The organism is Janthinobacterium sp. 344 (assembly GCF_900112025.1).
In the GTDB taxonomy this organism is placed as follows: Bacteria; Pseudomonadota; Gammaproteobacteria; order Burkholderiales; family Burkholderiaceae_D; genus Janthinobacterium.
Genome location: NZ_FOKL01000003.1, coordinates 112642 through 170312, shown reverse-complemented (window position 1 = coordinate 170312; position 57671 = coordinate 112642). Strand labels below are relative to the sequence as shown.

General features: G+C 62.9%; 45 protein-coding genes and 1 pseudogene (2 of these 46 only partly in view). 30 read left to right on the top strand and 16 right to left on the bottom strand.

Annotated elements, in window-relative coordinates:
* Positions 1–1686, top strand: partial view of an eCIS core domain-containing protein gene (locus BM193_RS10350; protein WP_092832312.1) — the 3' portion only. It extends 15 nt beyond the left edge of the window; only the last 1686 of its 1701 coding nucleotides appear in the window; its start codon lies off the left edge, out of view; the stop codon is at positions 1684–1686.
* Positions 1687–1690: 4 nt separating this feature from the next.
* On the opposite strand, the gene BM193_RS10345 is transcribed toward BM193_RS10350, so the two are convergent.
* On the bottom strand, positions 1691–3877 hold the full coding sequence (locus BM193_RS10345) for an OTU domain-containing protein (protein WP_092797653.1): 2187 nt from the start codon (positions 3875–3877) through the stop codon (positions 1691–1693).
* A 213-nt stretch (positions 3878–4090) separates the two neighbouring features.
* On the opposite strand from BM193_RS10345, the gene BM193_RS10340 reads away from it, so the two are divergent.
* From BM193_RS10340 to BM193_RS10325, 4 genes are all read left to right on the top strand, one after another.
* Positions 4091–4507 carry a hypothetical protein gene (locus BM193_RS10340; RefSeq protein ID WP_092797652.1) on the top strand — a complete coding sequence of 139 codons (417 nt, stop codon included), beginning with the start codon at positions 4091–4093 and terminating at the stop codon, positions 4505–4507.
* 77 nt (positions 4508–4584) lie between these two features.
* Entirely contained in the window at positions 4585–5895 is a 1311-nt protein-coding gene (locus BM193_RS10335) for a TolC family protein (protein WP_092797651.1), read from the top strand.
* On the top strand, positions 5892–7412 hold the full coding sequence (locus BM193_RS10330; RefSeq protein WP_092797650.1) for an efflux RND transporter periplasmic adaptor subunit: 1521 nt from the start codon (positions 5892–5894) through the stop codon (positions 7410–7412). The genes BM193_RS10335 and BM193_RS10330 overlap by 4 nt, the downstream gene beginning before the upstream one ends.
* Positions 7409–10540 (top strand): efflux RND transporter permease subunit, encoded by a 3132-nt coding sequence (locus tag BM193_RS10325; protein WP_092797649.1) that lies wholly within the window; start codon positions 7409–7411, stop codon positions 10538–10540. The genes BM193_RS10330 and BM193_RS10325 overlap by 4 nt, the downstream gene beginning before the upstream one ends.
* A gap of 51 nt (positions 10541–10591) precedes the next feature.
* Here BM193_RS10325 and BM193_RS10320 read toward each other — a convergent pair whose 3' ends face one another.
* The 6 genes from BM193_RS10320 to BM193_RS10295 all read right to left on the bottom strand — a co-directional run bounded on the left by BM193_RS10320 (position 10592) and on the right by BM193_RS10295 (position 21444).
* Positions 10592–12535 (bottom strand): cytochrome c/FTR1 family iron permease, encoded by a 1944-nt coding sequence (locus tag BM193_RS10320; protein WP_254786032.1) that lies wholly within the window; start codon positions 12533–12535, stop codon positions 10592–10594.
* 11 nt (positions 12536–12546) lie between these two features.
* Complete coding sequence (locus BM193_RS10315; RefSeq protein WP_092797647.1) at positions 12547–12828, bottom strand: hypothetical protein; 282 nt, start codon at positions 12826–12828, stop codon at positions 12547–12549.
* 265 nt (positions 12829–13093) lie between these two features.
* Positions 13094–17287 (bottom strand): SAV_2336 N-terminal domain-related protein, encoded by a 4194-nt coding sequence (locus BM193_RS10310; protein ID WP_092797646.1) that lies wholly within the window; start codon positions 17285–17287, stop codon positions 13094–13096.
* A gap of 2 nt (positions 17288–17289) precedes the next feature.
* Positions 17290–18285 (bottom strand): AAA family ATPase, encoded by a 996-nt coding sequence (locus BM193_RS10305; protein WP_092797645.1) that lies wholly within the window; start codon positions 18283–18285, stop codon positions 17290–17292.
* Positions 18282–20264, bottom strand: coding sequence for a caspase family protein (locus BM193_RS10300; protein WP_092797644.1), 1983 nt, complete (start codon positions 20262–20264; stop codon positions 18282–18284). The genes BM193_RS10305 and BM193_RS10300 overlap by 4 nt, the downstream gene beginning before the upstream one ends.
* A complete protein-coding gene (locus BM193_RS10295; protein ID WP_092797643.1) occupies positions 20257–21444 on the bottom strand; it encodes a lipase family protein in 1188 nt (395 codons plus the stop codon). The genes BM193_RS10300 and BM193_RS10295 overlap by 8 nt, the downstream gene beginning before the upstream one ends.
* 563 nt (positions 21445–22007) lie before the next feature.
* Here BM193_RS10295 and BM193_RS10290 point away from each other — a divergent pair.
* Positions 22008–22157: pseudogene (locus BM193_RS10290) on the top strand (transposase); the annotation flags it as partial.
* 162 nt (positions 22158–22319) lie between these two features.
* Here the strand turns inward: BM193_RS10290 and BM193_RS10285 are convergent.
* Together BM193_RS10285 and BM193_RS10280 are read right to left on the bottom strand one after the other, a co-directional pair.
* The gene (locus BM193_RS10285) at positions 22320–23984 is read right to left on the bottom strand and encodes a UvrD-helicase domain-containing protein (RefSeq protein ID WP_092797641.1); all 1665 of its coding nucleotides are present in this window, start codon (positions 23982–23984) and stop codon (positions 22320–22322) included.
* Positions 23981–25885, bottom strand: a complete 1905-nt coding sequence (locus BM193_RS10280) for an AAA family ATPase (RefSeq protein ID WP_092797640.1) — start codon at positions 25883–25885, stop codon at positions 23981–23983. Before BM193_RS10280 ends, BM193_RS10285 begins: the two co-directional genes overlap by 4 nt.
* A gap of 389 nt (positions 25886–26274) precedes the next feature.
* On the opposite strand from BM193_RS10280, the gene BM193_RS10275 reads away from it, so the two are divergent.
* The 3 genes from BM193_RS10275 to BM193_RS10265 all read left to right on the top strand — a co-directional run bounded on the left by BM193_RS10275 (position 26275) and on the right by BM193_RS10265 (position 28738).
* Positions 26275–26880, top strand: coding sequence for a hypothetical protein (locus BM193_RS10275; protein ID WP_092797639.1), 606 nt, complete (start codon positions 26275–26277; stop codon positions 26878–26880).
* Positions 26855–27949 (top strand): helix-turn-helix domain-containing protein, encoded by a 1095-nt coding sequence (locus BM193_RS10270; RefSeq protein ID WP_217638449.1) that lies wholly within the window; start codon positions 26855–26857, stop codon positions 27947–27949. Before BM193_RS10275 ends, BM193_RS10270 begins: the two co-directional genes overlap by 26 nt.
* A 318-nt stretch (positions 27950–28267) precedes the next feature.
* Positions 28268–28738 carry a hypothetical protein gene (locus BM193_RS10265; protein WP_092797637.1) on the top strand — a complete coding sequence of 157 codons (471 nt, stop codon included), beginning with the start codon at positions 28268–28270 and terminating at the stop codon, positions 28736–28738.
* 363 nt (positions 28739–29101) lie between these two features.
* On the opposite strand, the gene BM193_RS10260 is transcribed toward BM193_RS10265, so the two are convergent.
* Positions 29102–30085 (bottom strand): OmpA family protein, encoded by a 984-nt coding sequence (locus tag BM193_RS10260; RefSeq protein WP_092797636.1) that lies wholly within the window; start codon positions 30083–30085, stop codon positions 29102–29104.
* Between the two features lies 1 nt (position 30086).
* A complete protein-coding gene (locus BM193_RS10255; RefSeq protein WP_092797635.1) occupies positions 30087–30971 on the bottom strand; it encodes a hypothetical protein in 885 nt (294 codons plus the stop codon).
* 616 nt (positions 30972–31587) lie between these two features.
* On the opposite strand from BM193_RS10255, the gene BM193_RS10250 reads away from it, so the two are divergent.
* The 5 genes from BM193_RS10250 (at position 31588) to BM193_RS10235 (ending at position 35412) form a co-directional block, all read left to right on the top strand.
* The gene (locus BM193_RS10250; RefSeq protein ID WP_254786030.1) at positions 31588–32961 is read left to right on the top strand and encodes a chitinase; all 1374 of its coding nucleotides are present in this window, start codon (positions 31588–31590) and stop codon (positions 32959–32961) included.
* Between the two features lie 125 nt (positions 32962–33086).
* Positions 33087–33395, top strand: coding sequence for a hypothetical protein (locus tag BM193_RS29080; RefSeq protein ID WP_254786028.1), 309 nt, complete (start codon positions 33087–33089; stop codon positions 33393–33395).
* Entirely contained in the window at positions 33343–33924 is a 582-nt protein-coding gene (locus BM193_RS10245) for a LytR/AlgR family response regulator transcription factor (protein WP_254786027.1), read from the top strand. Before BM193_RS29080 ends, BM193_RS10245 begins: the two co-directional genes overlap by 53 nt.
* Positions 33925–34088: 164 nt before the next feature.
* The gene (locus tag BM193_RS10240) at positions 34089–34814 is read left to right on the top strand and encodes a DUF4386 family protein (protein WP_092797633.1); all 726 of its coding nucleotides are present in this window, start codon (positions 34089–34091) and stop codon (positions 34812–34814) included.
* 175 nt (positions 34815–34989) lie between these two features.
* Positions 34990–35412, top strand: a complete 423-nt coding sequence (locus tag BM193_RS10235; protein ID WP_092797632.1) for a DUF2061 domain-containing protein — start codon at positions 34990–34992, stop codon at positions 35410–35412.
* A gap of 22 nt (positions 35413–35434) precedes the next feature.
* On the opposite strand, the gene BM193_RS10230 is transcribed toward BM193_RS10235, so the two are convergent.
* Positions 35435–36871 carry an amidase gene (locus BM193_RS10230; protein WP_092797631.1) on the bottom strand — a complete coding sequence of 479 codons (1437 nt, stop codon included), beginning with the start codon at positions 36869–36871 and terminating at the stop codon, positions 35435–35437.
* Between the two features lie 101 nt (positions 36872–36972).
* On the opposite strand from BM193_RS10230, the gene BM193_RS10225 reads away from it, so the two are divergent.
* The 5 genes from BM193_RS10225 to BM193_RS10205 all read left to right on the top strand — a co-directional run bounded on the left by BM193_RS10225 (position 36973) and on the right by BM193_RS10205 (position 43657).
* A complete protein-coding gene (locus BM193_RS10225) occupies positions 36973–37869 on the top strand; it encodes a LysR family transcriptional regulator (RefSeq protein ID WP_092797630.1) in 897 nt (298 codons plus the stop codon).
* A 219-nt stretch (positions 37870–38088) separates the two neighbouring features.
* The gene (locus tag BM193_RS10220; protein ID WP_092798044.1) at positions 38089–40077 is read left to right on the top strand and encodes a c-type cytochrome; all 1989 of its coding nucleotides are present in this window, start codon (positions 38089–38091) and stop codon (positions 40075–40077) included.
* Positions 40078–40136: 59 nt separating this feature from the next.
* The gene (locus BM193_RS10215) at positions 40137–40910 is read left to right on the top strand and encodes a class I SAM-dependent methyltransferase (protein ID WP_092797629.1); all 774 of its coding nucleotides are present in this window, start codon (positions 40137–40139) and stop codon (positions 40908–40910) included.
* Positions 40911–41237: 327 nt separating this feature from the next.
* Positions 41238–42362, top strand: coding sequence for a catalase family protein (locus tag BM193_RS10210; protein ID WP_092797628.1), 1125 nt, complete (start codon positions 41238–41240; stop codon positions 42360–42362).
* Between the two features lie 5 nt (positions 42363–42367).
* Positions 42368–43657 carry an NRAMP family divalent metal transporter gene (locus BM193_RS10205; protein WP_092797627.1) on the top strand — a complete coding sequence of 430 codons (1290 nt, stop codon included), beginning with the start codon at positions 42368–42370 and terminating at the stop codon, positions 43655–43657.
* A 6-nt stretch (positions 43658–43663) separates the two neighbouring features.
* On the opposite strand, the gene BM193_RS10200 is transcribed toward BM193_RS10205, so the two are convergent.
* Positions 43664–44455 (bottom strand): SDR family NAD(P)-dependent oxidoreductase, encoded by a 792-nt coding sequence (locus BM193_RS10200; protein WP_092797626.1) that lies wholly within the window; start codon positions 44453–44455, stop codon positions 43664–43666.
* Positions 44456–44525: 70 nt separating this feature from the next.
* On the opposite strand from BM193_RS10200, the gene BM193_RS10195 reads away from it, so the two are divergent.
* The 7 genes from BM193_RS10195 (at position 44526) to BM193_RS10165 (ending at position 49474) form a co-directional block, all read left to right on the top strand.
* Complete coding sequence (locus BM193_RS10195) at positions 44526–44909, top strand: MerR family transcriptional regulator (protein ID WP_092797625.1); 384 nt, start codon at positions 44526–44528, stop codon at positions 44907–44909.
* 12 nt (positions 44910–44921) lie between these two features.
* Entirely contained in the window at positions 44922–45572 is a 651-nt protein-coding gene (locus BM193_RS10190) for an SMI1/KNR4 family protein (RefSeq protein WP_092797624.1), read from the top strand.
* A gap of 105 nt (positions 45573–45677) precedes the next feature.
* A complete protein-coding gene (locus BM193_RS10185; RefSeq protein ID WP_254786023.1) occupies positions 45678–46229 on the top strand; it encodes a DUF4142 domain-containing protein in 552 nt (183 codons plus the stop codon).
* 100 nt (positions 46230–46329) lie between these two features.
* Entirely contained in the window at positions 46330–46716 is a 387-nt protein-coding gene (locus BM193_RS10180; protein WP_092797622.1) for a hypothetical protein, read from the top strand.
* Between the two features lie 13 nt (positions 46717–46729).
* The gene (locus BM193_RS10175) at positions 46730–47167 is read left to right on the top strand and encodes a hypothetical protein (RefSeq protein WP_092797621.1); all 438 of its coding nucleotides are present in this window, start codon (positions 46730–46732) and stop codon (positions 47165–47167) included.
* Between the two features lie 228 nt (positions 47168–47395).
* A complete protein-coding gene (locus tag BM193_RS10170) occupies positions 47396–47863 on the top strand; it encodes a cache domain-containing protein (protein WP_175533231.1) in 468 nt (155 codons plus the stop codon).
* Positions 47864–47923: 60 nt separating this feature from the next.
* Positions 47924–49474: a methyl-accepting chemotaxis protein gene (locus BM193_RS10165; RefSeq protein WP_254786021.1), complete on the top strand. Its 1551-nt coding sequence runs from the start codon at positions 47924–47926 to the stop codon at positions 49472–49474.
* Here the strand turns inward: BM193_RS10165 and BM193_RS10160 are convergent.
* Both BM193_RS10160 and cadR read right to left on the bottom strand, forming a co-directional pair.
* On the bottom strand, positions 49471–50553 hold the full coding sequence (locus BM193_RS10160; protein ID WP_139176109.1) for a hypothetical protein: 1083 nt from the start codon (positions 50551–50553) through the stop codon (positions 49471–49473). The genes BM193_RS10165 and BM193_RS10160 overlap by 4 nt on opposite strands.
* Positions 50554–50565: 12 nt before the next feature.
* Positions 50566–50997, bottom strand: a complete 432-nt coding sequence (gene cadR / locus BM193_RS10155) for a Cd(II)/Pb(II)-responsive transcriptional regulator (RefSeq protein ID WP_034787498.1) — start codon at positions 50995–50997, stop codon at positions 50566–50568.
* A 99-nt stretch (positions 50998–51096) separates the two neighbouring features.
* Here cadR and BM193_RS10150 point away from each other — a divergent pair, with 99 nt between their 5' ends.
* The 3 genes from BM193_RS10150 (at position 51097) to BM193_RS10140 (ending at position 56042) form a co-directional block, all read left to right on the top strand.
* Positions 51097–53385 carry a heavy metal translocating P-type ATPase gene (locus BM193_RS10150; protein WP_092797619.1) on the top strand — a complete coding sequence of 763 codons (2289 nt, stop codon included), beginning with the start codon at positions 51097–51099 and terminating at the stop codon, positions 53383–53385.
* Positions 53386–53454: 69 nt separating this feature from the next.
* Entirely contained in the window at positions 53455–54882 is a 1428-nt protein-coding gene (locus tag BM193_RS10145; protein ID WP_092797618.1) for an alpha/beta fold hydrolase, read from the top strand.
* A 110-nt stretch (positions 54883–54992) separates the two neighbouring features.
* Positions 54993–56042: an alpha/beta hydrolase gene (locus BM193_RS10140; RefSeq protein ID WP_092797617.1), complete on the top strand. Its 1050-nt coding sequence runs from the start codon at positions 54993–54995 to the stop codon at positions 56040–56042.
* Positions 56043–56051: 9 nt separating this feature from the next.
* On the opposite strand, the gene BM193_RS10135 is transcribed toward BM193_RS10140, so the two are convergent.
* Entirely contained in the window at positions 56052–57053 is a 1002-nt protein-coding gene (locus BM193_RS10135) for a formylglycine-generating enzyme family protein (RefSeq protein WP_254786019.1), read from the bottom strand.
* Between the two features lie 145 nt (positions 57054–57198).
* Here BM193_RS10135 and BM193_RS10130 point away from each other — a divergent pair, with 145 nt between their 5' ends.
* A protein-coding gene (locus BM193_RS10130) for a sensor histidine kinase (RefSeq protein WP_139176108.1) crosses the window boundary here: on the top strand, positions 57199–57671 show its start. The gene runs 688 nt beyond the window's last position; only the first 473 of its 1161 coding nucleotides appear in the window; the start codon lies at positions 57199–57201; its stop codon lies beyond the right edge, outside the window.

Here is a 57671-nt window from a genome sequence, read left to right as displayed (position 1 = left end):
ACCAAGAAGTATCCAGCGTCCAGCCAAGCTGCGGCACCCAAGCCGGGTGGCGCATCCGCAAGGCCGCTGCCCGATCAGCGTCCGCAGGTAAAACAGTTGCAAGCTGCCCAGGCACTGGCGAACAGCGGGCCACAGGCCCGGCAGGCGGCGCAGCTGCAGGCGATGGCCGATGACTTTACGACGCGGCGACAACCGCTCCAGAAGAACACGACAGGCTTGCCCGACAATCTGAAGGCCGGCTTGGAAAACCTGTCCGGCCTGTCGCTGGACGACGTCAAGGTGCATCGCAACTCGGCCAGGCCCGCCCAGTTGCAGGCCCATGCGTATGCGCAAGGCAGCGATATTCATTTGGCGCCCGGCCAGGAAAGGCATTTGCCGCATGAAGCCTGGCATGTCGTGCAACAAAAACAGGGCAGGGTGCGACCGACCATGCAGCTGAAAGGCAGTGCCGGCGTCAATGACGACGCGGGGCTGGAGCAGGAGGCCGACGTCATGGGGGCCCGTGCCATGCAGTTCATGCGGGCCAGCCCCGCCCATGGCGCGCCACGTGATCCTGTCACCAGGCAAGCCAGGGCCAGCGGAACAACCCAGTACAAAAGAACGGAAGCGGGAGCGACACTCTATACGGATCGGGCACTTGACGAGCCTGTGGCAACGGAAAAGGGGAACATCGCGGCGCCGCGCATAGTAATGACTTTCGGAAATAACGTCCCCCAGCTGGCCGAATTAATCATGGAAAACAAGGGACCGGCCGAAGTGCTGCTCAATCCCAAGTATGTGATCGGCGTGAATGTCGGTCCGATCGACGCGAAAATGCCCAAGGGTGCCAAAGCCCCGGTGATGGCGGATGCGGTAAATGAGGCGAAGGAATTGCTGAGCAAAGGCAAGCGTTTTGGCATGGCGGTCATTCCCTTTACCTGGTCCATGGGCGCGAATGCGGATGAGATGTATCAGTTTCCGTATTTTGAGGCGCGCAACATGCTGATGAAGACGGCGAGCAGCATGGGCGAGAGCGTCGTCGGCACCATTTATGCCATGACCGATCGCGATGCGCGCGCCTCGACAGGCATTGATCCGGAAAGCAAGGTGGCGAAAGAGATCGATAAACAACTGAGCGGCGATCATGCCGCGCTGCTTTCCGGTCCGTACAACTGGCGCGAGGAAAAACCCGGCGATGCACGGCTGGATAAGACCATTGCGGTGGTCAATCGGGCGGAAACGGAATTCAGGCACTGGAAGGTGCAAAATAATTTGTATACCTATTTTCCCGAGCCAAATATGTTTTTTAATCAGCAAGGACTAAATGTTGCCGTTAAAAAACTGGATGGCCAGAACCTGGCAGGCAAGCAGGCCAAGGAATCCGAGGCCATCCGGGACGCTAGTATGCAAGAAATTTACAGTCCCGATGCCAGCGTGACGAAGCCGGCAAAAATACCGACTGGAAAAAACCCCAACCCTCCTTATCTGCTGGGCGTGTATGAATTACTCAAGGGCGTCAAAAAGCATACGCCCGTGACGGCCAAAGACGTCCAGGCCATGTTCAGTAAAATCATCCAGTCGGAGTTATCGCTATCGAACATCAAGGAGATGAGCGGGAAGAATTTCGAAGCGGCACTAGTAAAGGCGACGGAAATAACGGAAAAGGCAGCGCTGGAAATCAACGAGATCCTGAAAAATACCAAGTGATCTGTCAATGGACTTCCGCCTGCCTGCGCCCCGTCACTCTGCGCCAGTGGTTGTTTGTTTTATAAAGAACAATATTTACTCCATTAAAGACATCGGCAGGCAATGTGGCGATCTCCGCGGAATGTCCTGCCGCGTACTGGGTTATCGACCCGGTATGTTCCAATACGTACACGGTGGCATGCCGCAAGACACAGAATGTCGCGATCTCCGATCTTCCGCCCCAGGTGCCTTCAAAGGCCATCAGGCTGTGATAGGCAGCGACAGGGATATCCTGCCGCCCGCGGGTAGTGGCCGCCAATCCGTGCAGTTCCGCATGCGGGCTTTGCGCCAGCATGGTGCCAAGCTGATTGTCGACAATGCCTTGCCCAATAGTATTGTTAACGCGTTGATATTCGGCTATTTGTGTCCTCAAGATATGTGCTGCGGCCACATCACGGCTGGCACCCAAGGCAAGAAACAGGCAATTTCCGCCACCGCCGTAGTCGACTATTGTCCAGTTTGACTCATCGGCAGCGCCATTCCCCTTCTTGTCGCCGCTTTTCGATGCAGTGTTACTGGCCAGCGCCTCATTTTGCATGGCACGCAGATCGTCCACGCTGGCATCCTGAGCGCCCAGGAGCTGTTGTTGGGGGCGTGATCCGGCGATATGTGCCCGAAGCTCGGCCCTCATACGCTCCGCCGGACTTTGCGTCCGACCGGCCGGGCTAGCGCCGCTCTTTTCTTCCAGCGGCAAGCGGTCTTGCGCGGCCCCCGGTTTTTTGGGCGGCATGCCGATTTCTTCGATATCAGACATCTCGTCATCTGATTCATCGGCAGCTCGGGTCAGCACGGGAGGGATTTTGAAAGCGAAGCGATAGTTCTCGTTGCTTCTTTTATCCATCTGTATTTTATAATGCAGGCCGTCATAGAATCCCAGGGCCTTGTTCGTGGTCTGGTTCTGGATGTGGCGGATATAATATTCCTTGGGAACTCTTTTTACCCTGGCTAAAAACGGCACATCGCTGCGTCCGATTCCCTTTGCGCCTGGCTTGACCAGCACTTCCCTGTCTGCCACCGCCAGAATGCGGGCTTTTTCGCTTTTCAGAGCGTCGGCTTTATCCGGCGTGGAGTAATCTTCGTCACTCTTCATCGGCACAACCCCGGCCACCAGTCCGATATGCTGCCTGTCCGCGTGCAGTTCCTGGCTGTCCTTGGTATAGGATTTATCCTGTTTCAAAAAGCCGCCTTCCAGCGTCTTGACGCCCAGCGGCGCATTATGCTCATCGACAGGCTTGGGCGCATACTTTCCTGCACTTATCTCGAGGCCGCCTTTTTCAAAAGACAAATAGGGTGAATTAAGATCATCGTTGACAATATGGTCGTCGGCTGACGCCGTTCCTGCAGGGTTGTTGACGGTAAAGACGGCCGCATTATTTTTTTGCAAATTAGAAATATTATTCACGCTCATGCCGCGATAATTCAGGTCCATATCCTGCAGGGCACGATTATCGGCTGATTTTTTTCCTTTCCTGACCGTTGGCGCGACGCCCTGCACCGTTGGGGCAAAACTTTTCCTCCCCTTGATCGGCCCGTGGGTTTTCGCCAGATATTCCAGGTACTCCTTCTTGGACGCGACGACTTCCGTGCTCTTTAATGTGTACGAGGTCTTTACCTTGCGCACGACGTCCCCGACCCTGATGTACTTTTTTAACTGTATCGGGCCGTCGGGAAGGGCGGCCAATGCGCTTTTGCCCATGACGTCCGCCGCCGTTTCCGGACTGGCATCGACATTGACAACGGTGTTCGGACGGAGCTGAGCGACCGGGCGTGCGCCACCTTGTTTTTGCCGCATCACTTGCCGCGCCTCGGGGGGCAGGCCAGGGCGGCTTCCTTGCATCGGCTGCGGTAGCGCGCCATGATTGTCGAGCATCGTTTGCAGCTGCGCAGCGTGCCTGGCCTGCGGCCGGCTATTGGCCATGTGCTGTAGCGCCTTCTGCTGCATGGCCTGCGCACTGTTATTCGCCGTCAAGGGCAATGCCTGTTGCGCCACCGCTGCGGGCCGCTTGTCTTCCAGCTGGGCATTTGCGGCGCCGGCGCGCAATTGCTGGGTTGCCATGCTCGCCGCCGCCGGGGAACGGTGCTGCTGTTTTTTGTTCGCACGACTTTGCATGAACGATCCTTTCAACTTTGTATCAGACCAGAGCGAGGGCATGCGTGGGCAATTCCATGACTAGTGTTGCGCAAAGCGTCCTCCAGCACAAGTGCGCCGCGCGCGACTTGGCGGCCTGTCCGGGGAATCGGATGGCGTGCGAAAATACTTGACCTTCCCACCGTGGGAATGGGTATAGTCGCTGGCGGCACAGTGATGACATGCGACCCTGCCAGGCGCCTGGACATGACTGCCTTTCCTGCATATAGAAAGCCAATGAAAATCTCCCGCTCCATGCGCTTGCTGACGGTCATCGTCGCGTTGCTGAGCATGCTGTTCATGCAGCATGCGGCCGCGGCCTACCTGTGTCCGGGCGCACCGAAGGCGGGGGGCGCCGTACCGATGTCCATGCTCGCCGTCATGACGGCCATGCCGGACATGCCCGGCTGCACCGGCATGGATGCGGATCAATCGACCTTGTGCCAGGTGTATGCGCATGGTGATGCCGCCAGACAAACACTGGACAAGGTGCACGGCGCCGACCTGCCGCCGTTCGTCGCCCTCGTCGTGCCGCTGCTGTGGGTGCTGCTTGACGCGCCCATCCTGCAGGAAATCCCGCCGCCCCCGGACGCGGCCCTGGCGCGTTCCACCGCGCCGCCCATCGCCATCCGCCATTGCTGTTGGCGCATTTGACACTGCAGATTGCCTAGTACGCCATCGCCTCGCCGTCACCGGCGCGGCGCTATTGTCCATCGCATTCTGGAGTTCCCATGTCACTCTCGCATTGCGTGCAGCCGCACGCACGCGCAGCGCGTCTTCGCCTTTGGCGCAAGACGGCGCTTGCATTCGCCCTTGCCAGTCCCCTGTTGCCTGCCGCCGCGCAGCCACTGACCTTTGACGACGCCCTGCGGCAAGCCGTCACCCGCTCGCGCCAGTTGCCTGCGCAAGAGCAGGCCGTCCTGGCCGCGCAGCACATGGCTGTTGCCGCAGGACAGCGCCCCGACCCTGTCCTCAAGGCAGGCATCGATAACCTGCCGCTGGCCGGCCACGACCGTTTCACGCTGAACAGCGATCCCATGACGATGCGGCGCATCGGCATCGCGCAGGAATTGACCAGCGCCGACAAACTGCGCTGGCGCGCCGCGCGCCAGGAGCGCGAAGCCGGCAAGGCGCAGGCGCAACGGCAGGTGGCCCTGGCCGCCATCCAGCGCGACACGGCCATTGCCTGGCTGAACGTGTATTACCGTCGCCAGGCGACGGCCGTGCTGGCGCGGCAGCTGGTATTGGCGCGCCAGGAAATCGACGCCGTTGACGCCGCCTATCGCGGCGGACGCGGCAGCCAGGCCGACCTCCTGGCCGCGCGCGCCGCCCTGTTGACCCTGGAAGACCGCGCCAGCCAGGCCGGCAGCGACCTCGACGTGGCCGTCAATGCGCTGGCGCGCCGCACGGGCGGCGATGCCGACGTGGCCGAGTCGGCCTTGCCCGACCTGGAGCATATCGCGCTGGACCCGGCCACGCTGGACGCGCAAATCGCGCGCCGCCCGCAGATCGCCGTGCTGGCGCGGCAGGAAGAGGCGGCGCAAGCCGAGGTGCAACTGGCGCAAGCGAACCGCCATGCGGACTGGAGCGTCGAAGTGGCCTTCCAGCAGCGCGGCAGCGCCTACGCCAACATGCTGTCCGTGGGCCTGTCGCTGCCATTGCAGTGGGACCGGCCGCAGCGCCAGGACCGCGAACTGGCGGCGAAACTGGCCCTGGCCGAGCAGGCCAGGGACGAGCGCGAGGAAGCCCTGCGCGACGATGTCGCCTCCACGCGTGCCGTGTACATCGCCTGGAGGAATGGCCGCGAACGCGGCGAACGCTATGCGCAGCAGCTGCTGCCCGTGCTGCAACAGCGCAGCGCAGCGGCCCTGGCCGCCTACCGGGGCGGCAAGGGGACCCTGGCCGACGTGCTGGCCGCCCGGCGCGGCACGCTGGACGCGGACCTCGCCTGGCTGCAAGTGCAGATGGACACCGCCCAGCGCTGGGCGCAACTGCGTTTCCTCTTTCCCGATACCCAGCACGACCTGGAGCAGCCGCAATGAACAAGCACACCACTCTCGCCCTCGCCATCGCCGCCATGCTGGCGGCAGGCTATGCCGGCTACCGGTTCGGCGCCGCCGACGCCAGCCACGCCGCGCCGGCAGCGGCGAACCTCAAGACCCCACTGTACTGGCACGACCCCATGGTGCCGGGCCAGAAGTTTGACCAGCCTGGCAAGTCGCCCTTCATGGACATGCAGCTGGTGCCCGTGTATGCGGACAGCGCTGCGGCCCAAGGGGACGGCGGCGGCATCCGCATCGATCCCCGGGTGCAGCAAAACCTGGGCGTGCGCACGGCGCCCGTGACCTCGGGCATGCTGTCCGCGCCGCTGGCGGCCGTCGGCAGCGTGGCCTACAACGAGCGCGACGTGGCCGTGCTGCAGGCGCGCAGCGGCGGATTCGTCGAGCGCCTGGACGTGCGCGCGCCGTTCGAGCCCGTGCGCAAGGGGCAGGCGCTGGCTGAGCTGTATGTACCCGAGTGGATCGCCGCGCAGGAGGAGTTTCTCGCCGCGCGCCGCATGCGGGGCGACGGCACGGCGGCGCTGGCCGATGCGGCCCGCCAGCGCATGCGCCTGGCCGGCATGGACGAGGCGCAAATCCGCCTGGTCGACCACAGCGGCGTGGTGCAGGCGCGGCTGACGGTGCGGGCGCCCATCAGCGGCGTCATCGCCGAACTGGGCGCGCGTGAAGGCATGACGGTGGCCGCCGGCGCGCCCCTGTTCCGCATCAATGGCCTGTCCAGCGTGTGGGTCAACGCGGAGCTGCCCGAGAGCGCGGCGGCCAGCGTGCGCCCGGGTACGCCGGTGCAGGCGCGCGCGCAGGCGCTGCCAGGCAAGGTTTTCCAGGGCAAGGTCGGCGCGATCTTGCCGGAAATTAACACTGCCACGCGCACCGTGACGGCGCGCATCGAACTGGCCAACCCCGGTGGCTTGCTGTTGCCGGGCATGTTTGCCTCCCTGAACTTCACGCCCGATGCGGGCGCCGAGGTGCTGCTGCTGCCGTCCGAAGCCGTGATCCGCACGGGCACGCGCCAGGTCGTCATGCTGGCCGGCGAGGGCGGCCGCTACACGCCGGTGGAGGTGCAAACGGGCGGCGAGGGCAATGGCATGACGGCGATCCGCGCGGGCCTGAAAGCCGGGCAGCGGGTGGTGGTGTCGGGGCAGTTCCTCGTCGATTCCGAAGCCAGCCTGAAGGGCACCATCACGCGCATGGGCGGCATGCAGGCCGCCGATGCGGCGCCTGCCGTGGCGCGCCATCACGCCGCGGGCACGGTGGAAAAGCTCGGGCAGCGCGACATCACCATTTCGCACGGCCCTGTCGCCTCGCTGGAATGGGGGCCGATGACCATGGGCTTCACATTGCCGGCGGGCGGCTTGCCGGCGCCAGTGCGCGTGGGCGACAAGGTGGACTTTGAGTTCAGCAAGAGCGCGCAGGGCGGCTTCATCATCACGGCCATCCGGCCTGCCGCCGCGTCCATGGACGGCATGCAGATGCCCGCCATGCAGGGAGGCAAGCCATGATCGCCCGACTCATCCGCTGGTCCATCGGCAACCGTTTTCTTGTCCTGCTGGCCACCCTGTTCCTGGCGGCCTGGGGCGTCTGGTCGCTGGCGCACACGCCGCTCGACGCCATTCCCGACCTGTCCGATACGCAAGTCATCGTGCGCACCAGCTATCCGGGGCAGGCGCCGCAGATCGTCGAAAACCAGGTCACGTACCCGCTGACCACCACCATGCTGTCCGTGCCGGGCGCGAAAAGCGTGCGCGGCTATTCCTTTTTCGGCGATTCCTTCGTCTACATCCTGTTCGAGGATGGCACGGACCCATACTGGGCCAGGTCGCGCGTGCTGGAATACCTGAGCCAGGTGCAGTCGCGCCTGCCCGCACAGGCAAAGACGGCGCTGGGGCCGGACGCCACGGGCGTGGGTTGGATCTACGAGTACGCGCTGGTCGACCGCAGCGGCAAGCTGGACCTGGGGCAGCTGCGCGCCCTGCAGGACTGGTTCCTCAAGTTCGAGCTCAAGGCGCTGCCCAACGTGGCCGAAGTGGCCAGCATCGGCGGCATGGTGCGCCAGTACCAGATCGTGCTGGACCCGGACAAGCTGCGTGCCTACGGCATTACGCATGACAAGGTGATCGCCGCCGTGCAGCGCGCCAATCAGGAAACGGGCGGCGCCGTGCTGGAAATGGGCGAGGCGGAATATATGGTGCGCGCTGCGGGGTATCTGCAGTCGCTGGCCGAATTCCGGCAGATTCCGCTGACGACGACGCAGGCCGGCGTGTCCGTGCGCCTGGGCGACGTGGCCACGGTGCAGCTGGGGCCGGAAATGCGCCGCGGCATTGCCGAACTGAACGGCGAGGGCGAAGTGGCGGGCGGCGTGATCATCATGCGCTCGGGCAAGAATGCGCTGGAGACCATCGCCGCCGTGAAAGCCAGGCTGGCCGCGCTGAAAGGGGGCTTGCCGCCCGGCGTGGAGATCGTGCCCGTGTATGACCGGTCCAGCCTGATCCAGCGCGCCGTGGACAACCTGCAGCACAAGCTGATCGAGGAATTCATCGTCGTGGCCCTGGTCTGCGCCGTCTTCCTGCTCCACCTGCGCTCGGCGCTGGTGGCCATCATCTCGCTGCCGCTGGGCATCCTGATCGCCTACATCGTCATGCATTACCAGGGCGTCAACGCCAACATCATGTCGCTGGGCGGCATCGCCATCGCCATCGGCGCCATGGTCGACGCGGCCGTCGTCATGATCGAAAATGCCCACAAGCATATCGAGGCGTGGCACGACGCGCACCCCGGGCAATCGTTGCGCGGGGAAACGCACTGGCAGGTCATCGGCGATGCGGCCGCCGAAGTGGGGCCCGCCCTGTTCTTTTCCCTGCTGATCATCGTGCTCTCCTTCATTCCCGTGTTCAGCCTGGAAGCGCAGGAAGGGCGGCTGTTCGCCCCGCTGGCCTTCACCAAGACCTATGCCATGGCGGCCGCGGCCGGCCTGGCCGTCACCCTGATCCCGGTACTGATGGGCTATTTGATCCGCGGCCGCATCCCCGCCGAGCACGGCAATCCACTCAACCGCTGGCTGATCGCCATCTACCGGCCCTTGCTGGAGCGGGTCTTGCGGCGGCCGAAAACCACCGTGCTGCTGGCGGGCCTGACCGTGTTGCTGACGGCGTGGCCGCTGGCGCGCCTGGGCGGCGAATTCATGCCGCCGCTCGACGAAGGCGATCTGCTATACATGCCATCGGCCCTGCCGGGGCTGGGCGCGGGCAAGGTGGCCGAGCTGCTGCAGCAGACGGACCGCCTGATCAAGACCGTGCCCGAGGTGCAGACGGTGTTCGGCAAGGCGGGGCGCGCCGAGACGGCGACGGACCCGGCGCCGCTGGAAATGTTCGAGACGACGATCCAGTTCAAGCCGCGCGCCCAGTGGCGCCCAGGCATGACGCCGGACAAGCTGGTGGCGGAGCTGGACCGCGCCGTGCAGGTGCCGGGCCTGACGAATATCTGGGTGCCGCCCATCCGCAACCGCATCGACATGCTGGCCACCGGCATCAAGAGCCCCGTCGGCATCAAGGTGGCGGGCGCCAGCCTGCAGGAAATCGACCGCATCACGGCGCAGATCGAGCGCGTCGTCAAGACGGTGCCCGGCGTGTCGTCCGCGCTGGCCGAACGCCTGAACGGCGGGCGCTATGTCGATATCAGGATCGACCGCGACGCGGCGGCCCGCTACGGCCTGAACATCGCCGACGTGCAAGGCATCGTCGCCAGCGCCATCGGCGGCGACACTGTCGGCGAGACGGTGGAGGGCTTGCAGCGCTTTCCCATCAATGTGCGCTATCCGCGCGAACTGCGCGATTCGGTCGAGAAGCTGCGCGAATTGCCCGTGCTGACGGAGCGCGGCGCGCAGATACGCCTGGGCGACGTGGCCGCCATCGGCATCGACGACGGCCCGCCGATGCTGAAGAGCGAGAATGCGCGCCTGACGGGCTGGGTGTACGTGGATATCCGCGGGCGCGACCTCAGCTCGGCCGTGCGCGACATGCGGCGCGCGGTCGCCGCGCAGGTGACGCTGGCGCCTGGCTATGCCGTCTCATGGTCGGGGCAGTTCGAGTACCTGGAACGGGCGACGGCGAAACTCAAGATTGTCGTGCCCGCCACCTTGCTGATCATTTTCGTGCTGTTGTACCTGACCTTCCGCCGCGTCGACGAAGCGGTGCTGATCATGGCCACCCTGCCGTTCGCGCTGGCGGGCGGCATCTGGCTGCTGTGGCTGCTGGGCTACCACCTGTCGGTGGCCAGCGGCGTGGGCTTCATCGCCCTGGCGGGCGTGTCGGCGGAGTTCGGCGTGATCATGCTGCTGTACCTGAAGCAGGCGTGGGACGCCAGGCTGGCGCAAGGCCTCACCGGCGAGGCGGCCTTGCTGGACGCCATCCGCGAGGGCGCCGTGCTGCGCGTGCGACCGAAAGCCATGACGGTGGCCGTCATCATTGCCGGCCTGGTGCCGGTGATGCTGGGGGAGGGAACGGGATCGGAAGTCATGCAGCGCATCGCCGCGCCCATGGTGGGCGGCATGCTGACGGCGCCGCTGCTGTCGATGTTCGTCGTGCCGGCCGTGTATCTGCTGCTGCGGCGCCGCACGGCGGGTAGCCAGTAACAGGCTGCGCTGGCGCGGGATCGCTCCCGCGCCAGCGCGTTACAACCCGGCTCAGGCAGGCTTGCGCTTGCCCGCCGCGATGCGGTTCCAGCCGTAGCCGGCGACGATGATGGCCACGATGGCCGCCTGCGCCAGCAGGGTTTCCAGGGTCGGCAGGATGCCCAGCAGATCCACGCGGATGAAATCGACGGGCGTCACGCCGATCCAGCCCGCTTCCTGCAGGGCGGCCACGCCTTTGCCCATCAGTATCACGGACAGCACGGCCACGAAGGCGGACGTCCACGAGAAGAACTTGCCTATCGGCATGCGAGCGCTGCTGCGCAGCAAGGCCCAGGCGATGACGACCAGCAGCGCGATCGCCACCAGGAAGCCGCCCAGCAGGGCGCCGCCGTTGCCGTCGGCCGCCAGCGCCGAGTAGAACAGCACCGTTTCAAACACTTCGCGGTAGACGGCGATGAAGGCCAGGGCGAACAGGCCCCAGGCCGAGCGTCGCGACATGGCCGCCGTGAGTTTCTCGTGCAGGTACTCCTGCCAGCGTCCGGCGCTGCTCTTCTGGTGCATCCACAGGCCCACGCTGAGCAATACCAGCGCCGCGAAGACGGAGCCGAGACCTTCGCTCACTTCCCGGCTGGCGCCGCTGATCGTCACCAGATAGGTTGCCGCCACCCACGTCAGGCCGCCCGCGCCCAGCGCGCTGATCCAGCCCGCATGCACGTAAGGCAGCACGTCGTTGCGCTTGGCCTTGCGCAGGAAGGCGATGATGCCGATGACGATCAGCAGCGCTTCCACGCCTTCGCGCAGCAGGATGGTCAGGGCGCCGACAAAGGTCGTCATCGGGTCCGCCTGGGCGTCGCCCAATTCCGCTTCCACGTGGGTAAACAGTTGCTGCAGCTTGTCGCCGGCCGCGTCGGCATCGGCCACCGTGCCCTTGGCAACGGCGGAGCGGTAGGCCAGCATGGCGTTTTCCGCGGCCAGCAGCAGGGATTTATTGCGCGCGCCGACCATCGGTTCGATCGGCTCGAAGCCGTCCAGGTAGGCCGACAGGCCCAGGCGCGTGGCCGCCGCGCGGTCGCCCGCATGCATGGCGGCCAGGCTTTCGGCCAGGCGCAGGCGCGACAGGGCCAGGCCGGCGGGCTTGTGCGCCTCGGCCTTGTCCGGATGGCTGCGCAGATAGGCCGTCAGCGCGCCGGCGGCGTCCGCGCCCAGCTTGGCGGCCGCCGCTTCCTGCGTCAGGGTCGTCACGGCAGCCAGGTCCGCATACAGATTTTTGCTGCGCGGATCGTCCTGCCACAGCTTTTCACCACGCGCGCGCGCCGCCGCGTCGTGCGACATGCCGCCCACGAAGAAGGCCAGGTCCCAGCGCTCATTCTCGGACAGCTGGCCGAAACTGGCCATCGAGGTGCCCGCCACGCCTTGCGAAATGACCTGGTACAGGGCCATCAGGCTGCGCGACTGCGCCCGTTCGCCATCCGTGAAGGCGATCGGCTTCGGTTCCAGGCTGGCCGCCAGCGGACCATCGCCGCCACCGGCCACGCCATGGCACGAAGCGCATTGGGCCGCATACAGGGCCGCGCCGCGCGCCAGGTTCGGCAGCACTTTCGGCGCCACGGGAATCGGATAGGCGGCGATCAGCAAGCCGTTCGCGTGGTGCGCCAGGCGCTTGACTTCCTCGGCATCGGCCTTGGCCACGACGGCGGCGCGCAGCTCGGCGATGGCCTTGGCGACGGACTCCTTCGACGCATGGGCGGGCAAGGCGCCAATCTGCGTGCCCGCATTTTCCGTAAAGTCCAGCATCTCCGCATATTCCGCCTCGCTGACCACCTTGCCATGCTCGACGGCGCCACCGTAATCGACGGCCACGTAATCGATCAGCTGCCACAGCTGCTTGGCACCCGCGCCCGGATCTCCTCCCTGCGCCTGCGCGCCGCCCGCCAGCAACAGGGCGGCGGCCAGCAAGGGGTAACAGACGAGCCATTTCTTCATTTTGATGATCATGATTCTCATTCTCATTTCTTGTTAACCCGGCGACTATAGGACAGGTACTCGCGGGTGTCAACGGCGTAGCGCCCGCGGTGGCGCTTCGCTGGTCCGCATGGCGGCAGCGCGAAGTGGGTCAATTGCCTGCCGGCCGCCTTGCCGGTGCCGACGATCAGGGTGTAGCCGACCGTCGGGATCAGACCAAAGGGCTGGAATGGGGGCGCCAGGCTGAGCTGTCCGATCTGGTTGGTGAGCGGCCGCCGGCGGCGCCTCGCGGGCCGGCTTTGGTGAAGCTGGGCGGTAACGCCCATCGGCGGCCAGGCCTGGTTTGTTCGGAGCGGAGCGCCAGGTCAGCCGCCGATTATAAAGGTGGGAGCGAAATACACCAATAAAGTTTTACCTGTTGCTTTATGGACAAAAACGGGGGAGTGCGTACATTCATCAACACGTCATAAAGAGAATGCCAATGTTTCGATTGCTAATGATTTCCTGCTTAGTTCTTGCTGCTGTGCGACATCCACTACAAAGTCTTTAAAAGATGGACGCACGCGTTTAAGCCTAACTGGATGCTGTACGTTAGAGTCCTTCCCACCGGTTCAGCATCCGTGTCATTTTTTCCTGCAAGCCGTTGCCTGCCAAGTCAACGACTACAGGGCTTGAGGAGCTTTCGCGCGCATTTGTCACGCTGGCCAGCAGATTGCTTTGCGCGGGCTGGGACAAAGGACAGCACACATAGCAGACTGCCGGCACCTCAAACCGCTCGTGCGTAACCTGGTTGCTGGTCACGATATAGAGGCTAGGCTTGTCGTAGTCGCCGGAGCGATAATTCAGCCATTCCCGTTGGCCCATTTTGGTGGTGGCGTTGACAATATATCCTTCGACAGTTAGCTGCGCCTCAAGTTCGGCGCTGAGGGCTATAGCGCAGGGAATATTGGGCACGATGATTAGCAACAGGGATGGCACAGAATGAGGGCGCTTCGACAAGTTACGCGAAATAAAGCCAGCCACTTCGCTAATTAGGTAATAATTCAGATTACCACGCCGCAGAAACGGCACCGGCATAGTAGGAAGTTCGAAGAGCATGCTGCGATTCGGGCCAGGTTTTTTCGGCATGTTGATCTGCGAGCCGAATTTTTTTAATGTCTCCGAAGGATGATCAGCAAACACGATCGATGTGCTGCTGGGAAATTTTTCCATCAGGTGGCTAGACGGTGCGCGCATCTTGTAAAAGACAACGATACATGTCGCCTCGCACACCTTCAGCAGTTCCATTTGTTCAACTGTCGTGATCAGCACGGTTGAATCAGTTTCGGCGTTAAGCAAGTGTTCCAGTTCCTTTGCGGAATGAGGCGCCAGAGCGGTCAACAATTCACCTCGTGAAAACCTCTGCAGAAGCATATCGGCGAGGTCAGCTTGATCGATGACGATGACGCTGTGCGACAGACGTAATGCCTGGTGGCAGCGTTGCAGATATCCCGTCAAGATCGACATTGAGCCCGAGCCAGCGGGTTGCACCAAGACTCCTGCCTTGCGGTTGCCACGATTACGCGCCTTCCGGGTAGCGGATAAAGCTGCCTCGATCAACTCGTGCTGATAGCTATTCAGTTCGGCAGCCGAGGTAACTGGCGTGTGTACCGTTTCTATCAGCTTCTTCGGCACACCTCCCGAGGCATCGATCAGCTCGCGCCGCGTGCTGGCCGGAATGTACCTATGTGGCGACGCAGCACCAATTAATTCCGCAGACTCGGATTCGGACAGTGGCCCCAATGTCAAGTGCTGGCGCAGCCATGGCGGTACCGGCAACCGCGACAATATTAGTATGGGCCAGCCTTCCAATTCGTGCAGGAAAGCTTGGAGAGCAGCAGCTTGCTCGGCTGTGTTGATGTTATCGATGACCAGCAAACTGCGGCGCTTTTTCAACTCCATGCGCAGGCGCTGGTAGAACACATCTGGCGCATAGTATTTTCCCGTTGCGCGCATCATTTCGAAGCGTAAATCGCCTTCCGTGCCTGCATCGAGCCATTCGACCGGTAGGTCCGGCCGATGGCTGAAATATTCATACGCGATCGCCGTCTTGCCGATTCCTTCCCGACCGCTAATCCAGAATGGCACGCCTGCTTGCACTGCGGAGTCGAGCGCTTCCATTTCCGCGTGCCGTCCGATGAACGGCACCTCCCGTGCTGGTGAGGGCCGTGGGCCGCTGAGCGAATATGGATGCCCCTGTTCATCCCAATACGCGGCTCCCAGGGATTCCCAGCGCCCTTTCTTGAACGACCAGTAACGCTGCCAGCACCTGCTCGGCAACGCCTGCGACGGCGTGACCATGAAGTCCAGCAGCAGCATATTGCCGCGGTCGTTTGAGCGGCTGGCGGTGCCAGTAACGCGGCTGACCAGCATGGACGAGCCGGCCGCCATGGACCAGCCGCTCTCGTCATCAGTGCGATAGTGACTATGCAGCACTAGGTGCACGCCGCTCTTCCGCAGTAATCGTTCGATACTTTCCGCCCGTGGCATTGCAGACAGCGGTATGTGACTGAGCAAAATGCTGATGCACGCGCTGCTGTCGCGACGCCCTTCATCCAGCAACCCCTGCAGTTGCTCGATAGCAGCGCCTTGGCTGGCAGGGTTCAGCATGGTCCATGAACTGCCCCATTCCAGCACGCGCACGGGAACAAAACCGTGGTTGGCGAAGACAGTACAGTCCGCGTAGGGCGCGTTGGCCTCGTCATAGTTGCGGCCCAAGTAGCTGCTGGCCCAGCGGCGATAGTTGCTAGTTTTCGCAAATATATCCTTAGAATCGGCTGTGAACAGCGGGGTAAACTGCTGCACCGCCATGTCATGGTTACCAGGAATCGCGTATACGCTGCTGTTCGTCAAGCCCAGCACCGATAGGGTGCGATCCAGAAAGACCGAAAGCTGCTCGAAGTGTTCGGGCTCACCATTCCATGTAAGGTCGCCCGAAATACATACCATGTCAACGCCGCCATGAGCGTTAAGCGTGCGCAGGTTCTCGTCCCATGCGACGCCGAATTCTTTGCGTTCGTGCCAAGCTTGGCGCTGGTCCTCCCCTGCATGCAAGTCAGATAGATGCAGGATGCGTAGGTTGCCAGTCACCAGCGGTGCGGTCACAGGTACGAGCGCGGGTTCAACGTAGGCCTCAGCCGTCATCGAAGCCGTGAGCTGAACCGCCGCCCCGGCCTGTTCGATCCGGTTCAGCGCGTGCAGTGACACCTGCGCAAACGGCAGGCTCCATTCGCAGAGCATCGGGTGGCCGTTTGGTGCGGGAAAGCTGGCCTTTACCGTGGCGGCGCCGCCCCCCTGCGCGGCGATCAGATTACCGACCGTGCGCAGCTGGTCCTCGATCCGCTGGCCCTCGCTCATTCGCAGCGCGCCTGCCAGCTCTTGCCGAAGGCCCGGCCGGAAGCGGTACTGGCGCTCGTCACGCGGCGCGTCCGCTGGGCCACTCAGCTCCAGCAGGCCGCCGACGAAGAATTCCGCCAGCACGTCGGTGCCGGTGGACGGGAGCATGGCACGTTGTACCAGGCGCATTACCGGCACCGTCAGCGGATCGATGGCGGACAGGAACACGGCCAAGTCGTAGGCCTGTGCCGACACCATGTGCTGGAAGCTAGCGATGTGCAGCGCGGGATCGATAGCCCTCGGCGCCTCGGCGGTCGCAGTAGCCGCGATTATCTCAGGGTTGGGAACAGGGAGCGGGGCCGGCAGGAGCCAGCCGGGCACACGGGCATCGCCTTGCGCGTGCATGGCGCGCGCCCACTGCGCTGTATCGGTCAGATCCAGGCTCAGCGCAGGCAGGCGCAGCGCGTTCACCGCGCCCACGTCGTCCAACCACCACGGCACGTCGGCCGCCATGGCGGCATTGGGTTGGCCGGGCCAGCCTGCCTGCAGCTCGATGCCAGGCGCGCCCAGCGCCGTGTAGCGCCAGGCGTGCCGGGGCAGCAGTTGCAGGACGCTCACCGGGGTTGTAGCCGCCAAACGGTTCAATAGGCTGTGCAGCCGGCCGTCGCGCCAGAGGACGCTGGTGCCGTCGGTGGCGAAAACGATCAGCTGGCGCGCACCGCCCTGACGCAATACCGCCAGAGGATGGCGCGTGCCAGAGCCGATGGATACCAGGTGCTGCTTCGGGCCCAATACCAGCCGATAGGCCGCCACACTGCGCATGCCGCTATGGTTATGCAAGTTTTGCGCCAGCTGCGCAATCGCTTCGTGCCACAGGTCGACGGACGGCGAGTCTTCCACCAGCAGGGTGAGGTCAAACCACCGCTCCCGCGCGCTCCGGCGGACCGGCATCCAGATTCCCGTCTCCACAGCCTGCGTGGCGGTGGCTTCCTCGTCCAGAGAGCCCGCGTCCGGGGTGACCAGCCGGCGCATGAATGGATACAGGGCGCGGCGGTAGCCGGTAGGCGCGGGTAGCGGTGCCACGCCAGCAACGCGCAGCGTATTGCCACGCACAGTGCCGGTGGTGACAGCCGCGTGCAGGGCTGCCTGTGCCCCTTCCAGCGCCGACGCAGCGGGCGTGGCCGACGCCGCCATGGCGGGCACCTCAGCCCGATCGGACGTATCCTGCCGGGGAGCGGGGGCGCTTGCTGGCGCGGGGCTCTCCAGCACGGCCCTGGTGTCATCGCCGGCCTCGCCATTATGCGCGCGGCGCGAGTCCATGCGGCTGGCCAGAAGCACGATATCCTGCAGCTCGCGCGAGGTAAATGCGATGCCAGCCTGGTGCAGGGCGTCGAGCAGGGTAGCGATCATGTTCAGGGCTTTCTGCCCAAGCTGACTGTAAGCTGGTCGGCCAAGGCTAGCCTATCCTTATCGCTCATGGCGTAGGCTCCCATGACCAGTTGCACCGCGTTTAGCAACTGGTCCGTGGCCAATATCTCGCCGTCCTGCGCGCGCTGGATGAAATGTTCGATCATGCCAGCCGCGTTGTTCGCCATCGCGTCGCCCAAGTGGGCCTCGACGATGGCGCGCAACCGCTCCGGATTCTCGCAAGGGTCAGGCATGCGCAGCTGCAGGCAACGGCGCAAAAAAGGGGCGGGGAAGTCGCGCTCGCCATTGCTGGTCATAACCACCAGTGGATATTCAAAGCATTCCACGTCGCCGCCGGTGATCGCGGCCGGCTCGCCATCGCGGGTCAGCACGTTGTAGGTCTTTTTGCCCAGCCGACCGAGTTCCGGGATGTGAAAGCGCCCTTCCTCCAACACATTGAGCAGGTCGTTGGGAAGGTCGATGTCCGCTTTGTCGATCTCGTCGATGAGCAGGACACGCGGACGGTCAGCCGGCAGCATGGCTGTGCCCAGCGGCCCCAGCCGGATAAAGTGGCCTATGTCCAGCGGCTGGCCGTCACGCATTTCGGCTTCGCGGTGCTGGGCGCGGCCAATAGCGTCGTAGCTGTACAACGCATCGTGCAAGGTGCTGCGCGATGTTACCGACCAGCGCAGTGGCTCTCCTAGGTCAAGTTCGTAGGCGATGGCATCGACCAAGGTGGATTTGCCGGTGCCCGGCGCGCCCGTGATCAATAGTGGACGGCGCAGGTGCATGGCGGCGTTGACGATACGAACGATTTCCTCGCTGCTTTTGTAATGGCTTCCGTGGTGACTGGCCGCCTCCGACAGTGGCGGCACGACGACTTTAGCGGCGGCGGCGGAACGGCGAGGGCGCCAAATCGGAGGTTCAGGCGGCTGCCATCCGGTGTGGACTTGGCCGTCGCCGCGGTAAATGCGCCAATCCTGTTCGTTTTCGGTGCTCATATCTGATGTCCTGAGAAAGGAGGTTGAAGTTGTACGGGCGACGGTAAGTGCGACGGCAGGTCCCACACGAGCCGGGCACCGGACAGAATGCTGTCCGTGGTGGACGCGGCCCACAGGTTCCTCAGCACTAGCGGGGTGTCCGCCGCTGGAGAGGCGCCAAGTGAGAGCCCGAGTTCGTCTCGTTCGGCGCGCTTCGTGACATCGTCGACAGTGTTGGAAGTGGCCTGCCTGATCAACAGCAGGCACGGTATGCCTTGCCGCAGACAGCCCGACACGAGTTCATCTAGCGGCCTGGCGTTCGCCGGTTGGCCATCGATGCCGATGCAAGTCAGTCTTGAATGCCCACGGATCAGTTCTAGTCGGGCCACCTCCTCAGGCTTGCGGTGGTTGTGGTCCAGCCAGTACATTAGCGTGCCTCCGCCCTGGGCCATGCGCTCTTTGATCTTCTTTACGGCCAGTCCCCAAGGGGACGAGGGAAGTCCCGCACTTATACTCCAAGCACGTTGGCTCCAGTGGAGCAGCAGCGGGTAACGTTCGTGCAGGGATTGGTCGCTGTAAGCGCCATCCAGCACCACGCCGATGCTGACGTCTTCCAGGCCCGCAGCCAGTAAATTACTGGGCAAGATGAGACCTACCCAAAGCTCGCACTCCGTACCCGTGCGGAGATGTGCTTCACTGAGCACGGTTCCCAGCGCGTCCGCGAAACTCTCGTGCAGGCGGGCAGGTGCCAGAGTCAGAACGGCAGGCTGGGTGCGGAAGTGAGGCTGCGCGGCGCTAAGCCACCAGCACAATTTTTGGGCTCTCTCGTCCAGTTCGATGAACAAGGTAGTCCGCTCGGTGTCACGCTGGCCCTCGTCCTGCAGCTTTAGCTGAAGCTGAACCAACTGTTCCGGCTTGCAGGCGCTTGCAGCCCAGTCCTCCAGCACGGTCGCCCCGGTTTCCTTGGCCAAGCGGATCGCGAACTCCGCCAACGGCGGCGGTCGGTGTGTATCTGCCACGGGCACGTCGTGCAGATGTCGTAGCCAATCCTCCGCTCCGCCTTGCTGCACGGCACGGGTAGGATTGGGCAGGCTGCGCAGATACAGCCGTTCGTACCGCGCCAGCGTGACATCGGGAATATGGGTGCGCACGAGGGCAAGCAAGTCAGCGACCGGATCGTCAGCGGGGGCGGCCCAGCCGTGCTCCTGTCGGTCGTTCGCGGTGTCGATCAGCCACCTGCGGGGGCGCTGCTCGCCGAGCGCTGGGTCCTTCAGCGCGCACTCGAAGGCGGCGGCGAATTCCTCGGGTCCGGGCCGTCCGGGGCCGTTCGCCAGCGCATTGAGCAGATGGTGGGAGAACACCCCTCGCCGGGCGGCGCTATCATTCTTGGCGTACAAGCCATCGGAAGCCGCAAGCAGGATGCACTGCGAGATTGCCTGGTGCGCCAGCGAACCAATGGTGAAATTGGTGTCGTTGAGCGTCAGCTTGGTCTTGATGGCGTCCCTGGGCGTGGCGCAGGTATCGACGATGCACACCTGTCGCCGCAAATGACTGAGCTCTGACCGTTTCAGCACCGACAGCAATTGCTGTAGGTTGACGTAATACGTTTGGTCCTCGGTAGCGTCCGCCAGCACCAGGTATCGCTCTACGCCCTGATGGTCGATCAGACCGTGGCCGCCCCAGTAGACCAGCAGTGCCTCGCCGCTTGCCTTGGGTAGTTCGATGTCCACGAAACGCTTGATCACCTCCTGGGTGGCGTGACGGCGCCGCTCAGGTTTCAGCTCGCACTGGTCGGCCCACTGCAGCATCTCGGGTGCTTGCCAGCCAGCCGGCGAAAGGAACATGGTGATCTGGTCCGGCTCCACTCCTTGCGTCATCAGCCAGGCGGCCATGCGCCTGGCGTCCGCCTCGGGGCCATCCAGACGCCAGGCCGGAGCGTAGGCATATTGATCTATACCCACCAACACGACCCGCAGTTGCTTGGGATCTGGATTAAACAAGTGCGACCTTACTACTTACCAAGTGCCAAAACGGTTCGTTGCGCAGGTAGGCGCTGTGCGCGGCAGGGAAGGGCATACCGCTTTTCACCTCATGGTCGCTGACCCGGCTGTCGAACAGCTTGCCAGCCAGGTAGCTGAGCGGGTCGTTGAGGTCATAGAAATTGCTCCACGGTGGAAATAGGTCCGGCAAGGATACGGGCAACTCCGCGTTCCGCCGCAGCTTTGACAGTGCGTCCATCTCGTACAGGAAGGGCGACTGTGATCCAAAGGTGATTAGCTTGGCCACATTGGCGGGCTGGTGCTGAATCAGGGTTTCAAACGACGCAATGCCACCTAGGCTGTGCGCAAACAAGATCACTTGGTCGTCAGGAAACTCGGCGATCTTGTTGAGCAGAAAATCTCGCAACGCATCGCCGCGCGACTGGTAGCACAGAATGTCACCCGCGGCAGCATAGCCTTGGTCGGTCAGCCGTCCCCGTCGGGCGCGGCTGTACCACGTCGCCCCCCAGGACAGCAGGGAAGTGAGTCCGGCGCCGACCGGGCCGCGCACGTTGCTTCCCAGTGCTTGCCCCAGCTGAGTCGCCAGTGCGTTACTACCATGCGCGTCGTACACGGGCAAGCCCTGTTCTAGCGCCAAATATTGAAGGGTGGCGACCACCGCACGCGCCAGCGCGGCGGCGTGGCTGGGCGTTGCCGCAGCGCCGCACTGTTCGGCCGCGGCGTACGCTGGTGATCCGCTGATGAGGGACAGGATGGACGCGGCCGTATGGTCCGGCGCCAAGTCGGCGACGGCGCGCACCAACTCTGGATGGTGTTGAAGCCCGGCGAATTGCGCGCATAGCTGCACGCCTGGGTGTGGCAGGTTGGGCGGGTAAGCCGCCATCACGCCCCCGCTCGTGGCTAGCATGCCCAGTTCCGCGGTGGGCTCACGGCACAGCAAGTTCCAAAGGGCTAGGTCGTCGTCCTCAGCGGTGTTTCCAATGCTGCGGGTGTTACCGTAGCCCGGCACAGAACGGCATTCGTCGGGCAGGGTGGCGCCGACACTGCCACCCCAGAAGCATCCTTCCAGCCTCACGTTACAATGATACGCCACCAATTGGCGCTTGATTAACTCCATGGAGGAGTCATAACCAGCCTTACGCACACCCGTACCGTGTACAAATAACAAAATTTTGCTCATATAAAGATAATGTAAGAATTCCTGCTTTGTGGCAAGACTTATTGTGCCATTATCACACCCGAAAAATTCTCACCAAAAATCACCTTGACTAATCGGTAAGAATTTGAAAATATCACTTTTGAGCCTGGCAGTACGCCGACAGTATTCTAGGTACTCAAAATATCCACGTCTCCCCCTGATCTCCCAACGAAGTGACCTAACTTGCTGTCGCGATTCTTTGACAGCAAGTTGATCTTTTCCATCCGAAATTCGCTGCTTCTAACAAAATATCAACTTGTTGTCGCGAGGGTACTTAAAATGGCGTCCTATGTAAGGTAGTTATTAAACGGCATGTATTTCGTTCTTTGTCCGCTACATTTGCCATCACTGATAATCTCTAGGGAAGCGCTGATCAATTCGGTTTTCCAACGGGTTTGGCACGCCAAATGGTCTACCGGCGAGCCGTTCAAGCCCGTTTTTAGTCCGATTTGACGCGATGCTGCGCGTCTTTCGGTAATCAGGACGGACTGCATGATTTGGTGATCATAAAACGCCTTCCGGCCAGCACCAGATTGGCAAAGGCGAACAAGGTAAAAAGCTGCCCGGCTGGCCAATCGCTGATCTGGCGTTTCACCAGTGTTGAAAAGGGCATGACGCTGAACCGTTACTGGAGCTCGAACTGCAAGAGCTGTCCGCTCAAGGACAAGTGCACGCGAAGCCAGCAGCGCCGAGTGAGCGCTTGACGTAGACCGATGGCATCGCGACACAGCCAACTCGGATATGGAAATAGAGACCGTAAGAAACTATCTTGACGCGACGTGTCAAAAAACATGAGTCCCGGCCGCCCCTCAAAAAACAGAATTGATTGATTAATCCGAGATGGTACCTATCGTTGGTCAGGCCTCCACAAACGGAAGGGCATAGCCAAGGTATTCTTCTTGCGCTCTACGCTCTACTTTCCACTGTTTGGTGTAATTGGCCGGCCGTGGCCGTTGATCCGCTTGGGTCAGTATCAGGCGGCGCTTCGCACGCGAGACGCCAACAAAGAAAGCGCACCGTTCTGCCGTCACTTCACCAAAGAACACCTCATGTTCAATGGCAGGCATGATGACTGAATCAAATTCCAGGCCCTTGCTTTTGTGGATAGTGAGGATACGCACCGCATGGTCATCGGAAAAGCGTTTAAGCGCTGCAAGTAAATCCGGGGCGGCCTTATGTAGCTCCTCGATCTTCGTCTTGGTCTGCGCAATCAGTTCTTTTAGTCGCGACCGGGTCTCATACTCTGGCGATAGGGCGACCAACGTCTCAATACCCACCTTTTTGAGAAATGTCGTGGCGAAGTCCCACCAGCCGGTATATGGCTTGTCGATTAGGTTTGCGATACCTACTGCCTTGCGCTGGGCTGTGAAAAAGGTGTGGAAAGCGCGTCGCTTCGTCGACTGTGCGTCGTCGTCATCGAACGGCGTTAACTGGTCCGATAGTCGCATCCAGGCCTTTGATTCACGTTGTCCATAGAGGCAGGAAAGGTAGTCCACGATGAGACGCGCAATCGGTTCAGATGATAGGTCCTGCATCTGCGCTTCATTGCGATATGGGACGCCACGCTTTTCCAGTGCGCTCATCAGATCGGCGGCGTACTGATCGACCATTTTGGAGACCAGTACGGCGACTTCGGAGTAGGGGACCTGTTCGGCGGTTGTCCAACGCACGATCAGATCGGCCAGATACTCCGCTTCCGCATGACTATCGGCAAAGCGCCACGCGAACACTTCGCCACCTTCGCCGGCGAGCTGTTCGGGCTCCATCACGGATGCGGCATCGAGAACGCGGATAATTTCATTTTGCATGCGCAGCAGCTTCGGCAAAGAGCGGAAGTTGCGGTACATATTCAACGGTACGGCGTTAAATTCCTGCGCAAAGAGCTGGAAGATCCCATCGAGCGCACCTGCCCAGCCCATGATCTTCTGTTTGACATCGCCGACGGCCGTTAAGCGAATTGTAGCCCCCTTGAACGCGACCTTGATCAGTTCGTACTGCGTGCCGGTGCAGTCCTGGAATTCGTCTAGGAATACGTCCGTGTAAGTGTGGCGAACGGCGTTTCGGGCAGCGTTGGACTGGCGAAGGATCTTAATGGCGAGTGGAACCAGATCGTCGAATCGAATCTGTCCACGTCCAATGCGCTCCGTGCCGATCTTATAGCCAGCATCAAGCGCATCACCACCGGTCAGGACTGGACGGAAGCGGTCGATGATCCGCTTGGCAAACGCATGAAAGGTGTAGCTGTCAAAGCGCCTGCCCAGCGCGGCACCACAGCGACGTCGCACCCGGTCCTTTAGATTGGCACTGGCGTCGACCTTAAAAGAAATCGCAAGGATCCTCTTGGGGTAGCGGCATTGTCCGGTACGCAATAGGAAGTCTGCACGCTGCGCCAGCATTTCTGTCTTGCCCGCTCCCGGGCCGGCAGTCAGCGCCAGGTTCCTCTGCTGCTCCGTCGCAGCACGCAGTGCATATGGCTCGAGCGTTAATCCGTCGGCCGGTCGCCAGGCATCCGGCGCGATCACTCCGGCAGCTCCTCAAGCTTTTTGATGACAGCGTCAGCCAATCGATCCAGCGACGGTGGCATATCCTCCAACATCTCTTCGTCGCTGATGTGCGCCAACGCCTGAATATGTGAAGCGGGCTTACTGCCAACTTTGAATTTTGAATGGTAGGTGCCGAATAGTTCGAGCTGCGCTCTCGTATATTGCGCGGCATCGTGATGACTCTTGCCAAGGACTGCCTTGATCACGTCGGCGTCGGGGTCTTCCCGCACCACACCGTATTGATCCGGAAACGCCAGCAACAAAGCAAAATCCAAGTCCATTGGATAGGAGAAGAAGACACCACTTTCCTCAAGTTTCGTGAGGTAGTTTTGATGATTCGAGATTTTGTGCGTGCCATCATTCCAGTCCGGAATAACATGGTCGGCTGGCAGTTGCTTTGCTGGTTCGTGAACGGCCAATTGATCATTGGCATATTTGACGCGCCCCCAACCTCCCTGGTGTCGAGCCATGTCCAGATCCAGCAGCGTCAGATAGGGGATCTGCAGCGCCGATAACAGGCGCCAGAAATGATTGACGTGCCGTCCGCCCAAGGGCGCAACCGTCACGGCCGACTCATCGACCGGCGCGCCTTTTGCTCGAAGAACCCTTGGCAAAACGATCTCCTCGCTATCGCCTTCGCCAAGCAGGACCAACCTCGAGAAATATATTTCGGGAAAGGCTTGGACCGCCTCGCGCACAAATTTATGCGCATCATCGGCTTTTTCCGGCAACAGAATCGATGTAACGCGCGTAGCGCGTTGTTCACCCAGCCGCAAATACCGAATACTCTCCGGTGGCACACGCCTGAGCATCGACGGTGCATGCGTCGCGATCAGGGCTTGCGCATCGCCTTGCTTAGTGATCTCCAGCAGCGTGTTGACAATGCGGCCCAGATAATGGTGAGATAAGCTGTTCTCAGGTTCCTCAATCGCAATCATGGTAAATACTGGTGGCCGCAGCTTTTCCGGGTCGAACGTCTCGTCGTCGCCAGAGAGCACCGCTCGCCCCACGGCATGCGATGAGATCACCAAGGACAGATAAAGCATCGATTTTTGGCCATCGCTAAGCCGCGAAAAGTCAGCCAGATTTTCATCGTGTCCCGGTGCGAACGAGATCGACAGATGGCGAAGCAGTGCTTCTACTTCTGATGCTGCGAACGTGATCTTAGGGTCAGCGAAGTAGCTGCCTTTGTGCAAATTGCTCCATGCGCTCGCTAAACAATCACTGAATGCCGCTACAGAGGGATTGCCTGATAGACTTACGGTGATCTGGTTGGTCAATTCTATAATGTGCGCGCGCTGTTTTTCCCAGTTGATTGCGCGCAGCAGGCGGCCTAATAATGCATTGGCGCCATAGGCGATGTGGTCAGCTGGATCTCGTCGTGCTGGCAAGTAGTGAACGTGAATCTCGCTGCGCTCAGCCTTGGGTACTTGGGCCATCTCTAAAATGGTCCCGTCTTCTTTAACATCTAGGACGTACGCTAAGGTCTCGTCGATATCGCCATCATCTAACAATACGGCGTCCAAGCGGAAGCGCACGCGAACCAAGCCATCGGATTCATCCAGACGCATGTGACCGAAGTTTGGTGCTACCGTCGTGTTTTCACCATCGTCATCCAGTTCAGGGAAGACAAAATCGACCTCGATCCATAGTTTGCGTTCCGCTGGCACAACCTTCTCACCATGCGGTACATGAAAGTCTGATTTCCGGATGCGGCGCAATGCTGGATCGAACCCGAACAGGCGTGACAGAGCCTGGAGAACTGCAGTCTTACCCGACCCGTTTGGCCCAATCAGGTAAGTTAAATTCTCCAAGGAGAATCTTGTCGGGGCTGGACCAAATGACTGAAAATTGCAGAGACAAATGCTTTGAAGCTTCATAGTTTTAGCGGTACGAGGTGAGTTGGTCGATGTTATGAATTATGCATCCTGATAAAAGTAGCATGGTGACAATTAAGTTGATGGATGGCCAATCGATTACTGGCATTGTCACCGGTTTGATTGCGGGAAAAACTATCTAATTGTCACTAACGAGACCAGTGAACAAATATAACTACCAAGAATGAAATACTCAGCGATGCCACGAGCTATAGCTACAGTAGGTGTAAGGCGAACTTCAGCAAGAGCAGCTGAGCGCATCCAACTGGCCAACGTTCCACAGGCATCACATTGCCAATCAGGAAATTTGAATAATATTTGGAATAATTTGTGCTTAAAATTGGTGTTGCGTGATAATATGCCGGCATTGAAACGTTTCTGAGGTGCATGTCATGCCGGTGATTACCCAAGAAGCAGCTGAATCCGCTATCCGCCCATACGTTGATGACTTTATCGACATCGTACAGTCGGCTTGGTTGGACTGGCGTCGCGACGCGATCGCAGCCCAGATGCAACATAAGCGTGTTCGCGCCAACTATGTCTGGAACCAGTTGCTGTCGGGTGCCAAACGTCAATTCGATGGACGGGAGGGGATCCGCGTGGACACACTGGCCCCTTGGGACGGTGTACTGGTCGGTGCAGACATTTTCATCCGCATGAAAAAAGCGGACAAGAAACTGCTCTCCCGCAATTACCCTACCAAAAGCGCCTTGGCTTTCCTGGACCAGACCAGCGACATGTTTGGCGAGGTGACACGCTTGGAGTTGGTCTATCTCCTTGACGATTCGGAGACTGAGATTGAGCGCATAGCGTTGATCCAGCGCCACAAGAAGTCGGTCGTCTGGATGATCGATTTGCTGGGCACCGACCCGATGCAGCAAAATGTGCTTCCATTCGCAGAGCCACCGTCGAACAAGCTTTCTGGTTCGGTTGCATCCCGCATTATCAAACCAAAACGTAATTTGAATGACGATGACAAAGATGTTGCAGGTGGCTGATTCGGGCCGGATATTTCGTAACGATATGATTGGTCTGCGCCGGCGGATGCTTTCATTAAGCCAAGCTGAGCTGTCCAATCGTACCGGCATTGCGCAAGGTACGTTATCGAAGATTGAGCAAGGGCTGAAGGATGTCAATGATGACTTGGTGACCCGACTCGGCGAAGCGTTGGAATGCCCGGTGTCCTTTTTCTTTCAAACTGAGCGTGAGTACGGTCCACCAATGAGTGCTCACGCCATGTTCCGGAAGAAGGCGTCGACGGGCCAAAAAGTAATCGATCGGATTATCGCGGAGCTCAATGTGCGGATTGCCCATGCTCGAAAATTCCTGTCAGCTGTCGAGTTTGCCCCTGAACTTCCGTTTCCGTTGTATGACCTGGACGACTTCCAGGGCCAGGCAGACGCGGTAGCCGATAGCGTGCGGCGGGCCTGGCTGATGCCGCGGGGACCAATTCGTTCGCTCACCGAATATGCTGAACGCGCAGGATGCTTGGTGGTCCAATGCGACCTTGATGAGGCTAAGATTGACGGCGTAAGCTACCGGATCCCAGGGTTACCACCGTTGATCTTCCTGAACAGGCGTCAGCCAGCTGATCGCATGCGTTTCAGCTTGGCTCATGAGATCGGTCATCTGGTAATGCACACGTACCCAAATCCAAACATGGAGCAGGAAGCGAACCAATTTGCGTCAGCGCTCCTGATGCCGGCCACTGATATTGGTCCTGAACTTCACGGTCTGACCATCGAAAAGGCCGCGTATATGAAGCCGGTGTGGAAGGTTTCCATGGCATCGATGATTTACCGCGCCAGCGAACTCGGTAGAATCGACCGCTACAAGACAGAGTATTTGTGGCGCCAGATGGCCACACGGGGATTCCGCACACGCGAACCTCAGGCCGTTGACTTTGAGCCTGAGAAGACTTCGCTGATCGACGCGCTGGTTGACAACCTGACGAAACATATGGGCTACAGCGCCAATGAGCTGGTGGAGGTACTGCACTTAAACTATGACGAGCTCGCGAGCATGTACGCGCTTGAGCTCAATGCGGGCCTGCGGGTCGTGAAATAGGCCGGTTCATCCAATGAAATGCTACGTGGTGAAGCGGACGACCAGTCTTTGTACTTCTTTGTACTTCAAGGCGCTTGGTATGCAGTTTCGCGACAACGAGGAGAAAGCCCAGTTGTCGCAGCAGGGCGTATCGGAGTATTTCTGGGGCCTGTTCATTGAGCGCTTGCAATAGCCGCAAGCTGGGTGCCGTGCACAAAATCGTTGCACATAACGCAGTTTTTAAATAATTTTTTGCTGAAAACTGGATTTTGTAATCGGTTTTACGTTTTCCTAATCGTTTTGGGCCGCGAGGCCGCTTTATAAACTACTACCAGAACCATGCGCCGAGACGAAATTTTCCCAGAACTTGAGCATGCCGTCTTTGACTTTTTCTTTTCGTTCTCTCGTTTCGAGTTCGCGCTGAAGGAGGGGGGCTACTTGCAAGACATCAAGCCAGGCGCAGTGGCGCAACCTGGTTGGGCACAGTTCGTCGCTAGTTTTTGCACCATGTATGCAAGTTCAGCAGCGGGCACCCAACTCATTGCACTTAATCCTATGCGTCAGCGGGTCTCGGCCGCCGGCACGCTGTACTTTGCGGAGGAAAACTTTGATGGAAACGCCAGCGATTTGGAGAAGGTCACCCGACTTTTAAAGAATGTTCGCAACAACCTTTTTCATGGGCTGAAACATAGGCCAGGAGGATGGACTGATCCTGCTCGAACGATCGAGCTACTTCATTGCGGTGCCCAGCTGATCCAGGAATTGGCGGAGTTGGGGGATATTCAGAATGACTTCTCGGGTCATTATTAATGCTCATCGGTTAACAGTACGACATCCGACTGGCCGGCGCCCCGGATGTGTGGGCGTAGCCCGTGATTATCAGAGCGAAGGAACCGCGCGACATCTAGTGGTACCTTTTCAGTCGATTTCGTAAATACCTCATGATGATGTCGCAAAACACTTCAGAATGATGTTGGCGTACTGTAAGGGCGCTAACGAACGCGTACTCGCAGAGATGAACATCCCTAACTTAGGTCGTGGTTTGACATAATATAAATTATGCGAAGTCAGTGAGCAATTCGTCAAATGTCATTTTTTCCAACTACCGCAATCGTAAATGCGATTTGCGCACATTGGCGCCCTGCGCCGGGGTTCTTCCTCGTGCTTGGCGCGCTATGGCTGTTCATCCGAGGCAAAAATTGTTGCGCGGCGTGCGCGTGCATATTCGGCTGGCGCGGTGGCCAGGCTGCCCATGCCGACAATGTCCATGCTCCACTGCGCTGATGGCGCATTGGCGGCCAGGCATTGTGCGGCGGTCGCGGCGCGCTGCAGGCTGAGTGTATTGTTTCCTGCCGGCGTGCCGCGTTCATCGGCGGACGCTGCGATGTACAGGCGCCGGGCCCTGGGCGCCGCTTTCATCACGCTGGCGGAAAGCCGCGCGCATTGTTCCGGCCTCGGGGTAAAGCTGCCGGTTGCAAAGCTGATTTCCGCGGCTATTTTCCATGTGCCGCTGACGCCGCCCATGGGGCCAGGTTTCCACGCATTGTGATGCTTGACCTCGTTTGCGAGATCGGTCACGGCGGCCGATAAGCGGTTGAGGGTCTCTGGATCCGGAGGAACGTATATCGGCTCGCGTGGCGGCGAGATCATGTGATGGCATCGTATTTGCGCCTGGTCCGGGCAATCCTGCCGCAAGTCGCTTGCCGCCGTCCGGGTATCGAGCACTTCGGCGCGCCGCGCACCGTTGGCCGCCGCGGCGTCCAGTAGCGGCGCAGCGCCGGCCGGGTTGCCGACTGCCTTGAACATGGCATTCAAGACACTAGCCTTTTGTTCCAGGGCAATCCGATAATCATTGTAGTCGAGCGTGTCACTCCAGAAACCGACGCATGCCGCGTAGCCTTCCCTGATTTTCTCTTTGACGAGGGGCGGAAATGCGACAGGTTTCATGGAATAACTGCCTGCCAGATAGATGCCGCTGCCGCCGAGTGGCACCTCCAGCAAGGTCTGGCAACCGTCTTCCAACGCGGCGCGCAAGCCCTGGCACATATTTTCGGCCAGGCGATGCGCGGCCGGCTCGATGGTGCAGCGGCCCTCGTGATGGAAGCCGGCGTAGACTGCCAGCGCGGCCGGGATGATGACTTCCAGGTAGGGACTCATGTCACTTTTCCCGCTGGACATCGGCCGCAGTTGTCGTCGGGCTGGTCGGCGCGCATTGGACGGGGGCCGCATTCCCGTTGGCTTCTCTGGCCACCACGAGGCGTTGCGCGCCAGTATCATAAACCTGCTCCAGTATCAATTGCAGGGCCTGGGCCTCATCGTACTTTCCCAATCCCAGACCGATGACGATCGCGCGTGTTTGATCGAGCGCCGGGCGGACGGCGATGGAAAAATCTTCCCGGCTCAGGCAGACTTTTCCGGCCGAGCGTCCGATATTCAGTTTTTGGTACTTGACATCGCTGCCTATATAAAAGCCAACGTCAATGTCGCGGACATGCAGGAAATCAAAATATGGGATCGCAGCAAGCAGTAATGCCTCATCCACGTTGTAGCGCCTGCTTGAAAAACGGGCGTCTGACTTCGCGTTGCGGGCCTTTTTTTTCGCCTGCAAGTCGCTTACCAGTGCCGGGTATTGCACCGCATCGTACATGGGCCAATCGCTGACTGCCTCGGAGATCTCCCTGTCATAGTCTAGATGAAGTGTCACGAGTGCGGCCCGGTCCGCCGGTGGCGCAACTTCTTCCAGCAGGCACAGGCGTTGGCTGAAGACGCGTTTGAGAATGGCCTCGTCACCCAGGCTCACGGAGCGGACGTGTGACTCGACAATGCTATCGCCCCGGCCCGCAACGACGGGAATGATAACAAGTGAAGCGTTTCCATTCTTGGCCACAATGCTGGCGCAGCGTCGTTGTGCCGCGGCGACCAGCTTTTCTTGCTCGGCGGTCAATGGGGGAAGCCCGTTGTGTCGACCGAATGTGCATCCGGCGAGCATGGACGATATGGCGATCAGCACGATCGACTGCATCATCTGGCGTAACGTGTACATTTCTATCCCCTTCCCCCTTGGTTGGCAACGTGTCCATGTCGAACTGTGCACCACTTGAGAGCGGGCGCGCTTGGCTATTGTCATGCTCCGGCGATCGAGGCGGCGCCGACACCGTGCAACGGGGCCCGGCAAAGCTGAATGGCTGAGACGATAAGTGGATGCCGCAACGATACGGGAAAAATACGCCGGGATATACGTCTTTTGTAACGTTGGCCGTACGATGAATTACGCAAGGAAGTGCCGGCCGCGCCGTGACGTCCGGCCGTCCTGCCTGGACCTGAGAGGGCGCCGCCTGGCATGCTCCTCCCTTCCCCGCCCTGCTCCCGGCGCCGCTTTTCCCCGCGCGGCGGTCCCGTGCGCCCGCGTCCTCCGCGCCCGCGCCCCCGGTTCCGAGGGGCGTTTCGGGCGACCATACCAGCGGCGCGAAAATGCGCCACTGGTATGCTCCGGCATGGCTGTCCTTGGGCGGACTGGCGCAACTGGTATTGTGATGTTGCGCAATGAATAAAACCAGTTGACTACCACCTGCAATGCTTGCACTCTGAAAAATCGGACGGTGTCCAGCCGCCCGGCCATGAAAAAAACACACAAGGAGATGCAAGTGAACCGGACAGTCATGAATACCCTCATCCTCACCCTCTTCGGCGGTACGCTGGCCGCCTGCGGTGGCGGCAGCGAAGGATCCGCCGCCAGCCAGCTGCTGGCAGGCGCGACCGATGCGGTCGCCTGCTACGCCCCGTGGAACAGCAGCACGGTGTATAACGGCGGCGGCCAGGCCAGCTACAATAATGTGAACTACAGTGCCAACTGGTGGACGCAAGGAAACAACCCATCCACCAGCAGCGGCGCCGTCGGCACCGGCCAGCCCTGGACCGTGGTGGGCGCATGCGGCACGCCAACGCCAACGCCAACGCCGACTCCGACCCCGACGCCCACTCCGACACCAACTCCGACTCCGACACCCACGCCCACACCCACACCAACTCCGACTCCGACTCCCACGCCAACGCCTACCCCAACGCCAACCCCAACGCCAACCCCCACCGGCCTGGCCAGGCACGCGCTGATCGGCTACTGGCACAATTTCACCAACCCCAGCGGCGCCACCTATCCGATCAGCCAGGTCAGCGATGACTGGGATGTGATCGTCGTCTCGTTCGGCGACAACGCGGGCGGCGGCAATGTCAGCCTGACCATCGATCCGGGCGCCGGCACGGAGGCGCAATTCATCGCCGACGTGGCCGCCAAGCGGGCGAAAGGCAAGAAAGTCATCCTGTCGCTGGGCGGCCAAAACGGTTCCGTGTCCGTCGGCAACACGGCCGAAGCCACCAATTTCACCAACAGCCTGTACGCCATCATCACCAAATACGGCTTCGACGGCATCGACCTGGACCTGGAAAATGGCGTAGCGCAAGGTGCGGCCATCCAGACGTATCTGCCGATCGCCGTGAAAAACCTGAAAGCCAAGGTCGGCAGCAGTTTTTACCTGTCGATGGCGCCGGAATGGGTCTACGTGGAAGGCGGCTACACCAGTTATGGCAGCATCTGGGGCGCCTACATTCCCATCATCAACGCCTTGCGCAGCGAGCTGACGGTGCTGCACCCGCAGTATTACAACAACGGCGACATCTACACGCCGTATGCCACGGGCGCCATCAAGGCCGGCTCGGCCGACCAGCTGGTGGCCACGGCGCGCATGCTGATCGAAGGGTTCAATTATGGCGGCAATACCTTCGCCGGCCTGCGTCCTGACCAGGTGGGCTTCGGCGTGCCGTCCGGGCGCAGCTCGGCCGGCTCGGGCTTCACGACCAATGCCGACGTCAGCAATGCGCTGAATTGCCTGACGCGCCTGCTCAACTGCGGCACCATCAAACCGCTGCAGGCGTATCCGGACTTCCGCGGCGTGATGACCTGGTCGATCAACTGGGACCGTCACGACAACTATAACTTCTCCGTGCCAACGAAGAACGTGCTGAAAACCCTGCCGTAAGTCGCAGACAGGCCGGAGGGGGAGGATTCGCCTCCGGCCAGGCCAGCCGGCGCGGCGTGGCACTGCGCGCGCCCATCGCGGCCCGCTCCCGCCGGGCGTGGCTGGCACCGTGCAAACCGTGTTTCATGGCCGCCGCTATTGCGGCACTGCCTGCTTTGCCCTATTCTGCTGCACTTATGGCAATTTCCGGGGCCGTCGAATTCATGCTTACCTTGCGCGCCGCCATCGATGGCCTGCGAACCTGCTTTTCCCTGCCACGGCTGTGCGTGGCAGGGCTGGCCGCGCTGGGCGAATTCGCCCTGTTCAGCCTATCCTGGGAAGATCCCCTATGGTATCTGGGCATGGCCGTCGGGCTGCCCGCGCTGGCGGCCTTGCTGGCCTATGGGCTGTTCGAACACTGGCCGCGCCCACCTGGTCTTTGTCACCGCCTTTGACCAGTATGCGGTGCGGGCGTTCGAGCAGGGCGCACTCGACTATCTGGTCAAGCCCGTGCAGCTGGCCCGCCTGGCCGGGACCGTGACGCGGGTGCGCGAACGCCTGGCGGCCCTCCAGCCTGGCGTGGCCAGCGTGGCCCTGTTGCAGGAACTGGCAGCCAGCCTTCGCGCGGCGCCCGCCGCTGCGCCGCCCCCGCTGCGCTGGCTGCGCGCCTCCGTGGGAGCGGCCATGCGGCTGATTCCCGTCGACGATGTCGACTATCTCAAGTCCGACGACAAGTACACACTGGTTGCCTGGCGCGACGGCGGCAAGCCCGCCGAAGCGCTGCTGCGCAATACGCTCAAGGAATTGCTGGCGCAACTCGATACGCAGCAGTTTCAGCAGATCCACCGGGCCGTCGTGGTCAATCTGCACGCCGTTCGGCAGGTCGTGCGCGGCACGCATGAGACGGCCGAACTGACCTTGAAGCACCGGCCGGAAGTGTTGCCGGTCAGCCGCACCTTCCTGCACCTGTTCAAGGCGGATTAATCCGCACGCGGCCACGGGCGGGCCTGCCGTCGTCCACTGGCGCGCTTCGGCCCCCCGCCCGCGTGGCGCGTCGGATCGCGCTTGCCGCCGCGCCCTCCTTTGCCGACACTGCGCGGACAGGTCCTGCATGGACCACCGGCTCCCACTTCGACAAAGGCGACACGATGTACCCGACTCTTGCTCCCGCTGCCACGCAACACCACGCCCCCATGGCCAACGCGACCCCGCACCAGGCCGGACGGTGGCTGGGACTGGGCCTGCTGGCTAATTTTGGCCTGGGCATCTATTCCAATTTCCAGCTGCAGGAACAGGTGTTCGCCGCGCCAGGCTTCATGCTGCGGGCGGCCGGCATGCCGCTGCAGGTGGGCATGATCGTCGTGATCGGGCTGGCCACGGCCTTGCTTTCACTGCTCATCGCCGCTTTCCTGCGCGGCAACTACGGGCGGCGGCAGCCCTTGCTGAGCCGCTGCTACCTGGCGCTGGCGGCGGCGGCCCTGGCCACCAGCCTGTTCGAGGGCACGCTGGTGCTGGCCATGCGCAGCCTGAGCGCCGACTTCCTCGCATCGGGCGCCGACAGCGCGGTGTACGAGCCGGCGCGCGCCCTGCTGCGCGGCTTGCGCAATGGCATCCACTTCCCGGACAAACTGCTGGGCGGGCTCGGCGTATTCCTGATGTATACGCTGTTGTACCGTGCCCGTGCGATGCCACGCCTGCTGGGCGCGGCCGGCATGGTTGCCTGCCTGCTGCAGTGGGTCGCCGTGGGACGCGAGCTGTTTGGCCTGCCGGTCATGCCCCTCTTGCTGCTGCCCCTGGGCCTGGCGTATCCGCTCGCTGGCCTGTGGCTGCTGCTGCGGGGACTGGCGACGCCCCAGGCGCCTGGCGCCCGCTGACAGGTGGCAGCGCGGGGGACGCGGGCAGTCCCCCGCCGGTTCTGACAACAATGGGATACTTACTATCAATAGCCAATATCTATTGACACGGTTGACATATTTTACTTCTTTTTGTAAATGAGAATCGTTATTATCTACTCCAAGGATAAGCGAATTCAACAGAAAGGAGCATCCCTTGTTTACAGCCATCAAAACATTCAGCCAGGTTTGTACGCACATGTCGATCGCCTTTGGCCTCGCCTACTTGCTGACGGGCTCGCTGGCACTCGGTGGCTTGGCAGCAATCATCGAACCGGTCATCAATGTCGCCCTGCTGCCTTGGCATGAAAAGGCCTGGCATGCGCTGCGCCGCCGCCACGCCGCCGGCCGCCTGGGCCTTGCCGCGCTGGCCGGTGAAAAAATCAGCCAGACCTGCCTGCACATGGGCGTCGCCTTTGGCGTCATGTACTGGGCCACGGGTTCCATGGCCTTTGGCGGCTTGCTGGCCGTGGTCGAGCCGATCTGCAACGTGATCGTCCTGCCCTTCCACGACCGCCTGTGGGAACGCGTCCGTGTGCGCCTGGACAGCCGCGGCGCGGCCCGCCTGGCCGCCCTGTAATCGGCTGGCCTTCATTTCGGTCTTAATTTCCCGCCCACACGGGCGGCCGCCTGTGCAGCCATGGCGCCGCCCGCTCCAGCTGGCCGGCCAGGCGCAGCAGGGTCCCATCGTCGGCATAGGCCGCCATGAACTGCATGCCGATGGGCAAACCATCGGCCGATTGCGCCAGCGGCACGGACATGGCCGGCAAGCCCGCCACGTTGGCCAGCGGCGTGTACGGCGAATGGTCGAACAGGCGCGCCGTCCAGCCCAGGCCATCGAGCTGTTCCTCCTTTTCGCCATAGCGTCCCAGTGGCCACGGCAGGTCCGGCATGCTGGGCGTCAGCAGCGCGTCGTATTGGCCAAACAGGGCGCCCGCCTGGCGCGTGACGGTGTTGCGCACGTCGAGGGCGGCGACAAAATCCACCGCCGACACCGTCTGTCCGTAGCGGTAGCACGCCAGGGTGGACGCTTCCAGCGTGTCGGTCGAGATGGCGCGCCCGCTTTCCTGCGCCAGACCGTCGATCCACGGCACCAGGTTGGCGCACCAGATGCGCGCATTGGCTTGTACGAAGGCATCCCATGACACGCCCAGCGCCGGCTGTACTTCCTCCACGTGATGGCCCAGGCTTGCCAGCAGGCGCACGGTGTCTTGCAGCGCGGCATCGATGGCCGGCACGGGACGCGCGCCATTGCAGGCGGCGCGCTGCACGCCGATGCGCAGCCTGCCCGGCGCCACGCCCACCTGCGACAGCCAGCTGTGGCCGGGCGCGGCCGTCACATACGGTTCGCCCGGCGGCACGCCCTGCAGGCAATCGAGCAAGGCGGCACTGTCGCGCACGGTGCGGCTCACGCCCAGCTGCACGCCCAGGCCGCTGAAGATTTCGTCCATGGCGGGCCCGTTCGACACCCTGCCGCGGCTCGGCTTGAAGCCGAACAGGCCGGTGGAGGCGGCCGGCACGCGGATGGAGCCGGCCGCATCCGTCGCATGGGCCAACGGCACGATGCCGGCGGCCACGGCCGCCGCCGCGCCGCCGCTGGAGCCGCCCGCGCTGCGCGCCAGATGCCACGGGTTGCGCGTGGCCCCGTACAGCACGGGTTCGGTGGTGGTGGCAAAGGCCATTTCCGGCGTGCCCGTGCGGCCAAAGGTGGCCAGGCCCGCCCGGCGGAACTGCGTCATCAGATGCGAGTCAAAGGCGGCGACGTGGCCGGCGCCCAGGCGGCTGCCATATTCGCTGCGCCGGCCCGCCATCGTGACGGCCACGTCCTTGATCAAAAACGGCACGCCGGCGAATGGCGCGCCGGCATCGATTGCAGCCAGGTCGGCCGGCCAGTGCTCGACCACGGCATTGACCTGCGGATTGACGGCGTGCAGGGCGCGCAAGGCCAGGTCCTGCAATTGCGCCGCGCTGACGGCACCGTCACGTAGCAGCTGGGCCAGTCCCAGGCCATCAAAGCTAACATATTCATGGAGTTGCATCAGATTGCTCCTGTAATGGATGAGGAATGAAAATCACAGGAACGACTGTAGCGCTTACGCTATCATTGTAGAAATGAATAAAGTAAATACTAGGTATAGCCATGGACAATTTGCGTAAGCTGGATCTGAACCTGCTGCTGACCCTGAATGCGCTGCTGATTGAGCGCAACGTGACGCGGGCGGCCGAGCGCCTGCACCTGAGCCAGCCGTCCGTCAGCGTGCAACTGGGCAAGCTGCGCGCGGCCTTCGACGACCCGCTGCTGTTGCCCGGTCCGCGCGGCATGCTGCCCACGGCGCGGGCGCTGGCCCTGTTCGCGCCCTTGCAAGCCGTGCTGGCGCAGCTGGAGCAAGTCTTGCAGCCGGAACCGGCCTTCGATCCGGCCACGGCCGAGGTCTGCTGGAACCTGGCGGCGGCCGACGCCACCGAATATGCGATCCTGCTGCCCATGCTGCCAGCCTTGCGCGCGCTGGCGCCGCTGTCGCGCATGGCCGTGTTCGAGGCCGTGCCGGCGCGCATGGCGCATGCGCTGGAAACGGGCCAGGTCGACCTGGGATTCCTGGCCCAGGAAGAAGCGCCGCCCGGCCTGCGCCACCGCAGCTTGTTTACCGAGCACTATGTGCTGGCGGGCCGCCGCGACCATCCGCTGCTGCAAGCGCCGCCCGACCTCGAGCAGTTTTGCGCGCTGGAATTCATCGTCGTCTCGCCCAACGGCGGCGGTTTCCGCACGGCCGTCGATACGGCCTTGCGGCAACTGGGCCGCAAGCGCCAGGTGGTGCTGTCCGTGCCGCATTTCCTCATCGTCCCGCCCTTGCTGGCGGCGTCCGACATGGTCGCCCTGCTGCCGTCGCGCCTGCTGAAGAATGCGCTGGGCGCGCTGCGCACGTGGGAACCGCCCGTGACCCTGCCCGATTACGAGATGGCCATGGTGTGGCACGAACGCATGCATCTGGAGCCGGGCCACCGCTGGCTGCGCGAGCGCATCATGGCCAGCCTGTGACCTTTCCTACCCGAATTTGCGTGCTGATACACTAGGCAAGATTACCTAGTTGATCACAAGAAACTCCCAATGTGCGCGAGGATGGCGATTGCGTATGCTTGGCCCCAATAATAGAGGGTCATCATGAACGCCAATTTCACTTCCATCCTGCCTCCCGGCTCACGCCGCCGTTTTTCCCCGCCACTTCCGCTGCTGCAGGCACTGCTCATCTGGATCAGCATGGTGTTCTGCGCCATGCCGGCCCTGGCCGCGGCGCCATCCGCCGACCTGATCAAGCGCGGCGAATATGTCGCCCGCCTCGGCGACTGCGTTGCCTGCCATACCAGCCCGAACGGCGCCGCCATGGCCGGCGGCCTGGAACTCAAGACGCCGTTCGGCACCATCTACAGCACCAACATCACGCCGGACGCGAAGACGGGACTGGGCACGTATTCGTTCGCGCAATTCGACCGCGCCATGCGCAAGGGCGTGGCGGCGGACGGGCACAATCTGTATCCGGCCATGCCCTACCCTTCCTACGCCAAGATCACGCCCGAGGACATGCAGGCCCTGTACGCCTACCTGCGGCACGGCGTGGCGCCCGTGGCCCAGCCAAACCGCGCAACGGACATGAAATGGCCGTTCAGCATGCGCTGGGGCCTGTCGCTGTGGAATGCCGTCTTCCTCGATGACGCGCCGTTCAAGCCTGACGCCAGCAAGTCGGCCGTGTGGAACCGTGGCAGCTATATCGCCCAGGGCCTCGGTCATTGCGGCTCCTGCCATACGCCGCGCGGCGTGGCCTTCCAGGAAAAAACCATGGGCCAGGATGGCGGCGGCGGCAAGCATTACCTGTCCGGCTTCACTTTTGACGGCTGGCATGCGGTGAACTTGCGCAACTTGTGGACGCCGGAGGAAATCGTGCGCCTGCTGAAAACGGGCCGCAACAGTTTCGGCACGGCGGCGGGCAGCATGACGGAAGTCATCACGCACAGCACGCAGTACTTCACGGATGGCGACCTCAACGCGCTGGCGCACTATTTGCACGGCTTGCCGGCGAAACCGGGCGCGCCAGTGACGCAAAAGGCGCCGGCGCCCGTGGTGGCGGCCAGCGACCAGGCGCTGTACAACACGCGTGGCGGCCTGGGCTACCTGCAATTTTGCGCCACCTGCCACCGCCGCGACGGGCGCGGCGTGGACAACATCTTCCCGACCCTGGCGCAGAACGATTCCGTGCAATCGCAAGACCCGACCAGCGTCATACATATCGCGCTGACGGGCTGGCAGTCGGCCGTGACGCAGCATTCGCCCCGCTCGTTCGGCATGCCCGCCTACGACCAGCTGTCGAATGGGGAACTGGCGGAAATCCTGACCTTTGTGCGCAGCAAGTGGGGCAACCAGGGCACGCCCGTGACGCCCGCGCAGATCGCCAAGGTGCGCAAGGAGCTCCAGCTGGCCGGCGCGCGCAAGTCCGATTTCGAGACGCCCCGCTACGCCGCCCTGATGGCCGATCCCAACGCCAGGCAATTGATCCACGGCATGCAGCTGATGACGGAAACACGGGCGCGCCTGCCGAACAACGTGGGCAACGACCTCAATTGCAGCAGCTGCCACCTGAATGGCGGCACGGTGGCCAACGGTTCGCCATTCCTGGGCATCGCGGCATTTTTCCCGGCGGAAGCGCCGCGCGCGGGCAAGGTCATCAACTTGGGCGAACGCATCAATGGCTGCTTCAAGCGTTCCATGCATGGCAAGCCCTTGCCGGCCGACGGCCCCGACCTGCAAGCCATGGTCGCCTACATCGAGTGGATGAAGGGCGCCACGCAAGCGACCGACAAGGTGCCGGGGCGCGGCGTGGCGAAGATCGACCGCAGCTTGCTGCCGAATCCCGTGAATGGCAAGAAGGTGTATGCCGAGCAATGTTCCGTCTGCCATGGCGTGAATGGCGAAGGCATCAAGGGCGCCGATGGCGAAGTGGCCTTCCCGCCGCTGTGGGGCGAGCGCTCGTTCAATATCGGCGCCGGCATGGCCAGGACCTACACGGCGGCCGGCTTCGTCAAGGCGAATATGGTGATGGGCCACGGCCAGAAGTTCCCGCTGGGACAAGGCAGCCTGTCCGACCAGGATGCCGTCGACGTGGCCGAGTACTTCAGCCACATGCCGCGCCCGGACTTCCCGGACAAGGTCAAGGACTGGCCGCACGGCGGCAAGCCCAAGGATGCGCGCTACTGAGCCGCTATCGGCCGCGTAATCTGCTACGCTCATGCCAATGACCATTCCAGGAGTCTTGCATGCGTAATCAGATCCATCACGCGGCCGCCGACGGTTACGGCAGCGGTGCCGATACCTACGTCAAGGGCCGGCCCGACTATCCACCCGAAGTGTCCGCCTGGCTGCTGGACACTGTGGCCCTGGGGCCGGGAAAAACCGTGCTGGACCTGGGCGCCGGCACGGGCAAGTTCACGCCCCGCCTGCTGGAGACGGGCGCCACGGTCATCGCCGTCGAGCCCGTGCCGGCCATGCTGGCGAAATTGTCTGCCAGCCTGCCGCAAGTGCGGGCCTTGGCGGGCACGGCCACCGCCATTCCCCTGCCCGATGCCTGCGTCGATGCCGTCGTCTGCGCGCAGGCATTCCACTGGTTCGCCTCGTCCGGCGCGCTCGACGAGATCCTGCGCGTGCTGAAACCGGGCGGCAAGCTGGGCCTGGTGTGGAATTTGCGCGATGCCAGCATCCCCTGGGTGGCCAGGCTGGACGCCATCGTCAACCAGGCCGAAGGCGACACGCCCCGCTATTACACGGGCGCCTGGCGCCAGGTCTTTCCCCACGCGGGCTTCACGGCGCTGCAGGAAACGCATTTTTCCCAGGAACATACGGGCACGCCCGAGGACGTGCTGTTCAACCGGGTGCGTTCGACCAGCTTCATCGCCGCCCTGCCGCCCGCGCAACGCCAGCGCATCGACGATGAAATCGCCGGGCTGATTGCCGCCGAGCCAGCCTTGCGCGGCCAGGAGCGCATCAGCGTGCCCTACCGGACGGCCGCTTTCGTGGCGGACAAGGTCAGCTAGGGTTCATTGTGGCTCTGGCATCGCCAGACAGGGGCAAGCCGTGAATTGTGGGCTGGCCCTGCCTTCCGACTCGGCAGCGCAGTGGAAAACCGTCATTGCCCAGTTCGCCATATCAAGCGTGCGCCGGCATGGCCTTGCTGCGCGGAACGGCGCCGCGGGAGGCGGCCGTGGCCTTGATCGCCCGCGCGGCCTGTACGCCACGCGGGGCGGCTGCCCGCACCGGACGGTGGCATCGCCCTTATTTTTGCGCCTGTGTATGGCAGCAAACGGAAGATTGTGGCGTTCGCGGCAATGATGGTGCACACTCACCCATCACAAGGAAAAGCCATGTCCGCCATTCCCCGCCCGCCCATACCGTATGAGACCCGCTATGAATTCGAGGAGGAAGGCGAGCAGGAGACGTGCGCGCAGCTGCTGCACACCCTGCGCGGCATTTCCACCACCACCTATGCGGATTCCGGCCACGCCACGCGCAGCGTGCACGCCAAGAGCCACGGCTTGCTGCGCGGCCGCCTGCAGGTGCTGGACAATCTGGCGCCCGAACTGGCGCAAGGCCTGTTCAGCACGCCGGGCGCCTACGACGTGGTGATGCGCATCTCGACGATTCCTGGCGATATCCTCGACGACAACGTCTCCGTGCCGCGCGGCATGGCCGTCAAAGTGCTCGGCGTGCCGGGCACGCAGCTGTCCAGCCTGGAGCCGGACAACGGCGAACCGGCGGCCAGCACGCAGGATTTCGTGCTCGTCAACGGTCCCGCCTTCCTTGCACCGACGGCGAAAAAATTCCTCGGCAGCTTGAAATTGCTGGCCGGCACGACAGACAAGGTGCCGCGCCTGAAACAGGCGCTGTCGACCGTGCTGCAGGGCGCGGAAAAGGCGCTCGAAGCGGTGGGCGGCGAAAGCGCCACCCTGAAAAGCCTCGGTGGCCATCCGGAAACCCACGTGCTGGGCGAAACCTACTACAGCCAGGCGCCCATTCTGTATGGCGCCTACATGGCCAAGGTGGCGCTGGTGCCCGTGTCGCCGGAACTGGCGGCATTGACGGGCGCGCCGGTCGACCTCGATGGCAAGCCCGACGGCTTGCGCGAGGCCGTCGCCGCCTTCTTTGCCCGCCACGCGGCCACCTGGGAAACGCGCATCCAGCTGTGCCGCGACATCGACAGCATGCCGCTGGAAGATGCCTCCGTCGTCTGGCCGGAAGCGGACAGCCCCTACCTGCCCGTGGCGCGCATCACGGCCCCGCCACAGGCGGGCTGGAGCGAGGCCCTGTCGCGCGCCATCGATGACGGCATGGCCTTCAGCCCCTGGCATGGCGTGCTGGCGCACCGCCCGCTCGGTTCCATCATGCGCGTGCGCAAGGCCGCGTATGCGATGTCGGCCCGCTTCCGTTTCGAGCGCACGGGCAACATCGTGCGCGAACCGCGCGATCTCGATCATTTTCCTGCCAGTTAGACAGCATGCACAGCGACCAGCCCGCCGATGGCAAGCCCGCCCCGTCCGATACCTGGCTGGGCAAGCTGGGGCCGGGCCTGATCACGGGCGCGGCCGACGACGACCCCAGCGGCATCGCCACGTATTCGCAGGCGGGCGCCCAGTTCGGTTTCGGCATGCTGTGGACGGTGTGCCTGACGTATCCGCTGATGCTGGGCATCCAGGTGATCAGCGCCAAGATCGGCCGCGTCAGCGGGCACGGGCTGGCGACGAATATCCGCCGCCACTATCCCCGTCCCTTGCTGTACGCCATCGTCGGCTTGCTGCTGCTGGCCAATGTCATCAATATTGCCGCCGACGTGGCCGCCATGGGCGATGCCCTCACCCTCATCATCGGCGGCCCCACCCACCTGTATGCGCTGGGCTTCGGCCTGCTGTCGCTGCTGCTGCAAGTGTTTATTCCGTATCAAAAGTACGTGCGCATCCTGAAATGGCTGACCCTGGGCCTGCTGGCCTATGTGGCCACCGTGCTGACCGTGCACATTCCGTGGGGCGAGGTGGCGCTGCGCACCGTCTGGCCCAAGCTGGGCTGGACGGCCGCTTCCGTCACCATGATCGTGGCCGTGTTCGGCACGACGATCAGCCCCTATCTGTTTTTCTGGCAAGCGTCGCAGGAAGTCGAGGATTTACAGGCCGATGCCAGCGCGCAAGCCTTGCGCCGCACGCCGGAACAGGCGCCCAAGCAATTTCAGCGCATCAAGCTCGACACGGCCATCGGCATGGGCTTTTCCAACCTGGTGGCCTTTTTCATCATGCTGACGACGGCCGTGACCCTGGGCGCGCAAGGCATCACGCAGATCGATACGTCGGCCCAGGCCGCTTCCGCCCTGCGCCCCATCGCGGGCGACTTCGCCTTCGCGCTGTTCAGCCTGGGCATCATCGGCACGGGCTTGCTGGCCATTCCCGTGCTGGCCGGCTCGGCCGCCTACGCCATGGCGGGCGCCTTCCACTGGAAAAGCAGCCTGGAACTGGCGCCTCGGGCCGCCAAGAAGTTCTACGGCATCATCGTCACGGCCACCCTGATCGGCGTGGCGCTGTGCTTCACCCCGCTCAATCCCATCAAGGCCCTGTACTGGAGCGCCGTCATCAATGGCGTCATTTCCGTGCCCATCATGGCCTTGATGATGGGCATGGCCTCGCGCCCCGCCATCATGGGCACGCTCACCATTTCACGCCGCCTGCGGGCGCTTGGCTGGCTGTGCACGGCCGTCATGGCGGTGGCCGTGCTGGCCATGTTCGCCACCATGGCGTTTTGATGCGCATCACGTCCGTGGCTTGAGCATGCCTTCCACGATGCCCAGCACGGTCTGGCGCGGCAGCAGGCGTGGCAGCCAGGCCAGCAGGCGGTTGGGGCGGCCCGCCACGTGGCTGCTGCGGCCCCGGTCCAGCGCGCGCAGCGCCTCGTCGACGACGGCTTGCGGCGCCATGCGCTGGCCCACGGCCGCCTCCGGCGCGGCCACCACGTCGAAGAAGGCCGTGTCCGTCGCGCCCGGGCACAGGGCCAGCACGCGCACGCCCCGCCGGCGGTTTTCCGCCCACAAGGCTTCCGAGAACGCCAGCACGAAGGCCTTGCTTGCGCCGTACACGGCCATGTAGGGATCGGGCTGCAGGGCCGCCGTGGACGCCACGTTGATGATGGCGCCCCGTCCTTGCGCCAGCATGTGCGGCAAGACGCGGTGCGTGAGTGCCATCAGGGCCGTGCAATTGACGGCCACCTCGGCCGACTGGCGCGCCAGCGCGATATTCTCAAAGCGGCCATGCGTGGCGAAGCCCGCGTTGTTGATCAGCACGTCGGGTGGCATGCCCAGCGCGCAGGCCTGCGCATGCACCGCTTCGGCGGCGCCTGGCTGGCTCAGGTCGGCCACCAGCGCATGGGCGCGGATGCCGTGACGCCGGGCAAGATCGCGCGCCAATTGCTCCAGCACGGCCCCCGAGCGGGCCAGCAGCAGCACATGGGCGCCGCGCGCGGCCAGGGTTTCCGCAAAGACGCGGCCGATGCCGGACGAGGCGCCCGTGATCAGCACGGTCTGCTTGGTATAGTTGATGGCGGTCATGGCAATTGAATCGTAGTGAAGGGAAATCCACTGTAAACTGTCGACTTTAGTCCACGGTCAAGGGGAATCGATGCGCATCGGAGAAATTACCCGCCTGACGGGCGTGAGCAAGGACACGGTGCGCTTCTACGAGCGCCAGGGGCTGCTGGACGAGGCGCCGCAGCCGGGTTTGACGAATAACTACAAGGAATATTCGGCGCAGGCCTTGCGCCGCATCGAGCTGATCGGCCACGCCAAGGCGCTGGGTTTTACCCTGAAGGAAATCGCCGAAGTCATTGCCGTGTGGCAGGAAAATGCGCTCGATGCGCAAACCAAGCGGGCCATGCTGGAAACGAAAATCGCCCAGATCGACGACAAGGCCCGCTCGATGGCCGTGCTGCGGGCCGGACTCGTCGATGCGCTGGCCAAGGTGGAGACGGGCTGCGACGATGGCGTGGCCGTCGCAAGAAATTAACGAGGATAATCAATGACTTATTACACGCGATACCGCCACCTGGCGCTCGACGGCGCCAAGCCGCCACCCACCGCGCAGCAGATCGCCGCCATCGAAGCCTTGCTGGAAGCGCCGCTGCCGCCCGCTTTCCTGGCTTTCCTGCAAGTGGCCAACGGCGCCTGGTCCGACTACACCTGCGACGTGCCCGATGGCGAGGGCGGCGTGGAGAAGATGGGCTTCAATACCTTTTTCAGTGCCGAGGAAGGTGATTTCTGCGATGAAACCCTGATCGGCGAGATGCGCGCGGCGCGCCAGCACATGGCCATGCCCGTCAAAATCCTGCCGTTCGCCCGCGATGGCGGCAACTCCATGGTCTTCCTGGACCTGACGCCGGAAGGTGCGGGCCGGGTCATGAGCTATGTGCAGGAATTGCCGGAGTGGACGGGCAAGCGCGCCCACGGCTTCATCGAACTGGCGCCGTCCTTCGACGCCTGGCTGGACGGCCTGTACATCGACCGCGACACGGTGCTCGATGAGCTCGAGCACAGCGTCTCGGCGCCGGCGCACTTGGAGGCGATGGCGGAATGGCTGGCCATCGGCATGCCGGGCTGGCGCCGCGATGCCGGCATCGCCGCCTTGTTCGCTCTCAAACAAGTAGAACTGTGCGTTAGCGGACAGGACTAGTCCTACGGTCATGGCCGCGACTGTCCTATGGGTGTGCGCGGGCTGGCGGCTTAACATGGTCGCCAGCTTGCAGAAAACACCACTCATGACATGAAAGGATTTTCCATGCGTATTTCCACCACCAGTTCCCGTGCGCCTTCCCTGAAAAGCGTGGCCATCGGCGCCGCCGTGGCGCTGCTCAGCGGCATCGCCATCAACAGCCTCGCCGCCGCCGCGCCGGGCGCGTACGACAAGCAATTCCTCAGCAAGGCGGCCGACGCGGGCAGCACGGAAATCGCCGCCAGCAAAGTGGCGCAAAGCAAGAGCGGCAATGCGGAAGTAAAGCAATTCGCCGACGCCATGGTCACGGAGCATACGAAAGTGGCCGATGAATTGCAGCAGCTGGCCAGCGGCAAGCAGATCGAGGTCAGCGACCAGCCCGGTGCCAGGCACAAGGCGCAGATCGACAAGCTGAGCCGGCTGGAAGGCGCGCAGTTCGACAAGGAATACGCGGCCAGCATCGGCGTGGCGGCGCACAAGGATGCCGTGAAACTGTTTACGGAGGCCAGCCAGAAGGCCAGCGATCCCGACATCAAGGCCTTTGCCGCCAAGACTTTGCCAGCTTTGCAACATCACCTGGAAATGGCCAATGCCTTGCAGGCGGCACTGCCGAAATAGACAGCCACGCGGGGGATACTTGCCGCACGTGCCGTACAGCAAGTATTTCCGCTCTTGACATACAATGCGGCAACTCCGTTTTTGGCCATGCCATGACCTCATGCAGCTACTCAAGAAAACCGGCCTGATCGCCGCCGCCCTCCTGTTCGCCCTCCTGCTGGCCGCCTGGCTGTTCATCAAGGTCAGCGCCGCGCGCAATGCCAGCGTATATGCCCAGCAGTGGAACGACCAGGGCACGTGCGTGATCAAGACCTATGTGCCCCACTACGGCGACGGCGTGCCGCAGAACATCGTGCGGGCCCTCAGCACATCCACCTTTTTCCGCGTCTATCACAAGGACGGCACCTTGCTGGAAAGCACCGAATGGGTGCTGGACATGCATGAAGACGGCATCCTCGACCATGCCCGCTGGGGCCAGAACCAGAGCCGCGCCATCTATCCGACGGACATGGGCGACGAAGGCTGGACCTTGCCAGAATGCGCGTAAACGGGGAGCGCTCATGCAAAAAATGAAACAGAAGGGACTGCGCGGCCCCTGGAGCGATGCTCCCTACATTCCTACGCTCCACCATTTTCTCGGCCCCTTCGACGTGTATGACCGCGAAGAAACCCTGGGCGTGGAACTGGACACCTGGGACATGGACGACCCGCTCCAGCGCGCGGCGCTGATACGGCGCGACATCACCTCGCAATACAAGGAACTGAGCTACCGCCACCGCCACGCGCTGGTGGCCGTGCTGGCGCAGGCGCTGCAAGACCCCGCCTACGATTTCCAGGCCATCCTCGAGCATGATCCCGACAGCACGCACGCCCTGCCCGCCCTGTGGGATGACATGGCCGACCCGCGCGCCTTTTTTGCCGACATCTACCGCCTGGTCCGGCAGGATTGGGCCGCCGACCTGGCCAGGGCGGCGACGGAAGATCCGTCCAGCTGGTAGCGCGGCGCGCGCGCCACACTAGCATATCGCAAGCCTGCAACCCCCTTTCTCCTCTGAAAAAGCGATTGCGGCCAGGTGCGCGCAGCGTTGCAAATACGCCCCAAGCAAAAAAAACCTGTTGCACCAGCGCATGCCCACTGGCATCGCGCTACCATGAACCGTCAGCACGCCCCCAAGCGCGCCGGTTCCCCGCCGGCCTTTCCCTGCCGCCATGTGAAGGAGATTCTCATGCCCAAGTTCGCCCCTGCCGTTTGCCTGTCGCTCATGCTTGCCGCCGGCATGCTGCCCTGTATCGCCAGCGCTGCCGAAGGCGGCGCCACGCGCGCCGACGCGGAAGCCATGGTCAAGAAAGGCGTGGCCTACATCAAGAGCGCCGGCGACGCCAAGGCGTATGGCGAGATCACGGCCAAGTCGCCGCAATTCATCCTGCACGACCTGTACCTGGTCGTCTATAAACTCGACGGCACGGTGGTCGCGCATGGCGCCAACCCGAAAATGGTGGGCAAGAACTTGATCGAATTGAAGGATATCGATGGCAAGGCCTTCGTCAAGGAGCGAGTCGACCTGGCCAAGAGCAAGGGTACGTTCTGGCAGGAATACAAATTCACGAATCCGGAAAACAAGAAGATCGAACCGAAGGCCATGTACTGCGAAAAACTGGCCGACACCGTCGTCTGCGGCGGCATCTACCTGTAGCCAGCCGCCGCGCCGCCAGCGCCGCGATGGCTTTCCCCTCTCTTGACGATATGGGTGCCAATGAAAATCGCACAGAAGATGTTGATCGTCCCCGTGGTCGCGCTGGCTTGCCTGCTGGCCATGGGGGCCTTGTCCTACTTCGCCATGCAGCAGAACGAAAGCCGCATGCGCGCACTGAAAGACGTCACCTTGACGGCCGAGCGGCTTGCCAACCAGCAAGCTATTGCCCTGGGCCAGGTCCATGCCGACGTGTATGCGAAGATCGCCATCGCCGCCAGCCTGTCGGACGAGCAGTTCAAGCAGTTCGGCGCGCAAACGGATGGCCAGCTCAATGCCATCGCGCAAGGCTTGAAGGAACTCAAGCAATTCTCGGGCGCCGCCACGGAAGCGGACCAGGCCCTGCCGGGCCTCGAGCGCTACCGGGCCAGCGTGGCGCAGGCGCTGGACCTAGCCTCGATGGACCCGAATACGGGCGTGGCGGCGATGCAAAACGCCGCCACGCACTATCAGCAAGTGCGCGGCCAGCTGCGCCAGGTGCTGCAGAATCTCGACCACCGCACGGTCGACGCGCTGCAGGAAACAAAGAACGCGGGCCAGCGCGCCGGCTGGCTGTCGCTGGGCACCATGGCCATCGGCTTTGCCTTGCTGGCCCTGATCGCCACCTGGGTGGCCCGCTCCGTGGTACGGCCCATCGACGAGGCCTGCCGCGCCGCCGAAAGCCTGGCCGCCGGCGACCTGACCATGCGCATCGATGCCCGGGGCCAGGACGAGGTGGGCAAGCTGTCGCGGGCACTGGCCACCGTGCTGACAAACTGGAATACCTTGTTGGGCGAGATACGCCAGGCGGGCTCGACCATCACGGTGGAAGCGAGTGAAATTGCGCTGGGCAACGCGGACTTGTCGGCCCGCACGGAGTCGCAAGCGCATTCCCTGCAGGAAACGGCTTCGTCCATGCACGCCCTCACCGATACCGTGCGCGAAAACGCCAGCCATGCGCACCAGGCCAACCAGATGGTGCTGTCGACCTCGAACGTGGCGCTGGAAGGCGGCCGCGTGGTGGGCCAGGTGGTCGAGACGATGGGTTCGATCAAGGCCAGTTCCGGACGCATCGTCGATATCATCGCCGTCATCGACGGCATCGCCTTTCAGACGAATATCCTCGCCTTGAACGCGGCCGTGGAAGCGGCGCGCGCGGGCGAACAGGGGCGCGGCTTTGCCGTCGTCGCCACGGAAGTGCGGGGCCTGGCGCAGCGCTCGGCCACGGCGGCGCGCGAAATCAAGCAGCTGATCGAGGATTCCGTTGCCAGGATAGAAACAGGCAGCGAGCTGGCCGACAGCGCGGGGCGCACCATGGGCGATATCGTCGCCTCCGTCCAGCAGGTGACGGAAATCATGAACGACATCACGGCGGCCAGCCAGCGCCAGAGCAAGGGCATCGAGGAAGTCAATAATGCCATCACGGAAATGGACGAATTGACCCAGCGCAATGCCGCCCTGGTCGAGCAATCGGCCGCCGCCGCGCAAAGCATGCAGGACCAGGCGCATGAGCTATTGCGCGTGGTCGACGCCTTCCGCCTGGGCGATGGCGGCCCGCCGCTGCTGCCCCGTTAGCGGCGTTGCGGCATGGCGGCCTTGGCACAGGCCAGCATTTTCCTGCCCGCTCCGGCCAGCGCCGGGTCCGGGTCCGCCTGCAAGACGCTGCCCCGGCTGTTCTGATCGTCGTAACTGCCCAGCATGGCCGCGTACAGCGAGGCCTGATCCTGCAAACGCCAGGTGGCGCTGCGGGAATTGCCGGGCGCGTCAGGCATACTGGCGCTGAAGTAACTATACAGGCCGCCAACCTTCTTCTTGTGCAGCCATTCCATCAATTGCACGATGCGGTACTGTTCCAACAGGCTCAGTTCGCTGACATTCATGCCGGACAAGGTGTAATAAAGTTCCAGCCGGGCCATCCAGTTGCCCTTTGCGCCGGCCGCCACCAGCCCATCCCAGGCAGGGCCGGCGCGCACCTTGCGCACATCGGCCGACGAAGCCATCCAGGCCTCGACCGCGCCCTGGTCGGGCACAAGGCCGTAGTGAGCGGGCGCGCGGCAGACGAACTGGCGCGCGTCGGGCCCGCCTTCCTTGACCTCGTCGGCGATGTGCCGCGTGATCGTGTCGCCGATGCCCAGCAGGCGCTTGCCATAGCCTTCCAGGGTCCAGCTCGACGGCAGCCGCCCCAGCCAGGCCAGCGCATCGTCGTTGGCCCGGGCTTCCACCGCATAGGCGGCGATCCGGGCCTGCATCTTGGCGTCCTTCTGCTGCTCCGCCAGTTTGATGGCATCCTGCTCTTCGTCATAGCGGCTGGTCGTGTTGGCCACTTGCATGCATTGCTGGAAGGCGTCAGGGGCGCCCAGCCAGCATTGCGCGGGAACCTTCAGCTGCCAGCGCATGCCGACGGTTTTCAGCACATAGTTTTCCTCGCCCGCTTCTTCCTTGACGTAGGCGCGGCCATCGGCCTTCGTCACGCCTTTCGTCAGTTGCTTGCCACCCGCCGTGCTCCAGGTGTAGGGGTCATCGTCCTGCGGCACGCCGGGCACGGCGTACAGGGTCAGGTAGTGGCTGGCGGCGGCGGGGACATCGGCCGCATGGCCGAGCGGCGCGAATAGAGATAAGCTCAGTAAAGTTCTTCTAGTTATCAGTTTCAGCATGAAGCGAGCGTATCAATGAAGTTCGGTATGGCAGGCGCAATCGTGGCCGCTGGCCGCTTCGGACAGGTTTTGCAGAATCGCGCAGTCTTGTGACGGCTGCGGCTGGTCGCACTGGTGGCGCAGCGTTACCAGCTGCTGCTGCAGGGTTTGCAAATTCGCCATCTGTTCCGCGATGCGCAGGATGTGGTGGTCGAGCAATTCGTTAACGCTCTGGCAACCTTCCGCCGGGTTGTTCTTAAATTCCAGCAAGGCGCGGATATCGGTCAAGCCGATCTGCAAGGAGCGGCAATGGCGGATGAATTGCAGCCGTTCCTGGTGTTCTTCGCGGTATTCGCGGTAGCCGGCGCTGTTGCGGCCCGGTTCCTGCAGCAAGCCCGCCTTTTCATAGTAACGCACGGTTTCCACGTCACAATCTGTCCGTTTGGCCAGTTCTCCGATACGCATGACATCCTCTTTTCATTCTTTCGTGCAAATTGCGCTTGACCCTGTAGCGGCTACAGGGTTTCTAATGCAAGCATACACGAAACCGGAAGGACGAATGCGATGCCGCACGATAGCCACGATCATACCCACGAGCACAAGCATGAGCATGAGCATGCACCCCAGGCCGCCAGCTGCTGTTCCAGCCAGCATGCGTGTTCGTCCACGCCTGCTGCCAATGCCGCGCCGGCCCTGCCCAGCGCCCCCATCGCCGGCGCCAGCACGGCCAAATACCGTATCGCCAACATGGATTGCCCCACGGAAGAACGGCTGATCCGCAACAAGCTGGCGAACATGGCGGGCGTGGTGGGCCTCGATTTCAACCTGATGAACCGCGTGCTCGACGTGCACCACACCCTGCCGTCGCTGGCCACGGTGGAAGCGGCCCTGCACGGCATCGGCATGCAAGCCGTCCCCATGGAGGCTGGCGCCGCCCCCGTGCGCGACCCGAACGAAGGCAAGCTGTCCGGCCTGCAAAAAGGCTTGCTGGTGGTCTCCGGCCTGGCCGCGTTTGGTGCCGAGGCGCTGGCGTGGACCACGCATGCAGACAGTTCGCCCCTCGTCATCGCCCTGGCCCTGCTGTCGATCGCCACGGGCGGCTGGCCGACCCTGAAAAAGGGCTGGATTGCCCTGAAAAGTCTTACGCTGAACATCAATTTCCTGATGAGCCTGGCGGTCTTCGGCGCCATCGCCATCGGCCAGTGGCCGGAAGCGGCCATGGTCATCTTCCTGTTCGCCATCGCCGAGCTGATCGAAGGCCTGTCGCTGAACCGCGCGCGCAACGCCGTGCAAAGCCTGATGCAGCTGGCGCCCGACACGGCCACGGTCGCCGACGCCGGCGGCGCCTGGCAGCAAGTGGCCGTCGCCACCGTGGCCATCGGCGCCGTCATGCGCGTGAAACCGGGCGAGCGCATCGCCCTCGACGGCGTGGTGGCCAGCGGCGAGTCGTCCGTCAACCAGGCGCCGATCACGGGTGAAAGCATGCCGGTGGATAAGACCACGGGCGACGTCGTGTATGCGGGCACCATCAATGAACGGGGCGTGCTGGACATCACCGTGACGGCCAACAGCGGCAACAGCACCCTGGCCAAGATCGTCAAGGTGATCGAGGAAACCCAGGGCAAGCAGGCGCCCACGCAGCGCTTTGTCGACAATTTCGCCCGCTACTACACGCCGGCCGTCGTCGTCTTCGCCATTCTCGTGGCCATCGTGCCGCCCCTGCTGACGGGTGCGCCGTTCATGGCCTGGGTATATAAAGCCCTGGTCATGCTGGTGATCGCCTGCCCGTGCGCCCTGGTCATTTCCACGCCCGTCACGGTGGTCAGCGGCCTGACGGCGGCCGCGCGGCGCGGCATTTTAGTGAAAGGCGGGCAATTCCTGGAAACGGGCTACCGCATCAAGGCCATCGCCGTCGACAAGACGGGTACCCTGACCATGGGCAAACCGGCCGTCACGGACGTGGTGGCCATGGACGGCAGCGACCGCGACGCCATCCTGCTGCTGGCCGCCAGCCTGGACGCCCATTCCGCGCACCCGCTGGCCGCCGCCATCGTCAAGGCGGGGCCGCCCGCCGGCAGCCACTTGCCCGTCACCCAGTTTGCCGCCCTGCATGGGCGCGGCGTACAAGGCCATATCGACGGCCAGACCTATTACCTGGGCAATGCGCGCCTGATGACGGAGTTGAATGTGCTGACGCCGGCGCTGCAAGCCATCCTGGCCCGCCTGGAGCAGCAAGCCTACACGGCCATGGTGCTGGCCACCCAGGCCGGCGCGCTGGGCGTGATCGCCGTGGCCGACGTGCTACGTCCGACGGCGGCGTCCGCCATCGCCCGCCTGAATGCGCTGGGCGTGACCACGGTGATGCTGACGGGAGACAATCTGCTGACGGCGCAGCGCATCGCGGCCGAGGTGGGCGTCAGCCTGGTCAAGGCGGAATTGCTGCCAGAAAATAAACTCGATGAAATCAAGGCCTTGCAGCAAGAGTTCGGCGTGGTGGCCATGCTGGGCGACGGCGTCAACGACGCCCCGGCCCTGGCGCAGGCAGACATCGGCTTTGCCATGGGCGCGGCCGGCAGCGACACGGCCATCGAGACGGCGGACGTGGCCCTGATGGACGATGAACTGGGCAAATTGCCTGAATTCATCAGCCTGAGCCAGCGCACGCGCGCCATCCTCGTGCAAAACATCAGCTTTGCCATCGGCATCAAGGCCGTGTTCTTTGGCCTGGCCCTGGCGGGCATGGCGACTTTGTGGATGGCCGTGTTCGCCGACGTGGGCGCCAGCCTGCTGGTGGTGGCGAACGGCTTGCGCCTGCTGCGCGGCAGCAAGCCGGCGTCGCCCATGCCTAGATAGTTACTTCTGGACAAGTCATGTAAAAAGCGCTACTTTGGCGGCTGTTCTCCACTGCCGCCCAAATAGCCGATGACGTTTTCCCGCCGCCTGACCCTGCTGGCCGCCCTGTGCGCCAGCGCCGGCCTGCATGCCCAACCCCCCCTGTCTTTCAGCCCTTGTGCCGACACGGCCGTGCCGGGCAGCCTGTGCGCCGTCAAGGACGTCTACGGCGCGTATGACGAACGGGGTCTGCCTGCCGCAGGCGAGAGTCTCGAATTGTTCGTACGCAAGATTCCCGCCGAAGGCAAGGCCACGGGCACGCTCTGGCTGGTGGCGGGCGGCCCCGGCGAATCGGGCGCCACCTTCTACAGCCTGCTGCCGACCCTGCGCCGCAGCTTTCCCGGCTTCGACCTGCTGATCCCAGACCACCGCGGCACGGGCAATTCCACGCGTCTGTGTCCGGCGGAAGAAGCCGAAGACAGCCCCGGCGGCAGGGCCCTGGCCGGCGCGGAATGGGCCAGCTGCTTTGCCAGCCTGAACCAGGCAGCACAGCGGGCGCGCCAGTTTTCCATCACCAACGCCGCCAACGACCTGCAGGAGCTGATCAGGGACGAACACTACACTGACAAGCGGCCCGTGTACCTGTATGGCGTGTCCTATGGCACGCAGCTGATCCTGCGCTCCCTGCAGCTGCGCTCCCTGCCCGTCAAGGGCATCATCCTCGATTCGCTCACACCCCCGCAGGGCCGGTCGCGCCAGGACTTGAGCTATCGCTCGCACATGGTCGACCGGGTCGGCCTGGAAGTGCTGGAGCAATGCGACGAGGACCGCGCCTGCCATGCGCTGCTGGGCGAAGACGCCGCCGTCGTGCAAGCCCGCGTGCTGGACAAGGTGCAGGCCGACCCCGCCCTGCTGGCCAAGATACCCGGCAAGAACCTGAAATATTTCATGGGCAGCCTGCTTGACGTGCCTGCCGCGCGGGCCCGCATTCCCTACCTGCTGCGCGACCTGGACCAGGGCGGCGACACCGAACTGGCGGCCGTGCGTGCAATCATGACTGCGGCTGCGGCCAGCCTCGGAGACTATGCGCAATCGCCGCTGTCCGTGCCACTGGCCGGCATCATCAGCAATTCGGAAAACAATCTGCAGCCGTTTTCTGCACCGGGCATGCGGGCCAGCGACATCGAACAGGGCGAGGCACACCTGCTGTTTGCCAGCCCTCTGCCGGGCCTGTTGCTCAACAATGGCTTGCCCACGTACAGGCGCGACGACTACTATGCCCGCCTGCCGATGCGGATACCGCGCATGCTCGTGCTGCAGGGAACATGGGATGCCAAGACGCCCTACCGCGCCGGCGCGGGCCAGGTGGGACTGTTGCAGTACAACAAAGCCGGCGACGTCTCCCTGTCCACCGTGCAGCATGCCCCGCATTTCATCCTGTGGACGGCGCCAGCCTGCTTCGAGCAGGCTGTCACGCGCTTTATCGGGGGCAAGCCGGCCCGCGACTGCACCTTGTAAGTATGCGAGCCCAGGGCGGGTGCCGGGGACGAATCCTGCCTTTGCTCCCGGCCGTAGCGCTTGGCCGGCATGCCGCCGGCGTCGTCATGCCTTAGCCTGTCAGGAGTAATATGCACCAATTCTGCTCGATACTCTCGCTGCTGTCTTGCCTGGGCCTGGTCCAGGCGGCCGAGTCCGCCTCCCCTGCCATCTGCGCCACGCCGGACCAGGCTGTGCAGGAGCAGGGTTACGTGCCCATCAACGGCATCGGGCAATGGATCACGATCAAGGGCGAACGCTGCGGCAATCCCGTGATCCTCTTCATCCATGGCGGCCCCGGCAACGCGCTCAGTCCCTATGCCGATGCCATCTATGCCGGCTGGGAGCGCCACTACACCCTGGTGCAGTGGGACCAGCGCGGCGCCGGCATGACGTATGCGAAACAGCGCCCGACGGAAGACGTGGCCTTGACGGTGGAACAGATGCGCGACGACGGCATCGCCGTGGCCCGCTATCTCGCACAGCATCTGGGGCAGCAGAAGGTCATCCTGATGGGCAGTTCCTGGGGATCGATCCTGGGCGTGCACATGGCCAAGGCCCGTCCCGAGCTGTTCCACGCCTACATCGGCACGGCGCAGGTGGTCAACGCACGCGACAACGAGAGCGGCATGTACCGGGAAGTGCTTGCGCTGGCGCAAGCCGCGAACGATGCGCCCACGCTGGACAAGCTGGCGGCGCTCGGTGCGCCGCCATGGACCGATCCGCGCAACTTCGGCATCCTGCGCCGCTTCGACCGCAAATATGAAGGACTGGCAACGGATGCGCCGCCCAAGCACTGGTGGCAGCCGGCGCCGTTCTACGCCACGCCGCAAGCGCTGGCCGATGCCGAGGCGGCCGATGATTACTCGTACCTCCAGTTCATCGGCCTGCACGGCGACGGCATGTTTGCCAAGGTCGACCTGCCCGCGCTGGGCACGCGCTTCGACTTGCCCGTGTTTTTCATCATGGGCGAAGCGGACCTGCTCACCTCGCCCGCCATCGCGCGCAAGTACTTCGACAGCATCACGGCGCCGGCCAAGGGTTTTACGGTGGTGAAACGGGCCGGGCACGACCCGAACCAGGCCATGCTCGACGCGCAATGGAAGGTCCTGCGCGAGCAGGTGGCGCCCCTGCTGCAGTAAAGCAAGCCTTCAATGGCTTGTGCGGCGTTGCCGGTCCGCCTGGCGCGCCGCCGCCAGCGCCGCGACAAAGGCGGCGTCGCCGTCAGCGCAGGCGCTGGCCGTGCAGCTGCCCAGGTCTTCGGCGATGCGGAAGCCTTCGCCCAGGCTGCTGGCATTGCCGCGTCCGCCATGCCCGCGCGCGGCGCTGCGCAGCACCTGGCGCGAGGCAGAATAGCTGCCGCCCCGCGTGATGAAATAGTCGCCTTCCGCCTCGCAAGCGCTGCGCCAGGCCGACCCGTCGGCGGGCGCGCCCCGGTAATCGGCATGCTGGCAATCGGCCACCCATTCGGCCACGTTGCCCATCATGTCGTGCAAGCCGTAGCCGTTGGGCGCATACATGCCCACGACGGCCGTGTATTCGGCGCCATCGTCGCAATCGGTGGCCAGCATGTCGAGGCCGAAGTCGCGCCGGGCGGCGGCCTGGAAGCGCCGGTCCTTCATGTTGGCGTAGGTACATAATTGATCTGGCGCATCGCCGGACGGGTATTTTGTCGTCGTGCCGGCGCGCGCCGCGTATTCCCACTCCGCTTCGCTGGGCAGGCGGAAGGGCCGGCCCGTTTCCCGCGCCAGCCATTGCACATAGGCCGTCGCGTCGTCCCAGCTCACGCACATGACGGGGTGATATTGCGTCGGTGCATGCGCTGGCGCGTTCCAGTTGGCGTTCCTGAGTGCCATGCCGTCGGCCTTGTCGAACTCCCAGCACTCCTTGCTGGCCGGATAAGCGGTCGCTTCGATGAACTGGCGGAACTGCGCCACCGTCGTCTCGTATTTTGCCAGGCGGAATGCTGCCACGCGCACTGTGTGGGGCGGCCCTTCGGCCGGATGGTGGCTGCCGTCGCCGATGCGCGGCTCCGTGCTGCCCATGCTAAACACGCCGGCGGGAATGCTGGCCATGGGCGGGAGAATGGGGGCGCTAGCGGCCTGGGCGCTGCAAAAGAGGGCGCAGGCAAGGATAAGCAGGTCGTGCTTCATGTGGCTCCTGGTAATCGGTGGGTGGGAGTGCAGATTGACAGCCCGGCCGGCCGATGGCCGGGCGCATGCGACGAATCGACAATGGAGCCGACGAATGGCAAGCCATGTTCTGGTCAACAAGACAAGCGGCCGCTACACTACGCCCATGACCAGACAACCCACCCTGCTGCAGGGCTGGCGCTCCCTATGGGAACTGCGCCCCCGGCACGACGTTTCCACCCTCGCCCGCCTGCTGCTCATCTCCCTGATCGGCATCGCGCTGGCACTGGGCCTGATGGCCATCGTCGCCATCTTCGGCCGGGTCGACCGGGCGCACTGGTGGTGGGCGTCGCTGCTGCCGAATATCGGCATCTGCCTGTGCATCGTGCACACCCTGTTCGGCGTGCTGCGCCTGGCCGGGCGCTGGCTGCCGGCGCCGCTCGTCGAGCGCATGTCGCAGGTGCGCGACCTGCGCGCCGGCATGGCGCTGGGCGCCCTGTCGCTGGCGGCCATCATCCTGGGCATGAGCATCGGCTTCACCATCGTCCCGATACTGGTGGGTTTCAAGCTGTGGGGCATGTTCGTCTCCCTGCCTGCCGCGCTGACCAAGTTTGCCGTCTTCATCCTGTTTGTCATGGG

What these genes read in the sequence shown, in the direction of transcription:
- cadR (WP_034787498.1), bottom strand. Translation starts at nt 50,997, where the DNA reads ATGCGTATCGGAGAACTGGCCAAACGGACAGATTGTGACGTGGAAACC.
- BM193_RS10205 (WP_092797627.1), top strand. Translation starts at nt 42,368, where the DNA reads ATGCACAGCGACCAGCCCGCCGATGGCAAGCCCGCCCCGTCCGATACC.
- BM193_RS10340 (WP_092797652.1), top strand. Translation starts at nt 4,091, where the DNA reads ATGAAAATCTCCCGCTCCATGCGCTTGCTGACGGTCATCGTCGCGTTG.
- BM193_RS10215 (WP_092797629.1), top strand. Translation starts at nt 40,137, where the DNA reads ATGCGTAATCAGATCCATCACGCGGCCGCCGACGGTTACGGCAGCGGT.
- BM193_RS10245 (WP_254786027.1), top strand. Translation starts at nt 33,343, where the DNA reads ATGGGCTGTTCGAACACTGGCCGCGCCCACCTGGTCTTTGTCACCGCC.
- BM193_RS10225 (WP_092797630.1), top strand. Translation starts at nt 36,973, where the DNA reads ATGGACAATTTGCGTAAGCTGGATCTGAACCTGCTGCTGACCCTGAAT.
- BM193_RS10270 (WP_217638449.1), top strand. Translation starts at nt 26,855, where the DNA reads ATGACAAAGATGTTGCAGGTGGCTGATTCGGGCCGGATATTTCGTAAC.
- BM193_RS10250 (WP_254786030.1), top strand. Translation starts at nt 31,588, where the DNA reads ATGAATACCCTCATCCTCACCCTCTTCGGCGGTACGCTGGCCGCCTGC.
- BM193_RS10165 (WP_254786021.1), top strand. Translation starts at nt 47,924, where the DNA reads ATGAAAATCGCACAGAAGATGTTGATCGTCCCCGTGGTCGCGCTGGCT.
- BM193_RS10210 (WP_092797628.1), top strand. Translation starts at nt 41,238, where the DNA reads ATGTCCGCCATTCCCCGCCCGCCCATACCGTATGAGACCCGCTATGAA.
- BM193_RS10220 (WP_092798044.1), top strand. Translation starts at nt 38,089, where the DNA reads ATGGTGTTCTGCGCCATGCCGGCCCTGGCCGCGGCGCCATCCGCCGAC.
- BM193_RS10230 (WP_092797631.1), bottom strand. Translation starts at nt 36,871, where the DNA reads ATGCAACTCCATGAATATGTTAGCTTTGATGGCCTGGGACTGGCCCAG.
- BM193_RS10295 (WP_092797643.1), bottom strand. Translation starts at nt 21,444, where the DNA reads ATGAGCAAAATTTTGTTATTTGTACACGGTACGGGTGTGCGTAAGGCT.
- BM193_RS10135 (WP_254786019.1), bottom strand. Translation starts at nt 57,053, where the DNA reads ATGAAGCACGACCTGCTTATCCTTGCCTGCGCCCTCTTTTGCAGCGCC.
- BM193_RS10330 (WP_092797650.1), top strand. Translation starts at nt 5,892, where the DNA reads ATGAACAAGCACACCACTCTCGCCCTCGCCATCGCCGCCATGCTGGCG.
- BM193_RS10175 (WP_092797621.1), top strand. Translation starts at nt 46,730, where the DNA reads ATGCAAAAAATGAAACAGAAGGGACTGCGCGGCCCCTGGAGCGATGCT.
- BM193_RS10160 (WP_139176109.1), bottom strand. Translation starts at nt 50,553, where the DNA reads ATGCTGAAACTGATAACTAGAAGAACTTTACTGAGCTTATCTCTATTC.
- BM193_RS10180 (WP_092797622.1), top strand. Translation starts at nt 46,330, where the DNA reads ATGCAGCTACTCAAGAAAACCGGCCTGATCGCCGCCGCCCTCCTGTTC.
- BM193_RS10190 (WP_092797624.1), top strand. Translation starts at nt 44,922, where the DNA reads ATGACTTATTACACGCGATACCGCCACCTGGCGCTCGACGGCGCCAAG.
- BM193_RS10195 (WP_092797625.1), top strand. Translation starts at nt 44,526, where the DNA reads ATGCGCATCGGAGAAATTACCCGCCTGACGGGCGTGAGCAAGGACACG.
- BM193_RS10325 (WP_092797649.1), top strand. Translation starts at nt 7,409, where the DNA reads ATGATCGCCCGACTCATCCGCTGGTCCATCGGCAACCGTTTTCTTGTC.
- BM193_RS10260 (WP_092797636.1), bottom strand. Translation starts at nt 30,085, where the DNA reads ATGAGTCCCTACCTGGAAGTCATCATCCCGGCCGCGCTGGCAGTCTAC.
- BM193_RS10145 (WP_092797618.1), top strand. Translation starts at nt 53,455, where the DNA reads ATGACGTTTTCCCGCCGCCTGACCCTGCTGGCCGCCCTGTGCGCCAGC.
- BM193_RS10345 (WP_092797653.1), bottom strand. Translation starts at nt 3,877, where the DNA reads ATGCCCTCGCTCTGGTCTGATACAAAGTTGAAAGGATCGTTCATGCAA.
- BM193_RS10170 (WP_175533231.1), top strand. Translation starts at nt 47,396, where the DNA reads ATGCCCAAGTTCGCCCCTGCCGTTTGCCTGTCGCTCATGCTTGCCGCC.
- BM193_RS10275 (WP_092797639.1), top strand. Translation starts at nt 26,275, where the DNA reads ATGCCGGTGATTACCCAAGAAGCAGCTGAATCCGCTATCCGCCCATAC.
- BM193_RS10150 (WP_092797619.1), top strand. Translation starts at nt 51,097, where the DNA reads ATGCCGCACGATAGCCACGATCATACCCACGAGCACAAGCATGAGCAT.
- BM193_RS10185 (WP_254786023.1), top strand. Translation starts at nt 45,678, where the DNA reads ATGCGTATTTCCACCACCAGTTCCCGTGCGCCTTCCCTGAAAAGCGTG.
- BM193_RS10335 (WP_092797651.1), top strand. Translation starts at nt 4,585, where the DNA reads ATGTCACTCTCGCATTGCGTGCAGCCGCACGCACGCGCAGCGCGTCTT.
- BM193_RS10140 (WP_092797617.1), top strand. Translation starts at nt 54,993, where the DNA reads ATGCACCAATTCTGCTCGATACTCTCGCTGCTGTCTTGCCTGGGCCTG.
- BM193_RS10280 (WP_092797640.1), bottom strand. Translation starts at nt 25,885, where the DNA reads ATGAAGCTTCAAAGCATTTGTCTCTGCAATTTTCAGTCATTTGGTCCA.
- BM193_RS10240 (WP_092797633.1), top strand. Translation starts at nt 34,089, where the DNA reads ATGTACCCGACTCTTGCTCCCGCTGCCACGCAACACCACGCCCCCATG.
- BM193_RS10315 (WP_092797647.1), bottom strand. Translation starts at nt 12,828, where the DNA reads ATGGGCGTTACCGCCCAGCTTCACCAAAGCCGGCCCGCGAGGCGCCGC.
- BM193_RS10255 (WP_092797635.1), bottom strand. Translation starts at nt 30,971, where the DNA reads ATGTACACGTTACGCCAGATGATGCAGTCGATCGTGCTGATCGCCATA.
- BM193_RS29080 (WP_254786028.1), top strand. Translation starts at nt 33,087, where the DNA reads ATGGCCGCCGCTATTGCGGCACTGCCTGCTTTGCCCTATTCTGCTGCA.
- BM193_RS10200 (WP_092797626.1), bottom strand. Translation starts at nt 44,455, where the DNA reads ATGACCGCCATCAACTATACCAAGCAGACCGTGCTGATCACGGGCGCC.
- BM193_RS10305 (WP_092797645.1), bottom strand. Translation starts at nt 18,285, where the DNA reads ATGAGCACCGAAAACGAACAGGATTGGCGCATTTACCGCGGCGACGGC.
- BM193_RS10310 (WP_092797646.1), bottom strand. Translation starts at nt 17,287, where the DNA reads ATGATCGCTACCCTGCTCGACGCCCTGCACCAGGCTGGCATCGCATTT.
- BM193_RS10265 (WP_092797637.1), top strand. Translation starts at nt 28,268, where the DNA reads ATGCGCCGAGACGAAATTTTCCCAGAACTTGAGCATGCCGTCTTTGAC.
- BM193_RS10320 (WP_254786032.1), bottom strand. Translation starts at nt 12,535, where the DNA reads ATGATCATCAAAATGAAGAAATGGCTCGTCTGTTACCCCTTGCTGGCC.